Genomic DNA, 57671 nt, shown 5'->3' with positions numbered 1-57671 from the left:
AGCCGCAAATCCCCCCTCTTTTCCGCCCATCGGGCGCGGCCCGGATGCCGAACAATGCATGCTACGAGACATCACGCACGCATTCACATGGCCTCCACGACCGCAAATCCGCCCGCCGACAAGCCGGCATCGTCCGGCAAGTTCAAGCGCATCGCCCTGATCGCCGTCATCGCGCTGGGCGCGGCCGCGGCCGCCGCGGCCGGCATGTACGTGTTCCTGAACAAGCAGGGCGCGTCCCATGCGGGCGCGCCGGCCGAGCCGCCGCCGCTGGCCGCGCCGGTGTTCTTCCCGCTCGATCCGCTGACCGTGAACCTGCAGTCGGACGACGGCGTCCAGCACTACCTGCGCGTCGGCCTGTCGCTGAAGCTGACCGACCCGAAGGCGCAGGAGCAGCTGACCGCGCGCATGCCGGAAATCCGCAGCCGGATCCTGCTCGCGCTGTCGAACAAGCACCCCGAGGAGATCGCGACGCCGGACGGCAAGCACGCGCTCGCGCAGCAGCTGCGCGACCTGATCGAGCAGCCGACGCAGCCGGGCAATCAGCGCGCGAAGGTCGACGACGTGCTGTTTACCGAGTTCGTCGTCCAGTAACGCGGCCGCGAAAGGAGCGCGCATGGGCCACGAAGAATTCATGTCCCAGGAGGAGGTCGATGCACTCCTCAAGGGCGTCACGGGCGAAACCGACTCGGTCGACGAAGAGCGCGACACGTCGGGCGTACGCCCGTACAACATCGCGACGCAGGAGCGGATCGTCCGCGGCCGGATGCCCGGCCTCGAGATCATCAACGACCGCTTCGCGCGGCTGCTGCGGATCGGCATCTTCAACTTCATGCGGCGCACGGCGGAAATCTCCGTCAGCCAGGTGAAGGTGCTGAAGTACAGCGAGTTCACGCGCAACCTGCCGATCCCGACCAACCTGAACCTGGTGCACGTGAAGCCGCTGCGCGGCACGTCGCTGTTCGTGTTCGACCCGAACCTCGTGTTCTTCGTGGTCGACAACCTGTTCGGCGGCGACGGGCGCTTTCACACGCGCGTCGAGGGCCGCGACTTCACGGCCACCGAGCAGCGCATCATCGGCCGGCTGCTGAACCTCGTGTTCGAGCACTACACGACCGCATGGAAGAGCGTGCGGCCGCTGCAGTTCGAGTTCGTGCGCTCGGAGATGCACACGCAGTTCGCGAACGTCGCGACGCCGAACGAGATCGTGATCGTCACGCAGTTCTCGATCGAATTCGGGCCGACCGGCGGCACGCTGCACATCTGCATGCCGTACTCGATGATCGAGCCGATCCGCGACGTGCTGAGCTCGCCGATCCAGGGCGAGGCGCTCGAAGTCGACCGCCGCTGGGTGCGCGTGCTGTCGCAGCAGGTACAGGCCGCCGAGGTCGAGCTGAGCGCGGATCTCGCCGAGATCCCGACGACCTTCGAGAAGATCCTGAACCTGCGCGCGGGCGACGTGCTGCCGCTCGAGATCGCCGACACGATCACCGCGAAGGTCGACGGCGTGCCGGTGATGGAATGCGGCTACGGGATTTTCAATGGTCAATATGCGTTGCGCGTGCAGAAGATGATCAGCGCGAGCGACACGATGAAGGAAGGTGGATATGAGTGAGCTGAACCCGACGCCCGAACTCGACCCGCAGGCGCTCGCCGACGCGGCGCTGGCGGACTCCGCGGCCGCACCGGCGGCCGAGGCCGATCCGATGGACGACTGGGCCGCCGCGCTCGCCGAGCAGAACCAGCAGCCGGTGCAGCCGGGCGCGACCGGCGCCGGCGTGTTCCAGCCGCTGTCGAAGGCCGCGGCGAGTTCGACGCACAACGACATCGAGATGATTCTCGACATCCCGGTCAAGATGACCGTGGAGCTCGGCCGCACGAAGATCGCGATCCGCAACCTGCTGCAGCTCGCGCAGGGCTCGGTCGTCGAGCTCGACGGCCTGGCCGGCGAGCCGATGGACGTGCTCGTCAACGGCTGCCTGATCGCGCAGGGCGAAGTGGTGGTCGTCAACGACAAGTTCGGGATCCGGCTGACCGACATCATCACGCCGGCCGAACGCATCCGGAAGCTGAACCGATGAAACCGGCGTGGTCCGGCCGCGGTGTGCGCGCCGCGTGCGCGGCGGCGTCGGCCGCCGTCGTCGCGTCGCTTGCCGCTGCGCCGGCCGTCGCCGCCGACATGAACGCGGTCAATCACGCCGGCGCGATCGCCTCGGGCGTGGTGGTCGGTTCGGCCGCGCCGTCGCTCGGCGTCGGCGCGGTGCTGCAGACGCTCGTCGGGCTCGCGGTCGTGATCGGCCTCGTGTTCGGCTGCGCGTGGCTCGCGCGCCGCTTCGGCTTCCAGCCCGCGCGACGCGGCGGCCCGCTGAAGCTCGTGTCGAGCGTCGCGGTCGGCGCGAAGGAAAGCGCGACGATCGTCGAGATCGGCGATACATGGCTCGTGCTCGGCGTCGCGCCCGGTAACGTGCGGCTGCTGCATACGCTGCCGGCCGGTTCCGCGGCGGCCGCGCCGGTGGACGCCCCCGCCGGCGTCGCGCCGTCCGGACGCGCTGCGTCCGGCAGCGGCGAGCTGTCCGTCAACGGCGCGTCGTTCGGCGCGCGCTTTCGCGACGCGCTCGCCGGCGAAGCCGCGAAGCGCCTCGGGCGCGGCAAGGAGCGCTGACATGCGCGCGCCGTCGCCCTTCCCTCTTTCTGCCGTAACCCGATGAACCACGCTTTCCTGCGCCGCGCGGCGCGCTTCGCGCCCGCGCTGATCCTCGGCCTCGCCCCTGCGCTGGCGTGCGCGCAGGCGGCCGGCCTGCCCGCGTTCAACGCGAGCCCGGGCCCGCACGGCGGCACCACGTATTCGCTGAGCGTGCAGACGATGCTGCTGCTCACGATGCTGTCGTTCCTGCCGGCGATGGTGCTGATGATGACGAGCTTCACGCGCATCATCATCGTGCTGTCGCTGCTGCGCCAGGCGCTCGGCACCGCGACGACGCCGCCGAACCAGGTGCTCGTCGGCCTCGCGCTGTTCCTCACCTTCTTCGTGATGTCGCCGGTGCTCGACCGCGCATACACCGACGGCTACAAGCCGTTCTCCGACGGCAGCGTGCCGATGGAGCAGGCCGTGCAGCGCGGGCTCGCGCCGTTCAAGGGCTTCATGCTGAAGCAGACCCGCGAGACCGATCTCGCGCTGTTCGCGAAGATCTCGAAGGCCGCGCCGATGCAGGGCCCCGAGGACGTGCCGCTGTCGCTGCTGGTGCCCGCGTTCGTCACGAGCGAGCTGAAGACGGGCTTCCAGATCGGCTTCACGATCTTCATCCCGTTCCTGATCATCGACATGGTCGTCGCGAGCGTGCTGATGTCGATGGGGATGATGATGGTGTCGCCGTCCACCGTGTCGCTGCCGTTCAAGCTGATGCTGTTCGTGCTGGTCGACGGCTGGCAGCTGCTGATCGGCTCGCTCGCGCAGAGTTTCACGTAAGCGACGGAGGCCCGCGATGACGCCCGAACAAGTGATGACGCTCGCGCACCAGGCGATGATGGTCGGCCTGCTGCTCGCCGCCCCGCTGCTGCTGGTCGCGCTCGCGGTCGGCCTCGTCGTGAGCCTGTTCCAGGCCGCGACGCAGATCAACGAAGCGACGCTGTCGTTCATCCCGAAGCTGCTCGCGGTCGCCGCGACGCTGGTGATCGCCGGCCCGTGGATGCTGACGACGATGCTCGACTACCTGCGGCAGACGCTGCTGCACGTCGCGACGCTCGGCGCGGGCTGAGCGGCGCGTTCGACCTTGCTGCTTCCGCCATGTTCTCGGTTACCTACGCGCAGCTCAACGGCTGGCTGACGGCCTTCCTGTGGCCGTTCGTGCGGATGCTCGCGCTCGTCGCGACGGCGCCGGTAGTCGGCCACCCGTCCGTGCCCGTGCGCGTGAAGATCGGCGTCGCGGCGTTCATGGCGCTGATCGTCGCGCCGACGCTCGGCGCGATGCCGCCCGTCACGGTGTTTTCCGCGGAAGGGATCTGGATCGTCGTCACGCAGTTCCTGATCGGCGCGGCGATGGGCTTCACGATGCAGCTCGTGTTCGCGGCCGTCGAGGCGGCCGGCGACTTCATCGGGCTGTCGATGGGGCTCGGCTTCGCGACCTTCTTCGATCCGCATTCGAGCGGCGCGACGCCGGTGATGGGCCGTTTCCTGAACGCGGTCGCGATGCTCGCGTTCCTCGCCGTCGACGGCCACCTGCAGGTGTTCGCGGCGCTCGCCGCGTCGTTCCAGTCGCTGCCGGTGTCGGCCGCGCTGCTGCACGCGCCCGGCTGGCGCACGCTTGCCGCGTTCGGCGCGACCGTGTTCGGGATGGGGCTGCTGCTCGCGCTGCCGGTCGTCGCGGCGCTCTTGATCGCGAACCTGGCGCTCGGGATTCTGAACCGCGCCGCGCCGCAGATCGGCGTGTTCCAGATCGGCTTCCCGGTGACGATGCTGGTCGGGCTGTTGCTCGTGCAGCTGATGGTGCCGAACCTGGTGCCGTTCGTGTCGCGCTTGTTCGACATGGGGCTGGACGAGATGGGGCGGGTGTTGGTCGGGTGGCGCTAGGCGCCCGCGCAGCTTGCCGGGCGGCCCGTGCGCGCTCCGGCCCCCGATTGCTGGAAAACCCCTAAAGGATTCACCCCCCCGCGAAAGGTTGCGGAAGGTTTCGCGTCCCTATACTCGTCGCGACGATGCAGCAAGCATCGCGCCACACGAATACAACGAACGGAGACGACCCGATGCGACCCATTCTGCGCACCCTCGCCGTTGCAGCCAGCCTGAGCTGCGCGCTCGCCGCGCACCCCGCCCTCGCCGACGACGGCGGCAAGATCACGATCATGGTCGGCGGGATCGCGAAGCTGATCTATCTGCCCGCCCGCCTGACGCAGGAACTCGGCTACTTCAAGGCCGAAGGGCTCGACGTCGAGCTGCTGTCGCAGCCGGCCGGCGTCGACGCGGAGAACGAACTGCTGGCGGGCGCCGTGCAGGGCGTGGTCGGCTTCTACGACCACACGATCGACCTGCAGAGCAAGGGCAAGGACGTGAAGGCGATCGCGGTGTTCGGCCAGGTGCCGGGCGAAGTCGAGATGGTGTCGACGAAGGCTGCGCCGACCTTCAAGTCGATGGCCGACTCGAAGGGCAAGACGCTCGGCGTGACGGGCCTCGGCTCGTCGACCAGCTTCCTCACGCAGTACCTCGCGCTGCAGCACGGCGTGCCGTCGACGCAGTACACGATGCTGCCGGTCGGCGCCGACGCGAGCTTCATCGCCGCGATCAAGCAGGGCCGCATCGACGCGGGGATGACGACCGAGCCGACCGTGTCCGCGCTCGAGAAGATGGGCGACGCGAAGGTGCTGGTCGACATGCGCACCGTGGAAGGCACGCGCGCCGCGCTCGGCGGCACCTACCCGGCCGCGAGCCTGTACGTGCAGTCGGCATGGGCCGATTCGCACAAGCAGCAGGCGACCAGGCTCGCGCACGCGTTCGCGAAGACGATGCAGTTCATCCACACGCACAGCGCCGACGAGATCGCCGCGAAGATGCCGGCCGACTACCAGAAGGACAAGGCGCTGTACGTGTCGGCGCTGAAGGCGTCGCTGCCGATGTACACCGCCGACGGCAAGATGCCGGCCGACGGCCCGGCGACGGTGCTGAAGGTGCTTTCGGCGTTCAACCCGTCGGTGAAGGGCAAGCACATCGACCTCGCCCGCACCTACACGAACGATTTCGTGAACGCGAAATAAGCATCACGCGCCGGCGGCGGCGATCCCGCCGCGTCGCGCGTCCCGTCCCGGTCCGGCTGACCGGCCCGGCGCCGTTGCACGACGCGGCGCCCTTTTCACCCGCAGGACGAATGCGATGAACCAGGCAGTCTCCCCGAGCACACCGGCGATCGAGTTTCGCAACGTGTCGTGCCGCTTCATCTCGCCGGAAGGCAAGGCCACCGTCGCGCTGCGCGACTTCAGCATGAGCGTCGCGCGCGGCGAGTTCATCGCGATCGTCGGGCCGACCGGCTGCGGCAAGTCGACGACGCTGAACCTGATCACCGGGCTGCTCAAGCCCGTGTCGGGCGAAGTGCGCGTGATGGGCCGCCCGGTCGACGGCATCGATCCGCGCATCGGCTTCGTGTTCCAGGCCGACGCGGTGTTCCCGTGGCGCAACGTGATCGACAACGTCGCGGCGGGCCCGCTGTTCCGCGGCCGCTCGAAGGACGTCGCGTATGCGCAGGCCGAGGAATGGATCCGCAAGGTCGGCCTCGACAAGTTCACGAAGCACTACCCGCACCAGCTGTCGGGCGGGATGCGCAAGCGCGTCGCGCTCGCGCAGACCTTCATCAACCAGCCGGAAATCCTGCTGATGGACGAGCCGTTCTCCGCGCTCGACATGCAGACGCGCACGCTGATGCAGGACGAGCTGCTGCAGCTGTGGTCCGCGAACAAGGGGTCGGTCGTGTTCGTCACGCACGATCTCGAGGAAGCGATCGCGCTGGCCGACCGCGTGTTCGTGCTGACCGCGCGCCCGGCGACGCTCAAGCGCGTCTACCCGATCGACCTGCCGCGCCCGCGCGTCATGTCGGAGGTGCGCTACGACGCACGCTTCATCGAGATTTCCAAGGACATCTGGCACGACCTGCGCGAAGAAGTGCAGATCGGCTGACGGCAAGACCGCAAGGACAGGAGCATGACCGACATGACGCTTCCCACCACCGCCCTTCCGGCGACGACGCTCGAGGACGACGAGCGCGCCGCGCAACGCCGGCTGCGCCGCCGGCGCAACCTGATCGTCACGCTGCGGATCGCCGTGCTCGTCGTCGTGCTCGGCGGCTGGGAGCTCGCCGCGCGGCTCAAGTGGATCGATCCGTTCTTCTTCTCGATGCCGTCGCTGATCTTCGAGCAGATCCAGGACTGGTTCGTCAACGGCACGTCGCAGGGCCCGCTGCTCACGCAGGTGTGGGTCACGCTCGAGGAAACCGCGATCGGCTTCGTGATCGGCTCGGTCGCCGGCGTGATCTGCGGGATCGTGCTCGGCCGCAACAAGCTGATGGCCGACGTGTTCGGCCTCTACATCCAGATCGCGAACTCGATTCCGCGCGTCGTGCTCGGCTCGGTGTTCGTGATCGCGCTCGGCCTCGGCATGGCGTCGAAGATCGCGCTGGCCGTCGTGATGGTGTTCTTCGTCGTGTTCGGCAACGCGTTCCAGGGCGTGCGCGAGGCGGACCGCTACCTGATCGCGAACGCGCAGATCCTCGGTGCGTCGCGCCGGCAGATCACCACGGCGGTCGTGATCCCGTCCGCGCTGAGCTGGATTCTCGCGAGCCTGCATGTCAGCTTCGGCTTCGCGCTGGTCGGTGCGGTGGTCGGCGAATTCCTGGGTTCCAAGCAGGGCATCGGCCTGCTAATCTCCACCGCCCAGGGCGCGTTCAACGCGAGCGGCGTGTTCGCGGCGATGATCGTGCTGGCCGTGGTCGCGCTGGCCGCCGACTACCTGCTGACCTGGCTGGAGAAGCGGCTGCTGAAGTGGCGTCCCGCCGCGTTCTGAGCGCCGCGCCCGGCCGCACGACGTGACGCCCCGACCGCGCCGGCACCCCCGGCGCGGTTCGGCATTGGACGAGGAGCAACGAAAGATGACGCACAGCCTGCGCGGGCGGCTGCTGTGGTGGCTGCTGCTGCCGCTGGCGGCGTTCGTGCTGATCGCGGGCGCGATGTCGTACGACACCGCGCGGCGCACCGCCACGCTCGTGCAGGACAGTGCGCTCGTCGCGTCCGCGCGCACGATCGGCGAGGACGTCGAATGGCGCAACGGTCTGCCGGTCGCTGACGTGCCGCCCGCCGCGCTGGAAATCTTCGAGTCGCCGTCGCGCGACTCGGTGTTCTACAAGGTGATCGACGGCCACGGCCGGCTGCTCGCCGGCAATCCGGCGCTCGAGGTGCCCGCGCGGCACGGCGTCGAGCCGACGCCGTACGACACGACGCTCGACGGCGTGCCGCTGCGCGCGGTGGCCTACGATCGCCAGCTGTACGACGAAGGGCAGATCGAGACGGTGACGGTCGTCGTCGCGAAGACGACGCGCTCGCACCACGCGATGGTCAACACGATCTGGCGGCCGCAGCTGCTGCGGCTGTCGCTGATGCTGATGCTCGCGGTGGTGCTCGTCTATCTCGGGCTGACACTGGAGCTGCGTCCGCTGATGAAGCTGAAGGACGACGTGGCCGACCGCGGGCCGATGGAGCTGGAGCCGATCCGCCCCGAGCGGCTGCAGCACGAGCTGCGGCCGATCGTCGACGCGATCAACCAGTGCATCGCGCGGCTCAACACGCATACGGCCACGCAGCGCCGCTTCATCGCCGATGCCGCGCACCAGCTGCGCACGCCGATCGCGGTGCTCGACACGCAGATCCAGTATGCGCAGCAGCGCGATCACGACGATCCGGAACTCGCGTCGGTGCTCGACAGCATGCAGCGCAGCAGCCGCAAGATGGCCGACGTGACCGACAAGCTGCTGCTGCTCGCGCATGCGGAGGCGACGCCGTCGACGCTGCTGACGCAGCGCGTCGACCTCGCGGCGCTCGTGTCGAGCGTGCTGGAGGAGACGATCGTGCTCGCGCAGCGGCGCAACATCGATCTGGGCGCTGACCTCGGCGAGCGGCTCGACGTCGCGGGCAGCGACAGCCTGCTCGGCGCGCTCGTGATGAATCTCGTCGACAATGCGGTGCGCTACACGCAGCCCGGCGGCTGCGTGACGGTCGCTGCGCGGCGCGACGGCGACACGGTCGTGCTCGACGTGATCGACAATGGTCCCGGTATTCCGGCCGAAGCGCGCCCGCACGTGTTCAAGCGCTTCTACCGCGTGTCGGCCGACACCGAGGGCTCGGGCCTCGGGCTCGCGATCGTCCGCGAGATCGCGCAGGCGCACGGCGGCAGCGCGTCGCTCGCGCCGGGGCCCGGCAATCGCGGGATCGTCGTGACCGTGCGGCTGCCTGCGTACGATTGAAGGAAGTGCGTCATGAAACTCTTGCTGGTCGAAGACAACGCCGAACTCGCGCACTGGATCGTGAACCTGCTGCGCGGCGAGGATTTCGCGGTCGACTGCGTCGGCGACGGCGAGCGCGCCGACACGGTGCTGAAGACCGAGCGCTACGACGCGGTGCTGCTCGACATGCGGCTGCCGGGCATCAGCGGCAAGGAAGTGCTCGCGCGGCTGCGCCGCCGCAACGACAACGTGCCGGTGCTGATGCTGACCGCGCACGGCTCGGTCGACGACAAGGTCGACTGCTTCGGTGCGGGCGCCGACGACTATGTGGTGAAGCCGTTCGAGTCGCGCGAGCTGGTCGCGCGGATTCGCGCGCTGATCCGCCGACAGGCGGGCGTCGGCGCGACGCAGCTCGCGTGCGGCGATCTCGTCTATGCGTTCGGCACGCGCGAATTCCGCTGCGGCGACGCGCCGCTCGCGCTGCGCCGCCGCGAGCACGCGATCCTCGAAACGCTGATGCTGCAGCAGAACAAGACGGTCTCGAAGGCGCGGCTGATGGACAGCGTGTTCGCACTCGACGACGAGCCGAGCGCGGACGCGATCGACATCTACATCCACCGGCTGCGCAAGCATCTGGCCCAGAGCACGGCCGAGATCATCACGCTGCGCGGGCTCGGCTACATCCTGCGCGCGAAGAGCGGGACGGCCTGACGGGCGGCGCGCGCTGCCCGACCCATTGCCGGCGATCTCGGCGGGCGGTCGGCGCAAACCTTTCGAATCGATTCGTATTGCAGAACGCCGGCTGCCGCCCGATCGACGCCACGCCGATCCGTGAACGCCTGTCGTTCGGTGTTTTCACCGATCCGATCGTTGCATCCGGGAAAGCGGCGTGAAGGATTGCACCCTCTACGATGTCACGCGTCGGTCATCTCGCTGTGGCCGGCAGGCGTCGGCATACGTTACGTACTGCCAATAGACGAATTTCAATGCGGCAGCTCGGAGGAGACGATCTTGAAACGAAAAACCCTTGCCCTTTCCATCGCGGCGGCAGGCCTGTGCGCCGGCACCCAGGCGCACGCGCAGTCGAGCGTGCAGCTCTACGGCCTGATGGACCTGAGCTTTCCGACCTATCGGACCCACGCCGACGCCAACGGCAACCATGTGATCGGCATGGGCAACGAAGGCGAACCGTGGTTCAGCGGCAGCCGCTGGGGCCTGAAGGGCGCCGAGGACATCGGCGGCGGCACGAAGATCATCTTCCGCCTCGAAAGCGAATTCGTGGTCGCGAACGGCCAGATGGAAGACGAAGGTCAGATCTTCGATCGCGACGCGTGGGTCGGCGTCGAGGACGAGCGCTTCGGCAAGCTGACGGCCGGCTTCCAGAACACGATCGCGCGCGACGCGTCGGCGATCTACGGCGACGCGTACGGCTCCGCGAAGCTGAGCACCGAGGAAGGCGGCTGGACCAACTCGAACAACTTCAAGCAGATGATCTTCTACGCGGCCGGCCCGACCGGCACGCGCTACAACAACGGCATCGCGTGGAAGAAGCTGTTCAGCAACGGCATCTTCGCAAGCGCCGGCTACCAGTTCAGCAACTCGACCGCGTTCGCGACCGGCTCCGCGTACCAGCTCGCGCTCGGCTACAACGGCGGCCCGTTCAACGTGTCGGGCTTCTACAACCACGTGAACAACGGCGGCTACAGGAACCAGACCTTCTCGGTCGGCGGCAACTACACGTTCAGCATCGTGCGCCTGAACGCCGGCTATTTCCGCTACAACGGCGACCAGGGCTCGCTCGGCCAGCGCCACGACGATTCGTGGACCGTGTCGATGAAGATCGCGCCGAAGGGCCCGCTCGACTACGAGCTCGGCTACCAGCAGATGCGCGTCAAGAACGCCGCGTACAACGCAGACGGCTTCACACCGAACGCGAACCTCGGCGCGTTCAGCCTGACCAACGGCGTCGGCAACGGCTTCAAGGAGACGATCTACGGGTCGGTGTTCTATCACCTGAGCAAGCGCACCGAGCTGTACCTGGCCGGGGACTACATGCGGCTGCACGGCGGCTATACGGTAGCGTCGACGTTCGGCGCGAAGAACCAGCTGGAACTGACGTCGGGCATCCGCACGCGGTTCTGAGCGCAGGGTCCGGCCATCCGGGGGCCGGCCATCCGGGGGCCGGCATCCCGGATCCCGCCGGGCCCGGCTGCGCCCCCTTCCATTTCGGGCTTCTCCATGCGGGCACGCCGGCATCGCGCCGACCGTGCCCTTTTTTTCGTCGATTTCGGCGCATCCGAACGCGCCCGCCGCGCGGGCGCTGCGACAACCGGCCCGATGCCGCGCGCGGCCCGTCCGGCGGGCGATCCCGCCCGATGCACGCACGCCCGGCGCCCATCCGCTCACATCGACGCTTGACCTGCGCCGACCGACTCGCTAGCGTTTCGGGTTTGCCCGGGTGGCCGTTGCCGCCGGTGCCGAGACAGCGCCCGACGTCCTGGCGCGCGCGGCCGGGCTCCGATGGAAAAGACGATGCAGAAACTCGATGCGGCCAGCCCGCAGGCGATGTCGACCGATTTCACCGCCGACAACGTCGCGCGCCTGAAGGCGCTGTTCCCCGAACTCGTGACCGAAGGCCCGCAAGGCGCGTCGGTCGACGTCGACGTGCTGAAGGCGCTGGTGGGCGACCGCACGGTCGGCGATGCCGAAGAACGCTATGGCTTCCACTGGCACGGCAAGCGCGACGCGCGCCAGGCCGCGCTCACGCCGTCGACGGGCACGCTGCGGCCCTGCCCCGAAGACAGCGTCGCATGGGACGACACGCGCCACCTCGTGATCGAGGGCGACAACCTCGACGTGATGAAGCTGCTGCACAAGAGCTACGCGGGCAAGGTGAAGCTGGTCTACATCGATCCGCCGTACAACACCGGCAGCGACTTCGTGTACCCGGACGACTTCAGCGACAGCATCCGCCACTACCTCGCGATGACGGGGCAGACCGAAGGCGGCGTGAAGCGCAGCACCAACACCGAGGCGAACGGCCGGTTTCATACCGACTGGCTGAACATGATGTACCCGCGCCTGAAGCTCGCGCACGCGCTGCTGTCCGACGAAGGGCTGATCGTCGTGCACATCGACGAGCACGAAGTGCACGCGCTGGTGCTGATGCTGCGCGAGATCTTCGGCGAGGAGAACGAGCTCGGCGTCGCGGTGTGGGACAAGCGCAACCCGAAGGGCGACGCACGCGGCATCGCGTACCAGCACGAATCGCTGGTGCTGTTCGCGCGCAATGCCGAGACGCTGCTCGAACGCGCGCCGCTGAAGCGCCCGAAGCGCAACGCGCAGCGCATGCTCGACGCCGCGCGCGACGCGATGTACCGCAGCGGCACGCCGAAGGATGCCGCGAAGGCGTTCCGCGCGTGGATGAAGGCGCAGACCAACCTGTCGGGCGGCGAGGCGATGTACGACCGGCTGTCGGAAGACGGGCGCGTGTACCGCCTCGTCTCGATGGCGTGGCCGAACAAGAAGAAGGCGCCGGAAGAATATTTCACGCCGCTGATCCACCCGGTCACCGGCAAGCCGTGCGCGATGCCGGCACGCGGCTGGCGCAATCCGCCGGCGACGATGCAGGCGCTGCTCGAACGCGGCCAGATCGAATTCGGCGCGGACGAGACCACGCAGCCGCAGCGCATCTACTACCTCGACGAGAACATGTACGAGAACGTGCCGTCGGTGCTGCCGTTCGGCGGCTCGGACGACGCGCTGCTGAAGACGCTCGGCATTCCGTTCGAGCAGCCGAAGCCGGTCGACTTCGCGGCGGCCGTGATCGGCTGGTGCACGCGCGGCGACGACATCGTGCTCGACTGCTTCGCGGGCTCCGGCTCGACCGGCCACGCGGTGATGCAGGTCAACGCGACCGACGGCGGCGCGCGCCGCTACATCATGGTGCAACTGCCCGAGGCGCTCGACCGCCGCGACAAGACGCAACAGGGCGCGGCCGACTTCTGCGCGAAGCTGAAAAAGCCGCTGACGCTCGCGGAAGTGACCAAGGAACGGCTGCGCCGCGCCGCGCAGCAGGTCGCGCGCGACTATCCGGAAAGCTATGGCGACCTCGGTTTTCGCGTGTACCGGCTCGACACGACCAACGTGATCGAGTGGGATCCGCGCCGCGACGACTTCGACCACGCGCTGTTCGCGTCCGTCGAGCACGTGAAGACCGGCCGCACCGACGACGACCTGCTCGCCGAGCTGACGCTCAAGCTCGGCCTCGACCTGTGCACGCCGGTCGAGCATCACGCGGTGGCCGGCAAGACCGTGCACCTGATCGGCCGCTCGATCGTCGCGTGCTTCGACGCGCGCGTGTCGCGCGACGACGCCGAGCCGCTCGCCGACGGCATCGTCGCGCTGCTCGACGCGACCGGCGCGACGCGCGACGTCACGTGCCTGTTCCGCGACAGCGGCTTCGTCGACGACGTCGCGAAGCTCAATCTCGCCGCGCTGCTCGAACAGCACGGCGTGAAGCGCGTGCGGAGCCTGTGATGCGGCTGCATTTCGAAGCGGACCTCGACTACCAGCGCGACGCGATCGACGCCGTCTGCGACCTGTTTCGCGGCCAGGAATCGTATCGCGGCGACTTCAGCGTGCTCGCCAATGCCGCGCCGGGCACGACGGCCGCCGCGCAGGGCTCGCTCGGCTTCGCGGTGTCGGAACAGGGCGTCGGCAACCGGCTGTCGCTGACCGAGGACGCGCTCGCGCGCAATCTCGCCGACGTGCAGCTGCGCGGCGGCCTGCCGCCGTCCGGCCTGCCCGGCTCGCGCGACTTCACCGTCGAGATGGAGACCGGCACCGGCAAGACCTACGTCTACCTGCGCACGATCTTCGAGTTGAACCGGCGCTACGGCTTCACGAAGTTCGTGATCGTCGTGCCGTCGATCGCGATCAAGGAAGGCGTGCACAAGACGCTCGCGATCACCGAGGACCATTTCCGCGCGCTGTACGCAGGCGTGCCGTACGACTACTTCCTGTACGACTCCGCGAAGCTCGGCCAGGTGCGCCACTTCGCCGCGAGCGCGGCGATCCAGATCATGGTGATGACCGTCGCCGCGATCAACAAGCGCGAGGTCAACAACCTCTACAAGGACAGCGAGAAGACCGGCGGCGAGAAGCCGATCGACCTGATCCGCGCGACGCGGCCGATCGTGATCGTCGACGAGCCGCAAAGCGTCGACGGCGGGCTCGAAGGTCGCGGGCGCGAAGCGCTGGCCGCGATGGACCCGCTCTGCACGCTGCGCTACTCGGCCACGCACGTCGACCGTCACCACATGGTGTACCGGCTCGACGCGGTCGACGCGTACGAGCGCAAGCTCGTCAAGCAGATCGAGATCGCGTCGGCGATCGTCGAGGATGCGCACAACAAGCCGTACGTGCGGCTCGTCGGCGTGTCGAACCGGCGCGGTTCGATCAGCGCGCGCGTCGAACTCGACGTCGCGACGAGCGCCGGCGTGAAGCGCCAGATCGTGTCGGCGACCGACGGCGACGATCTCGAACGGTTGACCAAGCGCGCGCTGTACGCGGGGCTGCGGATCGGCGAGGTGCATGCGGTAAAGGGCGCCGAATACGTCGAGCTGCGGCATCCGGAAGGCGAGGCGTTCCTGTCGCTCGGCGAGGCGTTCGGCGACATCGACACGCTCGCCGTGCAGCGCGAGATGATCCGCCGCACGATCCGCGAGCATCTCGACAAGGAACTGCGCCTCGCCGAACGCGGCGTGAAGGTGCTGTCGCTGTTCTTCGTCGATTCGGTCGAGCGCTATCGCCGCTACGACGAGAACGGGATGCCGGTGAAGGGCGACTACGCGCTGATCTTCGAAGAGGAATATGCGCGCGCGGCGCGCGTGCCGGCCTATCGCGCGCTGTTCGACGGCGTCGACATCGCGCGCGAGGTCGAGCGCGCACACAACGGCTACTTCTCGATCGACCGCAAGGGCGGCTGGACCGACACCAGCGAAAGCAGCGCGGCGGCCCGCGAGAACGCGGAGCGCGCGTACGGGCTGATCATGCGCGAGAAGGAAGCGCTGCTGTCGTTCGACACGCCGCTGAAGTTCATCTTCTCGCACTCGGCGCTGAAGGAAGGCTGGGACAACCCGAACGTGTTCCAGATCTGCACACTGCGCGACATCCAGACCGAGCGCGAGCGTCGCCAGACGCTCGGCCGCGGGCTGCGTCTCGCGGTCGACCAGGACGGCGAACGCGTGCGCGACCCGGGCGTCAACACGCTCACCGTGATCGCGACCGAGCGCTACGAATCGTTCGCGGAGAACCTGCAGAAGGAAATCGAGGCCGACACGGGCATCCGTTTCGGCATCGTCGAGGAACACCAGTTCGCGGCGCTGCCCGTGCAGGAAGGCGACGGGCCCGCGCATGCGCTCGGTATCGAGTTGTCGCGCGTGCTGTGGACGCATCTGCACGAACAAGGCTACGTCGACGCGCAGGGCAAGGTGCTCGACCGGCTGAAGGACGCGTTGCGGCAAAGCGCGCTCGTGCTGCCGGAAGCATTCGAGACGCTGCGCGCACCGATCGTCGCGACGCTGCGCAAGCTGTCGGGCCGCTTCGCGGTGCGCAACGCCGACGAGCGCCGCGCGATCGCGCTGCGGCGCGATGCATCCGGCAAGGCCGTCGTGTTCGGCGACGACTTCCGCGCGCTGTGGGATCGCATCCGTCACCGCACCGTGTACAGCGTGGAATTCGACAATGCGAAGCTCGTGCGCGACTGCACGGCCGCGCTGCGCGACGCGCCGGAGATCGCGCGCGCGCGGCTGCAGTGGCGCAAGGCCGAGATCGACATCGGCAAGGCCGGCGTCGAGGCGATCGAGGTCGCGGGCGCCGGCACCGTGCTGATCGACGAAGGCGAGCTGCCGCTGCCCGACCTGCTCACCGAGCTGCAGGACCGCACGCAGCTCACGCGCCGCTCGCTCGCAACGATCCTCGCGGACAGCGGCCGGCTCGACGACTTCCGCGTGAATCCGCAGCAGTTCATCGCGCTCGCCGCCGATGCGATCAACCGCTGCAAGCGGCTCGCGCTCGTCGCGGGCATCGCGTACCGCAAGCTCGGCGAGCGCCACTTGCATGCGCTCGAATCGTTCGAGAGCGAGGCGCTGACCGGCTATCTGCGCAACCTGCGGCTCGATGCGCGCAAGTCGATCCACGAAGCCGTGGTGTGCGAGACGGACGCGGAGCGCGCGTTCGCCGATGCGCTCGAGGCGCACGACGGCGTGAAGCTTTACGCGAAGCTGCCTGCGTGGTTCCGCATCGCGACGCCGCTCGGCAGCTATCACCCGGACTGGGCGGTGCTCGCCGAGCAGGAGGGCGGCGAACGGCTGTACTTCGTCGTCGATACGCCGAACGCGGACGGCCATGTGCCGAGCGAGCACGAGCGTGCGAAGCTCGCCTGCGGCGAAGCGCATTTCCGCGCGCTGGCGGACGGTGAAGACGCGGCGCGGTTCGTGCGGGTCGGGAATGCCGGGGCATTGTTCGACCCTGCGGCGATGACGGGCGCGGGGCGCTAGGACGAAAGGCGGCGACGAGCCGCCTTTTTTATCGACCGGCGGGAAGCAGGAAGCGGTGCGCAGCGGCACTTTTCCAGCCTGAAATTCGCGTGAAAGCCGTTCGTATTCGTTGCGTATCCGACATCCGGTTACGGCCGGTTGCAAATCGATGCGGCTCGTGGCGCGCCGCGTGCGAGTCTCCGTGGAAATGAAAAAAGGGCGCCGCAGCGCCCTTCCGTCGTCTTTGCCTGAGTGCGTGCTTATAGCGTGCGACCGAACGCGTGGTGACGCCCGTGATGCGTGGACGTCGACGCATGCGCGGTATGGCCGTGCGAGCGCGCGCGGCCCGGCTGCGCGCCGGCGCGATCGGCGATCGAATCGGAGCGGTCGGCCGCGCGCGACAGGCCCTTGTCGCGGTCGCCGGCCTTGAAGCCGTTGGAGTTGCTGAGCGCGGCGCCGCTCATGTGGCCGCCGGACATGCCGCCCGCGTTGCCGCCGGAGCCGCCTGCGCCATGACCGCCGCCGTTGCCACCGCCATTGCCGCCGGCAGCGGCATGGGCTGACGCCGTGCCGAGCGCGAGCAGTGCGGCCGCCAGCACGGACAGGTATCGTTGGTGTTTCATCTTGTGCTCCCTGGAGCGCGTTGGGGTGATTGCATTCTAAGAACGCGCGTAATTCGTGCCGTACGACCGTGTAAATGATCGTAACGACGCACGCGACTCGCACTCATCAGATCAATCCCTGTTTCGTCGCGCGCGACCAAAGCGGGAGAAGCCGGCGGGAGCGGCGCCGCAGCGCCGCCCCGATGGCGCGTTACTGCGCCGGCTGCATGCCCTGCGCAGCGGCCTTGCGCTGCGCGGCCTGCTCTTCCGCGTGCTTCTTCGCCATGTGATGGCCGACGATGCAGCCGCCGACCGCGCCGACGACGGCGTGGTGTCCCGCGTAATGGCCGGCCACACCGCCGACCACCGCGCCCTTCATGCAGCCCGCCGCGTGCGCGCTGCCGATCGTTGCGAGCGCAACGACGGCGGCAGCCGCGCCCAGCCTGATGGATCGAATGGACCTCATGCGATCACTCTCCTCTTGTCGTGATCATGCGAGCCGGTCAGTCCCAGCGGCCGCCGTGCCAGCCGCCGCGATCGCGCCACTCGTGCTCGCGCCATTCGCGACGGCGCCACTCGTGTTCGCGCCATTCGCGCGCACGCCAGTCGTCGCCGCGCCAGCCGTCGTAGCGGTAGCCGACCGGGGCGTACGCGACCGGCGGCGGCGGGGCCACGTAGACGGGTGCCGGCGCCGCATAGGCGGGCACGCCGATGCCGACCGACAGGTCAACGTGGGCCGATGCGACGCCCGAAGCTGCCAGCGCCGCTACACCGAGAACTGCACCGAGAATAAGTTTCTTGCTCATCTCGCGGACTCCCTGCACGTGTCGTGCGTCATGTGAATACGGTTCGGAGTCTAGGCACTGGGCCCTGACACAGGTGAAACCGGTCTGCGAGTCCCGTAACGGACGTTTACGGCCGCCCGCAAAGCCTTGCCGGACAAGGAAGAGGCGGACTTCTACACGCCGTTGCAACGCGGCATCGAATCGGTAAAAAGGGGATTTTCGGCATGAAACCGCGCGATGAGGCGCGCGGCGGCACCGGTGCGAACCGGCGGCGAACCGCCCGCATCGTGCGCGGGCGGCTCGCGTCGGAAGGGGTTACGCGCGGATATCGTCGACGCTGCGCAGCCAGTGCACGCTGAACAGCTGATCGGAGTCGGTCCACACGGTGTCGGGCTCGAACCCCGCGCGGCGCGCGATCGCGTGAAAACCGTCGATCGTGAACTTGTACGAGTTCTCCGTATGGATGCGCTCGCCGGCCTCGAACCGGAACGTGTGACCGCCCACGCGTACGCTCTGCGCGACATCGCTGACGAGATGCATCTCGATGCGCTGCTGCTCGGGGGCGTAGAACGCGCAATGCGAGAACGCATCGAGGTCGAAGTCCGCGCCGAGTTCGGCGTTCGCGCGCGCGAGCAGGTTCAGGTTGAACTGCGCGGTCACGCCCTGCGCATCGTTGTACGCGTCGTGCAGCGTGCGCATGTCCTTCACGAGATCCGCGCCGACCAGCAATCCGCCGCCGCGCAGCAGCCGCGCCGCGTCGCGCAGGAACGCATCGGCCTCCTCCGGCGAGAAATTGCCGATCGTCGAGCCGGGGAAGAAGCCGATGCGCCGCCGCGGCGATGCGGACAGCTCGGCCAGCTGCTCGGCCTTCGTATAGTCGGCCGCGAGCGGCGCGACGTCGAGCCACGGATACGCCGCGCGCAGGCGTGCGGCCGCGCCGTGCAGGTAGTCGGCCGAGATGTCGACCGGCACGTAGCGCGCCGGCGCGTTCGCGTAGTTGCCCGCGAACGCGTCGAGCAGCACGCGGATCTTCTCGAGCGAGCCCGCGCCGAACTCGACGATGTCCGCGTGCGGACCGACGCGCCGCACGATGTCCGCCGCGCGATCGCGCAGGATCCCGAGCTCGGTGCGCGTCGGGTAGTACTCGGGCAGTTCGCAGATGCGGTCGAACAGCTCGGAACCGGCCGCATCGTAGAAGTATTTCGGCGGAATACTGCGCGGCGTGCGCGACAGTCCGTCGATCAGGTCGCGCTCGAACGCGCTCGGCCGCGAATCGCGGGCGGGTTGCAGGCCACCGCTCGTGGCCGTCAGGTCAGACGTCTCGCGCAAGTCGCACTCCCGTGAATTGCCAGCGCGCGGCCGGCGGAAAGAAATTGCGGTACGTCGGCCGCGCATGCCCGGGCGGCGTCGCGATGCTGCTGCCGCGCAGGACCTGCTGGCCGACCATGAACTTGCCGTTGTATTCGGCCGCGACACCCGCGAGCGGCCGAAAGCCCGGATATGGCTCGTATGACGAACGCGTCCACTGCCACACGTGCCCGAGCATCTGGCGGATGCCGTCCGCCTGGAACGCAGCCTCCCATTCGAATTCGGTCGGCAGCCGCGCGCCGGCCCATTCCGCATACGCGGCCGCCTCGTAAAAGCTCACGTGGCAGACCGGCGCATCGGGCGCGAGCGGTTCGGCGCCGTGCAGGCCGAAGGCGCGCCATGCGTGCTGCGGCGCAGACGAGGCCGCGCCGGCGACCAGCGTGTCGTCGTCGGTGATCCAGTATGCGGGCCCTTGCCACCCTTCCCTTTGCACCGTCGCCCAGCCGTCGGACAACCAGTATTCGGGGCGCGCATAGCCGCCGTCCGCGATGAACGCGGCGAATTCGGCATTCGTCACCAGGCGATCCGCGATCTCGTACGGTCGCACCAGCGCCGTATGGCGCGGCCGTTCGTTGTCGAACGAGAACGCGTCGCCGTCGTGGCCGATCTCGACGAGTCCGCCCGGCTGGCGCAGCCAGCGCATCTCGCCTCCATCGCCCGCCTCGCCCTGCCCGTGCGCGCCGTTGCGCGGCCAGAAGGCCGGCCGCAGCGGGTTGCACGAGAACGCGTGCAGCATGTCGGTGACGATCAGTTCCTGATGCTGCTGTTCGTGATGCAGGCCGAGCTCGACCTCGGGCGCGATCGCGTCGAGCAGGGCCGGATCGTCGCAGGCGAGCGCACGCAGCATCGCGTCGTCGACGTGCTGGCGATACGCATGCACCTCGTCGAGCGACGGGCGCGTGAGCAGCCCGCGCTGCGGACGCGGATGGCGCGGGCCGAGCGCTTCGTAATAGGAATTGAAGAGGAACTGGAATGCGTCGTCGAACGGCGTGTAGCCGGGGACGCGGCGCATCAGCACGACGGTTTCGAAGAACCACGTCGTATGCGCGAGATGCCATTTCGACGGACTCGCGTCGGGCATCGACTGCACGGCCTGGTCTTCGGCGGACAGCGTCGCCGTCAACGCGACGCTATGGGCGCGCACGTCCTGGTAACGGCGCTGAAGCTGGGATGCAAGGAGGCTCATCGGTTTGCCGTCCACGTCGCGATTCGCTGCGTTGCGTTGCCGGAAAAAGGAAAGCCTCGCGCTCGATGCGCGCGGCTGACGTGCGACCTTCGTTGCTGCGTCGTCGGGCAGCCGGCGCGCGCGCCGGGCCGCGAATGCGGCGTCACTTCATCCGCCCGTGCAGAACAGTATGGTCCAGAAATGTGAACGTCGCGAATCCGATTGCGGATGAAACCGCTTCGAAAGAAAAATGAAAGCTTGTGCGGTGTCCGATATCGCGTGCAGCCGGGGCCTCGCCATCCGCCGCGATGCGCGTACCGATGGGGCTGCGCGGCCGTTCGCGACGTGCGCGCCGCGCGTCCCGGATGCCGACTGCGCCCGCGACGCGGTGTGACGATCATGCAACGCCCGGATGGGACGCCGCCGCCCGCCCTCGCCTTATCGAAAATTTTTTGCCGCGATGTCACATTCGCGGGGCGCTATCTCGTCATGTCATCGGAACCCACACGAAAGGAGAAGGAACCATGACTGCGAAACTCAACCCGTTTGCCGCCGCTCCCGCCTTGATGAAGGACTGGATGGGCCTGTCCGTCACGGTTGCCGGCAGCCTCGAGCCGACGCTGATCGAACTGGTCAAGATCCGCGCGTCGCAGATCAACGCGTGCGCGAACTGCCTTAACATGCACACCGTCGAGGCGCGCGCGCAAGGCGAAACCGAGCAACGCATCAACCTGCTCGCCGCGTGGCGCGAAGCGCCCTGCTACACCGATCGCGAACGCGTGGCGCTCGGCTGGACCGACGCGCTCACGCGACTGTCGGAAGGCCATGCGCACGAAGCGGCGTATGCCGCGCTGAACGACCACTTTACGCAGGAGGAACAGGTGAAGCTCACGCTGATGATCAACGTGATCAACGGCTGGAATCGTCTGGCGGTCGGTTTCGGGCTATGGGTCGATCCGGCCGACGCGAAGGCCGCCGCCGCGAAGATGGTGGCCTGATGACGAGCTCCGATCCAGTCGGCGTGCATGCCGACGCGGCGGCGAGCTTCGATCCGCTGCGCCGCATGCTGGTCCGCGTCGCGTACCGGATGCTCGGCTCCGTCGCCGATGCCGAGGACATGGTGCAGGAGGCGTTCATCCGCTGGATGGAGGTCGACCGCGACGAAATCCGCGTGCCCGAGGCGTTCCTGCGCCGGATGGTGATGCGGATGTGCCTCGACCAGCTGAAGTCCGCGCGGCATCGGCGCGAAACCTATGTCGGCCCGTGGCTGCCGGAGCCCGTCGTCGACGAGGACGAAACGGAGGACGTCACGCTGCCGCTGATGCTCGCGCTCGAACGGCTGTCGCCGCTCGAACGCGCGGCGTTCCTGCTGCACGACGTGTTCGGTCTGGAATTCGACGAAGTGGCCGCGACGATCCAGCGCGAGCCGGCCGCATGCCGGCAGCTCGCCGCGCGGGCCCGCACCCACGTGCGCGATGCGCGGCCGCGGTTTAGGGTCGAGAAGCAGCGCGGCATCGAGCTGGCGGAAGCGTTCTATACGGCGTCGCGCAGCGGCGACATGCGTGCGCTCGGCGCGATGCTGGCCGAGGACGTGAGCCTGCATGCGGACGGCGGCGGCAAGCGGTCGGCCGCGGGCGTGCCGGTGTTCGGCTTCGAGCGCGTGATGAAGGTGCACACGCACCTGGCCGAACTGTTCGCGACGCACGCGTCGAAGCTCGTGCGCGCCGGTTTCGTCAACGGACTGCCGGGCTTCGTCACGCTGGAAGCCGACGGCGAGCTGCAGACGACCGCGCTGGAGATCGAGGACGGCAAGATCGTCGCGATCTACGTCGTGCGCAATCCGGACAAGCTGAAGCATCTGCATTGATGCGTCGCACGCCGTGTGCCTGCACGGCGTCGGCGCCCTTCCGCTCGCGTTTGCTTGCGTACGTGAATGCGGGACTTCGATGCGCGAGACATGCCGCGAAACGCGTTGCGTACGGCAGAAAAGAAAAACGCCACGCGAAGTTGCCGCGTGGCGTTCGATCATTTGGCGAGCTGGATTGCCTGTAGGCAATGCATGCTGCCGACCCCTTCAATTGTTCGTTGGTAGGCTCGATTGGATTCGAACCAACGACCCCCACCATGTCAAGGTGGTGCTCTAACCAACTGAGCTACGAGCCTAAGAAGCCGCGAATTATAGAGAGGGTTTCCGGGGAGCGCAAGCCCCTTCGTGAAAATTCTTCAGGCGCGCGAACGGATGGCGTGCGATGCGATGCACAGCGTCGCCGCTGTGTGCGACGGAGTTATCCACACGCGCCTATGGATAACCGTCTCGCAAGCTTCTGGATTCACAGTGGAACGATTGAGGATATCTGTGCGGCCCCGAAATTCACGGAAAAGTTGTTCGACGCATCCGCAAGCTGTGCACGCGAGTCGAGCCAGGTTGTGCGTTTCGCATCGCATTGATTTTTCAGCCGGTTAACGAGGTTATCCACTGTGACGCACAGGTCTTGTTAACTGTTACTACGTATATATACGTTCTCTGTTAACACCTTTGGATAAGCACAGTCTCGCGACTGTGATGCGGGCAGGAAGAAGACGTCCGCCACATCCCGTCGTATGGACCGGCTTCGCCGGAACGTTTGTAGAATCGCGAGCATTGCTGCCAAGTGCGAGGCGATTCATGAAGGCACCTGCCGATGAAGTGCTAGTAAGGGACATTGCCGGACTGGTTGCTGTGGTCGTGACCAACGTTGCAGCTGTGTCCGACGCATTGATGCGGCTCGGCTTCACGCCACAGGCCGATCGCTGGGAACGCGCGGTCGCCGACGATGACGACCGTCGCGCGCTGGTTGCCGCACTGATCGAACTCGGCGCGTTGTTTTCTGCCGTCCGCGACTGGAGCCCGCAGGCGCTCGTCGAGCATTACCGCGAGCTCGGCGTCGTTCGACGCGCGTACCGTTCGATTGCATGGCGCGGCCCGGGGCAGTACGTGATCGAACGGCATTGAATACGCGATGAAATCGAAAAGACTGCAGCGCAACGCAAGCCGTGCTTGCACCGGAAGGCCGTGATGGGACCGATCATCTGCCGTCGTCATGGAGCCGGACGGGCGACGGAGATATCGACGGGCGTTGCCGGCCGTATTCGACCGCGCGGGCAGTTCGTGCCGGGCGAACTCGTGAAGGTTTCGCTCGATCGTCCGAAATACAGTCGGCGCATGTGGGTACTGCGTACCGAGTTCGACGCGCTTCAGGTCGAAGCGACCTTCGTCGACAAGGTCGCGCACGTGACGGCTTTTCCGCAGATCGCGGCGCTGGAGCGCTTGAAAACTCATGCGTGCTCGGCGTGCGTCGACGAACTGCTGGTGCGTTCCGGCGAGGCGCCCGACAAGCCGACGTCGATCGAGCAGGCATTCGATACCTCGCTCGTCGCGGCGGACGCGCAATGGCCGCACGACTTCGTGCGTTGCGAACTGCACGGATTGATCCTGCCGACGCGAACGTCACCCGATATCGAAAAGGCGATTCTGTCGATCGGCGTCGTGCGCGATTGCCATGTCGTGCAGGTGATCCATGGCGCGTTGACGCATGAACCGCGCTACTGGTTCGATGAAGCGTTCTTGCGTGAGGTGCTGGGAGACGGTATCGAGATCGACGGATCGACGTTCAGGGTCGAGCGCGACGAGGATTTCGCCCAGGTCTGGCGTGCCGGCGAGCGCGTCTGTCCGGACTGCCTGCGGGAGACGTTGAAGCGCAGCGGTTTGATCGACGACGAGACGGCGACATGACGTGCAGTGGCGAAGCGACGAACGAGCTGTGGACGTCCGGCACGGAAAACTGCGTGAATGCTGTGAACCGCGCTGTTTCGGGACGTCGGTGAGACGCTTTCGCGTGTGCCGGGCGGGTGTGGAAAAGCGCGCGCAAACCGGTCGAAAACGCTGTGTCGTGGCCGGCGCGATTCGCGGAGAGCGCTGTATGGGTTCGACGATGCAGACCGGTCGCGCAAATTCAGGTCTTCGAACGAAATGACCTGTTGGAAAAAATGTGGATAAATCGATTCGAAAACCACTCGCGATGCTGTGCATTTGCAGGGTGAGCCTTCCGTCCGCGAGTGGCTTCGTTGCGCCGTGAGGCCCGTGTTTCGGGGCTTTTCGCGGACTGGCAGCGAGCGTTCATTCGACTCGTGGCGATCGATGGCCTCGACGGTTTCGATGTGGATATCGTGGCGATCAACTCACTCGAAACGCTGTGCGCCTGATGAGTGAGAGGGCGCGAACGAGGCAGAAAAGGAAGGAAACGTTGTGGATATTCCCAACCTCAAACGACCGGAAACGCTGTGAGCTTCGACCCCTGAACGTGATCGGCTGCGAACGATAGCATCGAGCCGACGTTTTCGGTGTGGACATCCACCGCCAAAAACGAATCGAAATGCTGTGCACGCCAAAGGTGAGGGCGCCGGCCTTCGACCGGAGCGCGACCCGGTTCCCCTGATGTGGATAACAGGCCACCCAATTCACTCCAAACGCTGTGCGTTTCGATGGTGAGCCCCGTCGCCTGAGGCGCGCACAATCGCCTCACGGGCCCCGACGCGGCCGCGCATCCTGTCACCTACGTCTGCTCGTCGAGCACACGCGCGACGGCCTTTTCCGCGAGACTATCCGCGGGCCCGACCACTGCATAGTTGAGCCCGCGCAACGATCCATACCGCGCGAGCAGGGCGCCGTCGACGCGTTCGCCGGCCGCCAGCAACCGATGCGCGGATTCGGGCGGGCGGAGATAGAAGCTCAGCGTGCGCCCCGCGTCGTCCTGATACAGCACCATCGCGGCGGCCCCGCGTTCGGTCGCGAACAGTCGCGCGCCAATCGGCCTGAATCCCGCGGCGCTCAAATCCGGCAGCATCGCCGATGCGCCGACGCGTCGGGTGAGCCAGGTCTGCAATTCCGCCGCACTCGTCGGCCGGAAATCGACCTTCGCGGCGCGATCGACGACCAGCATCTTGTACGCCTCGACCGCATCGCTCATCGGCGCGACGGCCGCCGGCGCGTTCCAGCCGCGCGCCTGCCATCCGCCGAACGTCCCCAGCCCGATGCAGAACACGAAGGATGCGGCCATCGCGAACCGCATCCGCGTGCGTTCCGCGCGCCGCGCACGAATCGCCGCCGGATCGAGCGCGGGGTTGTCCTCCGGCATCTGCATGCTCGCCAGCGCGGCCCGCAAGCGCTGCGCATCCTGCTGCCAGCGTTTCACCTGTTCCGCGCTTTCCGGATGCAGCGCGAGATAGCGCTCGACCGCGGCGCGCGCGTCGTCGTCGAGCTGGCCGTCGACGTAGGCGTGGAGGTCGTGTTCGTCGGGAGGGATGTTCATTTCATCAATCGCAGGGAAGGAGCGGGAAGCTCGCCGTCGCTGAGCAGGCGCAGCGCCTGGCGCGCACGGGACAGGCGCGACATCACGGTGCCGATCGGCACCTCGAGCAGATCGGCGGCTTCCTGATAGGTAAAGCCCTCGACCGCGATCAGCAGCAGCAGGCTGCGCTGCTCGTTGGGCAGGCGGCCGAACGCTTCGAGCGTCGCGCGCGCGGCCACCTCGCGTTCGGCGGACGGCCAGTGCGGTTCGTCGTCGTCGCGGATGCGGCCGAGCAGCCATGCGTAGCGTTTCGCGCTGCGTTTGCCGTCGAGGAACTGACGATAAAGGATCGTGAAGAGCCAGCTGCGCAGCGATGCGTCGTCGCGGCGGCTCGCCCAGCGCAACAGCGCGCGCTCGAGCGTCGACTGCACGAGATCGTCGGCCGCGTGCACGTCGCGCGCCAGCCAGAGCGCGAAGCGTCGCAGCCTCGGGATGAGTTCGCGTAACGCGTCGTCGTCGGGGGCGGTGGAGGGCATGGCCGGGCCGGTTACCGAAAAGGTCGAGATGCCGCGTAGGACGCCGGTCGGCGCCGCTTATTCCATCAGCATACGAAAAATTTTTTCGTGGAATAAAGCGGCCGGCGCGGCGTCCTACGCGCGTTCGACATTGATCTGACGATCGGGAGTGCATTTCATGAAGCGATCTTCCTCTTCTTCGCCCTCGCCGCGGCAGACGCCGGCGCGCGAGTGGTGGCGCTGGGCCGTGATCGGCGGCGCGATGGCGGGCATGGCGGCGGCGTTCGGCTATGTCGGCGGCTGGCTTGCGCCGACGCGTCTGACGCCGCACCGGCTCGTCGATGCGTTGCAGACCAACGCCGGGCTGCATCCCGGGTTTCGGCGCAATCATGCGAAAGGCGTGTGCGTGACCGGGTATTTCGAAGGCAACGGGGCCGCGAGCGCGTATTCGGTCGCGCCGTTCTTCAAGGCGGGGCGCACGCCGGTGGTCGGGCGGTTCGCGTTGCCGGGCGGGAATCCGTATGCGCCCGACAGCAGCGTGCCGATCCGCAGCCTCGCGCTGAAGCTGACCGCCCCCGACGGCGAACAGTGGCGGACCGGGATGAATGCGATGCCGGTGTTTCCGGTGGCGACGCCGCAGGCGTTTTATCAGCAGACGGTGGCGACGCGGCCCGATCCCAGGACGGGGAAGCCCGATCCGGTGAAGGTGAAGGCGTTCTTTGGCGCGCATCCGGAGGCGGCGGCGTTTCTGCAGTGGATAAAAGCGGCGAAGCCGAGCGCGAGTTACGTGACCGAGAGTTATTACGGGTTGAACGCGTTCTACTTCGTCGACGCGTCGGGCAAGCGGCACGCGGTGAGGTGGCGCGTCGTGCCGGAGCAGACGGCCGGCGCCGGCGACGTCGCGACGGCCGCGGATCCGAACGTGCTGCAGGCGGATCTGACGCGGCGCATCGCGGACGGTGCGCAGAAATGGAAGCTGCTGGTCACCCTGGCGGAGCCCGGCGACCCGGTGGACGACGCAACGAAGGTATGGCCCGCGCAGCGCACGACGATAGATGCGGGGACGCTCGTGCTCGACCGGGTGGCGCCGCAGGACAGCGGGCCGTGCCGGGATGTCAATTACGACCCGACGGTGTTGCCGCAGGGGATTCAGGTGTCGGGCGATCCGTTGCTGGCGGCCAGGTCGGCTGCTTATGCGGATTCGTATCTGCGACGCACGAGTGAAGAGGCTGGCGTGGCGAAGGCGGCCAGCGTGAGCGAGGAGGGGCGGTGATGAAGACGGTGACGACGTTTGGCCTGCCGGCGAGGGTGCTGCACTGGGTGATGGCGGCGATGATCCTGACGATGCTGTTTGTCGGGGTGGGGATGGTGGCGTCGGTGTCGGAGCGGCATACGTTTCTTGTGGGGATTCACAAGCCGCTGGGAGTGGCCGTGCTGGTGCTGGTGTGCGTGCGGATCGTGGTGCGGCTCGGCTCGAAAACGCCGGCATTGCCTGCGGACCTGCCGGGATGGCAGAAGGTCGCTGCGCATGGGTCGCATCTGGTGCTGTATGTGCTGATGGTTGCGATGCCGTTGATCGGGTGGGCGATGCTGTCGGCGGGCGGGTATCCGGTGACGCTCGGCGGCGGAGTGCAGCTGCCGGCGATCGTTTCGGCGGATCCGGTCGCGTTCGCGTGGCTCAGGATCGCGCATCGGGTGCTGGCTTATCTGTTCTTCGCGACGTTTCTTGCGCACTTTGCGGCTGCGCTTTATCACGGGTTGATTCGGCGGGATGGGGTGGTCAGGTCGATGGTGGGGAGGTGAAGGTGCTGCCGGGTGCGCCGGTTTCTCTCTTTATATATATATGGCCCCGCACGCGGCAGCGTGCGGGGCCATATATTTTTTCCGAAACCCCTTGCGCGATTGGAGTGGGGTGCCTAGAATCACGCCTCTTTCGCGCTGACGGCAACGCGGCGCGGAAGGGGAAGCGGAGTCGGCGGTGTGCTGCAGTGTGGAGCGCCCTGGCGACGAAGGAAGAAGAACCCCGCAGTCGCAACGATGTAGCAAAAAGTTGTTGACGCGCTGCGAAACACGGTTCATAATCTCGCTTCTCTGCTGCTGAAAACGCAGCGCTGCTGGAAGGCCCGATGCCTCTCGCAGAATGCTCTTTAAAAACTAACAGCCGATAAGTGTGGGCGCTTGATGTGAGCGAGACCCGATCCTCGGATCGGGATAGCAAAAGTATCAAGAGTCTCACACTAAAGTAAGTCAGGTTTATGAAGTGATTCATAACCTGTCAGCTTTGAGTGAGCGACCGGTTCGAAAGAACCGAAAACAGTAACAGGTTTGAACTGAAGAGTTTGATCCTGGCTCAGATTGAACGCTGGCGGCATGCCTTACACATGCAAGTCGAACGGCAGCACGGGTGCTTGCACCTGGTGGCGAGTGGCGAACGGGTGAGTAATACATCGGAACATGTCCTGTAGTGGGGGATAGCCCGGCGAAAGCCGGATTAATACCGCATACGATCCACGGATGAAAGCGGGGGACCTTCGGGCCTCGCGCTATAGGGTTGGCCGATGGCTGATTAGCTAGTTGGTGGGGTAAAGGCCTACCAAGGCGACGATCAGTAGCTGGTCTGAGAGGACGACCAGCCACACTGGGACTGAGACACGGCCCAGACTCCTACGGGAGGCAGCAGTGGGGAATTTTGGACAATGGGCGAAAGCCTGATCCAGCAATGCCGCGTGTGTGAAGAAGGCCTTCGGGTTGTAAAGCACTTTTGTCCGGAAAGAAATCCTTGGCTCTAATACAGTCGGGGGATGACGGTACCGGAAGAATAAGCACCGGCTAACTACGTGCCAGCAGCCGCGGTAATACGTAGGGTGCAAGCGTTAATCGGAATTACTGGGCGTAAAGCGTGCGCAGGCGGTCTGTTAAGACAGATGTGAAATCCCCGGGCTCAACCTGGGAACTGCATTTGTGACTGGCAGGCTAGAGTATGGCAGAGGGGGGTAGAATTCCACGTGTAGCAGTGAAATGCGTAGAGATGTGGAGGAATACCGATGGCGAAGGCAGCCCCCTGGGCCAATACTGACGCTCATGCACGAAAGCGTGGGGAGCAAACAGGATTAGATACCCTGGTAGTCCACGCCCTAAACGATGTCAACTAGTTGTTGGGGATTCATTTCCTTAGTAACGTAGCTAACGCGTGAAGTTGACCGCCTGGGGAGTACGGTCGCAAGATTAAAACTCAAAGGAATTGACGGGGACCCGCACAAGCGGTGGATGATGTGGATTAATTCGATGCAACGCGAAAAACCTTACCTACCCTTGACATGGTCGGAATCCTGAAGAGATTCGGGAGTGCTCGAAAGAGAACCGGCGCACAGGTGCTGCATGGCTGTCGTCAGCTCGTGTCGTGAGATGTTGGGTTAAGTCCCGCAACGAGCGCAACCCTTGTCCTTAGTTGCTACGCAAGAGCACTCTAAGGAGACTGCCGGTGACAAACCGGAGGAAGGTGGGGATGACGTCAAGTCCTCATGGCCCTTATGGGTAGGGCTTCACACGTCATACAATGGTCGGAACAGAGGGTTGCCAACCCGCGAGGGGGAGCTAATCCCAGAAAACCGATCGTAGTCCGGATTGCACTCTGCAACTCGAGTGCATGAAGCTGGAATCGCTAGTAATCGCGGATCAGCATGCCGCGGTGAATACGTTCCCGGGTCTTGTACACACCGCCCGTCACACCATGGGAGTGGGTTTTACCAGAAGTGGCTAGTCTAACCGCAAGGAGGACGGTCACCACGGTAGGATTCATGACTGGGGTGAAGTCGTAACAAGGTAGCCGTATCGGAAGGTGCGGCTGGATCACCTCCTTTCCAGAGCTAGCTCGCCAGGTTGAGCGCTCACGCTTATCGGCTGTAAATCAAGACAGACTCAGGGGTCTGTAGCTCAGTCGGTTAGAGCACCGTCTTGATAAGGCGGGGGTCGTTGGTTCGAATCCAACCAGACCCACCATTGTCTGACGTGGAAACCTGAGGTGTCTCTGTATGGGGGCATAGCTCAGCTGGGAGAGCACCTGCTTTGCAAGCAGGGGGTCGTCGGTTCGATCCCGTCTGCCTCCACCAATCTTCAATGACAAGCGTTCGAACGAAGCGTGGTTCGAGTCTTTGTCATTGGCGATTGAGCCAGTCAGAGTGATGCAGACAACTGTATCGGCTGTCGTTCTTTAACAATCTGGAAGAAGTAAGTAATTTGGATAGCGGAAGCGTCTTTGAGATGGACGTGGAAACTATCCGGGTTGTGATTGTATCGATGTATCTCAAGATGATTCGAACTTCATGTTCGACTCTAATTGGAATACGGCACAACGCGAGAACTCAACCTGTAGCGACTGTCGATGAGACAGACTCGTTATAGGGTCAAGCGAACAAGTGCATGTGGTGGATGCCTTGGCGATCACAGGCGATGAAGGACGCGGTAGCCTGCGAAAAGCCCCGGGGAGCTGGCAAACAAGCTTTGATCCGGGGATGTCCGAATGGGGAAACCCACTCCTTATGGAGTATCCATGGCTGAATACATAGGCCATGCGAAGCGAACGCGGTGAACTGAAACATCTAAGTAACCGCAGGAAAAGAAATCAACCGAGATTCCCAAAGTAGTGGCGAGCGAAATGGGATGAGCCTTGTACTCTTTATTTGTATTGTTAGCCGAACGCTCTGGAAAGTGCGGCCATAGCAGGTGATAGCCCTGTAGGCGAAAACAGTATGAAAGAACTAGGTGTACGACAAGTAGGGCGGGACACGTGAAATCCTGTCTGAAGATGGGGGGACCATCCTCCAAGGCTAAATACTCGTGATCGACCGATAGTGAACCAGTACCGTGAGGGAAAGGCGAAAAGAACCCCGGGAGGGGAGTGAAATAGATCCTGAAACCGCATGCATACAAACAGTCGGAGCCTCTTCGGGGGTGACGGCGTACCTTTTGTATAATGGGTCAGCGACTTACGTTCAGTAGCAAGCTTAACCGTATAGGGCAGGCGTAGCGAAAGCGAGTCCGAATAGGGCGTTCAGTTGCTGGGCGTAGACCCGAAACCAGGTGATCTATCCATGGCCAGGATGAAGGTGCGGTAACACGTACTGGAGGTCCGAACCCACTAACGTTGAAAAGTTAGGGGATGAGCTGTGGATAGGGGTGAAAGGCTAAACAAACCTGGAAATAGCTGGTTCTCTCCGAAAACTATTTAGGTAGTGCCTCGTGTCTCACCTTCGGGGGTAGAGCACTGTCATGGTTGGGGGGTCTATTGCAGATTACCCCGCCATAGCAAACTCCGAATACCGAAGAGTGCAATCACGGGAGACAGACATCGGGTGCTAACGTCCGGTGTCAAGAGGGAAACAACCCAGACCGCCAGCTAAGGTCCCCAAATATGGCTAAGTGGGAAACGAAGTGGGAAGGCTAAAACAGTCAGGAGGTTGGCTTAGAAGCAGCCACCCTTTAAAGAAAGCGTAATAGCTCACTGATCGAGTCGTCCTGCGCGGAAGATGTAACGGGGCTAAGCCATATACCGAAGCTGCGGATGCGAGCTTGCTCGCATGGTAGGAGAGCGTTCCGTAAGCCTGCGAAGGTGTCTTGTAAAGGATGCTGGAGGTATCGGAAGTGCGAATGCTGACATGAGTAGCGATAAAGGGGGTGAAAGGCCCCCTCGCCGTAAGCCCAAGGTTTCCTACGCAACGTTCATCGGCGTAGGGTGAGTCGGCCCCTAAGGCGAGGCAGAAATGCGTAGCTGATGGGAAGCAGGTCAATATTCCTGCACCGTCGTTAGATGCGATGGGGGGACGGATCGCGGAAGGTTGTCCGGGTGTTGGAAGTCCCGGTCGCTGCATTGGAGAAGGCGCTTAGGCAAATCCGGGCGCGGAATTCAAGGGTGTGGCGCGAGCTCCTTCGGGAGCGAAGCAATTGGAAGTGGTTCCAAGAAAAGCCTCTAAGCTTCAGTCTAACGATGACCGTACCGCAAACCGACACAGGTGGGCGAGATGAGTATTCTAAGGCGCTTGAGAGAACTCGGGAGAAGGAACTCGGCAAATTGGTACCGTAACTTCGGGATAAGGTACGCCCTTGTAGCTTGACTGGCCTGCGCCAGGAGGGTGAAGGGGTTGCAATAAACTGGTGGCTGCGACTGTTTAATAAAAACACAGCACTCTGCAAACACGAAAGTGGACGTATAGGGTGTGACGCCTGCCCGGTGCCGGAAGATTAAATGATGGGGTGCAAGCTCTTGATTGAAGTCCCGGTAAACGGCGGCCGTAACTATAACGGTCCTAAGGTAGCGAAATTCCTTGTCGGGTAAGTTCCGACCTGCACGAATGGCGTAACGATGGCCACACTGTCTCCTCCCGAGACTCAGCGAAGTTGAAGTGTTTGTGATGATGCAATCTACCCGCGGCTAGACGGAAAGACCCCATGAACCTTTACTGTAGCTTTGCATTGGACTTTGAACCGATCTGTGTAGGATAGGTGGGAGGCTATGAAACCGAAACGCTAGTTTCGGTGGAGCCGTCCTTGAAATACCACCCTGGTTTGTTTGAGGTTCTAACCTTGGTCCGTGATCCGGATCGGGGACAGTGCATGGTAGGCAGTTTGACTGGGGCGGTCTCCTCCCAAAGGGTAACGGAGGAGTACGAAGGTACGCTAGGTACGGTCGGAAATCGTGCTGATAGTGCAATGGCATAAGCGTGCTTAACTGCGAGACCGACAAGTCGAGCAGGTGCGAAAGCAGGTCATAGTGATCCGGTGGTTCTGTATGGAAGGGCCATCGCTCAACGGATAAAAGGTACTCTGGGGATAACAGGCTGATACCGCCCAAGAGTTCATATCGACGGCGGTGTTTGGCACCTCGATGTCGGCTCATCTCATCCTGGGGCTGTAGCCGGTCCCAAGGGTATGGCTGTTCGCCATTTAAAGAGGTACGTGAGCTGGGTTTAAAACGTCGTGAGACAGTTTGGTCCCTATCTGCCGTGGGCGTTGGATATTTGAAGGGGGCTGCTCCTAGTACGAGAGGACCGGAGTGGACGAACCTCTGGTGTACCGGTTGTGACGCCAGTCGCATCGCCGGGTAGCTATGTTCGGAAGAGATAACCGCTGAAAGCATCTAAGCGGGAAACTCGCCTTAAGATGAGATATCCCTGGAGGCTTGACCTCCTTGAAGGGTCGTTCGAGACCAGGACGTTGATAGGTCGGGTGTGTAAGCGCAGTAATGCGTTCAGCTAACCGATACTAATTGCCCGTAAGGCTTGATCCTATAACAAGTCTGCCTTGCAGCACTTGTTGATTCTCGTGTGCGATACGCACAACCCAAGATTACTGCTTCTTCCAAGATTGGTTGCGCTGCGAAGCAACGCAACAACCCTCTTTGCCTGATGACCATAGCGAGTCGGTCCCACCCCTTCCCATCCCGAACAGGACCGTGAAACGACTCCACGCCGATGATAGTGCGGATTCCCGTGTGAAAGTAGGTAATCGTCAGGCTCCCTAAGCCAGAAACCCCCGCCCGAACAGGCGGGGGTTTTTGCATTTGTGGGGCGGAAAAGGGCGCAACACACGATGACGGAAAGTTGCGCGCCGTGACAGTCGTTGACGGTGGTTGATAAATAGCCAGAGCGCTATCCGAAGCCACGAAGGGCACACTGAGATCCCCCGAACCTCTACAACCAACAAGGGCCGCATGAAGCGGCCCTTGTTGGTTATGCAAACGGATCTGGTCGATCCTCGTCATAGTACGGCTGCTCTCGCAGCGCTAGCTGGCTGTAGTCAGGCGAAATCGTGATTTTCCGCGTGACATGGTTGATGTCGAGGTAGACCCGCTCGCCCGGTTCGAATCCAAATATCTTGCAGTGCAGATCGATGATGCGCATCCACGGCAGGTACGGCCAGCCCGGCTGAGGAAGGTCCGGCTCGCTGCGCAGGACCTCCGCAAACGTCTCGGTCATGTCGACCGGTTTGCGCTTCTTGGGACGTGATTTACTATTGGCGTTAGCCATTTCCGACTCCTGTAGTGAGTTGGTGGTGGTCAGCGGGTCGTATGGGTGGCAGCCCATGCGGCCCGCGCTTTTACTGCTCTGATCTCTTCAGCCTTCCATCGAATTCACGATTTCTCGCGCAGCTATCTCCTCTATCGGGATGCTTCGGATAGTTTAGTTCGTGGCGCATCTCATAAATCGATTTACTTGTCGAATAGCCAGACGGTAGATACGTAGAGAAGAAATGCATCAGACGTGGAGAGATTTTCGTACATGTCCAATGGTTCGGCGATGAAGTAGAGGATATGACTTTGCATGCCGCTGAGGAGATCGTCGGTTGAGGAGTTGATATGTCGACCTTGAAGAGGCTGTTTGACGTTTTCGTGGATGCGCGCCGACTCCGGCGTGCATCGCACGATCTGTCCAAGCATCGACAGCAGGCAATCGAGCGGATTTTTGAGACGGATCTGGCGTATGTGCGCGCGGTGTTCGCGGAGACGCCGGAGGCACTTCGATCGGAGTCGTTTCCCGACTATCCCGGCGCGGCATGGATTGGAGAACTTGGGGTGAGCGCCTTCTACGTGACGCAGGATGTCGAGGTCGAGCAGTTTCCCATCTACGTCAATCTCGTGATCAAGGGCAGGGAACGAGTAGGCCCCCGCCAGTTCGTACGAGACGGATTGCTTCACACCTTCTTTTCCGCTGTCGACCGCCATTCTGGCAAGCAAGTCAGTTTGCTGACGAACGATGTCGAGCTTGTTCGCTCGGTGTCCGCGTTCGTATTCAATCCGCCACCGCCGTGGATTGCTTGGTACGAGCTCGGGCCATTGACATTCAATCTGCAGGGCGATGCGCAGTATTGGTATGTGAATGTGTGGGATCGGTATTGGGAGAGTCTCAGCTCGATCGAGCAAGATGCTTTTATCGACCGTTGTCGGACGTCGACCGCTGCATACTTAAACGGTGAAGAGCGGGAGGAATGGTTCGATTCGATCCGAATGCGGGACAGCCGATATCGAGACAGGCTAAGGATCGCGGGATCCGGCAACCGGAAATGAGTTGCGGCCACACAGAGGTTCCGGTGACGGCGGAGTGGCGTCGGTCAATGAGACGGCCGAGCGGACAATTAGCATCAGACTGATGGGGCTATCCGCTTCAGCACTGCGTTAAGTGCCTTCTGGTCGCGGGTTTCGCATTCCCAGATGATCAAAACAGTCCAGCCTGCCGCTTTTAGCGCGTCGAGGTGACGAGCGTCGCGTACAACATTGCCGTCCAGTTTTCGGGTCCAATAGTCGGAATTCGATTTCGGGCGGGCGGCCGCCGGGCAGTTCGGGTGCTGATGCCAGAAACATCCGTGAACAAACAGAGCGATACGGCGGCGCGGGAACACCAGGTCAGGCTTCCCCGGCAAGCGTCGGTCGTGGAGGCGGTACCGCAGACCGGCGGCGTGGAGGAACCGGCGCACGATCATCTCGGCGCCGGTGTCCTTCGATTTCACGGCACGCATGGTGCGGGACCGTAAGACTGCGGGCGTTTCGTCAGCCCCGGCGGATCGCGGTCGCTTCCGACTCACGCTGGATTTCTCCATTGCGCATTACCCGCGTTTTGCGAACGGTGTCGGTACCTTGATAGCCGACCTCAAAATCGACGTAGTTCACCTCGTTGTCGTTCGCTTTGAAGCACTCGTGGAACGCTTTTAAGAGTTGAACGTCCTGCAAGCGCTGCGCCTTCGGATGCGGGTTGTTACGCGGACTCGGTATCGTCGAGGGCAGTACGTAGATGCAGGGCGGTGGTACCGCGAACGGACCTGCGGCGGTCAAGCGAGTCGGATCGCCTTCGACCTTCGGGCAGGGACGGCCGACCGTCCCGCACACCATGTCCCAAAGGATCACGCCGTCAACGCGTTGTTCGCGGTGGATGATTTCCGCGCTCAACCGTGTGTGGATGCCCGACCAAGCGTTGTGCCGAGGGTCTGCGCCCGGGTTCGTGCACACGCTCCAAATTACGAACTCTTCCGCCTGAGGCGGCCGTTCGAAAATGTTCGTGTTGTTGCCGTCCAGGCAGCCCTTCAACTCGATCGCGGCCGTTCGACCGGTCGGCAAGCGCACAATGTAATCGTGTCGGTTGGCCTCGCCCGCCGACTCCCAATCGGTGACGAATCCGTTGTCCTGCATGTGATTCAGAATGTGCTGCACGAACTCGCGCTTTTCGCGCATCGACGCGGAGAACTGACCACGGACCCGCTCAATCGCCCCACGAAATACGCCGCTATTGTAGAACTCGACCTCTGAAAGACCGTGATTGCCAATCTTATGGGCCTCGGTCTTCAGGTCTTCGGCGTACTTTTCGATCAAGGTGCGTAGCTTACCGTTTTGCTCGCATGGAACGATGCTCATGCTGCAGCCTTTGCCAGCGGCGGTTGAATGGCCAAGATCGGCTCGAAGATATTCTTCGCGATGTGTCGAACGACAGGAACCGCCACACCGTCGCCGGTCAAGTGGTACGCCTCATTGTAGTTCTCGGGCAGCACGTATTCGTCGCGCAGCCCCATCAGCCGCGCCGTTTCTCGGCTGGAAATCAGCCGCGTGCGCACCTTATTGCCGTCAATTACCATAATCAATTGCCGGCTTGAGCCGCCGGAGGGCGTACGCAGGCAACCGGCCACGTCGTCGAAACGGACTTCGGCGCGCTGCACCTTGTTGCCTTCCTCGTCGCGCCGGGTGCGCCGATAGATCGCGCCGACCATGCGCCGGCCGGTGGACTTCGACGCCTTCTTTGCTTTCTCGACCTTGGCCAGGTTGACATCGCTCATCATCGCCAGCAGCCTTTGCGTTTCCGCCGTGGTGTGCCACGTGACGCCGGTTGGGTTCTCCTCGATCAGGTCTGCAAACACGGTTTCACGGCTCTCGGGTGCGGGCAGGTGCCACCAAATCCAGTTCTGTCGCGCCTTAGCCGTTAGTTTGTCCAGCGCCGTTAGCAATGCTTTCGGGTGATATAGCGGCGAGGCATCTGGCTGGACGAGCCTGTCAGGAATTGGCAGGTCCTTGCGGATGCCAATGACGAACAGGCGAGGGCGCGACTGTGGCACGAACAGTGCGGCGTCGATCACCATCGCGCCGAACCGGTAGCCGGCGCGGTCGAGCGCCGTACAGATCGCCGCGAAGTCCTTGCCCTCGTGCGAATGCAGCGTACCTACAACGTTTTCCAGCGCGATGATGTCGGGCGCGCGATTGTCCGCGATTAAGCCTTTCACGACATCGAAGAACGGCCAGAACGTACCCGAGCGATCTCCTTTCAGGCCCGCGCCCGCGCCGGCCAGCGACAGGTCTTGGCACGGAAACGAACCCCAGATGAGGTTCGCGCGGCCGGGGAGGTTTTCCGGTTTTACGTGGCGTACGTCGCCGGTCAGCAGTTCGCCCTCGCCCCAGTTTTGGCGATACGTGATGCCTTTCTTGTGATCAAAGTCGTTAGCGAAGAGGCACTGCCAACCCTCGCCAAGGCCGGCGCGGGCCATTCCCCCGCCGGCGAAGAACTCGTAGAAACGACCCATTAGTTTCCCCTCGCGGCATCTGATTGTTGGATTGCACCGCCGCAAGCGCGCGACAACTTTTCCTGGACCGCTTCGAGTATCCAGGTGTTGCGTGACACGTTGCCGATGCGCCGAGAACACTCGACGTCGATCGCTGCAAGCATGTCGTTGGGCAGGCGCACTGTGATGCGCTCCGTCTTGGCGCGCGAGTCTTTGGCGGTTTTCATCATAGGCGCCATTGTGGCGCCATTCTGGCGCACCGCAAAAGAGAATATTGTAAAAGTCAGCGAAATCGTGATATGGCGTTGCGTCACCGCAAAGCCAAGCGCTGTCGGCCAGCGCCGTACATTCGTTCTCGCTGTGCCAGCTTGTTGGCGTGTCGGCAGACGAAGCTGGGGTGAGTGGTGTCATCTAATCGGTTGGCGCACTATCCTGTCCGCGGTGTTTGCTCGATCTACCGCAAGCCCAGCCGCTGCCGCTGTACCGATCCAGCGCCAAGACACTACTGTAGGTGCTCTCCACAAGCCAGCACTAAGTCCGACGTTGGCAGCCTGAGTTTCATTGCTACTCCACCGGAGTCGGCGGCTGAGTCAGGCCAAGGCGAATCGCGCGGATTCTGGCAGCGTACCGGATCTGGGCAGGTCGCCTTCGCGATGTCAGAGATAGCCCGCGTTTCCTTTCAATTAAAGTTCCCTGGGGGCAGTGTCGACATTATCGGGGGTGGGTTTTACACTTGCGAGTACGGGAATGCTCTTGTTAGAGCTAGATTGAACAGAAAGGTGACGCCGGTGAGTAAATTGCCTGCGCACTGACAACGATAAAGTACAGACCATGTCTTGGCGCGCACCAACCACGTTCGAGGCGTGGGAGAGGGAACTGGTCGACTACTTCCTGCGAGTCGACTCTACGGGCGAATCTACCGACATTCGCTCGTTTGAAATTACGCCTGCGACTTTAGCTGCCGCACTGGGCGCTCCAGCAGATGCAGAGGACGAGGTCGCCGTTGCTTTCCAGCGGCAATTACAGCGCGATAATCTATTTGTTCAGTCGCTTTCAAGCGGCTCGCAACGTTTTTCGAGCGCGTCGGCACCGAATTTTTTCGTCTACCTTGCCGCAACACTTTTCGTCGATAGTTTGCTCGACGGCGAATATCACAGCGCGGGCGCGTATCGTGAACGGCTGGCGTTATGGCTCGAATCCCACCACACTTTCGTGCAGCTCAAAGGCATCGCCGACATGTGGGAGGAGCTGAGGGAATGGCTTGCGCGACGCGTCAACGCTGGTGACGGTTTCCGAAGACTGGTCTTACCCGATCCTGGTGGTTGGACGCAAATTGGCTACACGCGCCGATTGTCATTCCCCAACCGTTCCGACGCTCGAATGGCCAGGAATTTTCTGCTTGAGCAGCCACAAGCCCTGGACAGTCCACTTGCAACCATCAATCTATTTCAACGGTTTCGCATAGGTAAAACGCTTTCGTGGGGGTTGGCTAAGGCTTTCGACGAGTTCGAGCATGCCTATTTTCAGCAAAAGCGCGCGCTTGCTGATCATCGTTTCTGGAGATTGATTACGGAGGTCGGCTCGCAAGTGCACCGACTAGATCGAAGGCTTGTAGAGATTGATATGCTCTATGAGGAAGACGAGAGTCGGATTTATATCGCAGATTCGTCGCAGGACGATGGTGGTCGCGTCTATCAGACATTGCATGATGCGCTGACCGCTGAGAATGCCGCGCAGAGCGCGAATTTTTCGGCCAGCTGCAGGGGTGGCTTACTTTTTTTTAGACACACTGGAATGGGGCGCTGGTCCTTAGATCGCGAAATCCGCGACGTGTCGGGCGAGGTCATCGTGGTCGTCTCCACTAGCCATAGACGTGCGATTGGAGGCCGGTTAGGCAATCTGCGCGAAGAAAAGGATTGGATCTTTACGTCCAAGCCGATAGCCGCACAGAAAGCGATCGACGTCTTACGCACTGCTGGGTTCGCTGCGTTTAAGAGCGACCAGGTTTTTCGAGCATCTGCGAATGGCGGGATCAGGGTCGGTGTCGGCTGGTTGGGGCGGCAAGCATTTCTGCCTCGCCTTGAATCAGACTCAAAGCGCCATCATGTCATCCGCTCTGAGGACGCCACTGGCGCTTTCGAGGTGACTCCGAACGGACAACTCGAGTCGGCCGCCCATCTAGATGGCTCTTTCACGATATCCCCGGGATCCGAGCATGGAGATAGACACTCCGACTGGAGTCTTCGGCTTACGTTCTCCTCCCAAGCCGTTCCACATTCCATTTGTGACGGCGGTCGGTACCGGCTGGAGAGATTGAACGATTGGCAGTCGGAGAAGCGCCCACTCCACCCTATCAAGTCGAACGAACAGTTTCTTTGGGAGAACGGGGCACTCGAATGTTTAGATCTTTTGGAGGCTGTGTATGCAAGCGGAGCAGCCGGATGGGAGGAAGCTGCCCTCATTCATATGCTCTCGCGCGCAAGCGATGAGATGAATTCGTGGTCCTTGCTTCAAATTCTGCGAGACGGTGGAATTATCGAACCACGGTTACGTGGCGGGTGGCGTGGACGCAGCTGGACGCTCGTTCCTCCACGTCTTCTCGAACTTCCGTCCTCGCAGCATCCGATAGTACAAATCGAAGGCGCGCTATGCGAGCGCCTTGTTGATCGATTCCGCTTGGTCGTTGAAGCGCGTGGAGGAACGTGTTTTCGTAGACTGGGAATAGGACCGTGGGCGCCGCCGACTATTGGTGCAACTGGCCTTGCGGCTGCTGATATCGCTGCTCAGCTTGATTGGCCAATCGTGCCCGATCCGGAAAGCGCGGTGCAGAAGCCGCTCGCATTCCAAAGCACGCCGCGCATTGCGATTGCGTATGAAGCTGCAGATTTCTGGGACTGGGGGGCCAAGCGATTCTTAAAGAGATCGGAACATCGTGGAACGACTACATTGACTCGCCTCATACACAAAGCACAGCGGGACCACGATCTTTTCGAAGTGACGAGCTCGGCGGGAAGGGTTCTCTATCTCTCTCGCACGGCAGCCATTGCCGCTGCTCATGCTGCCGCGAAGGTGCCTTTGTTCGAAGAACGGGGCGACGCACTTCTACGAATAAGCAACGATGGCGCTTTACCTAATTTCATCGCAGCCGATCTGAGGCGTCGAGCTATGCGATGCGCGGGAATGATGGATGGTCTTTACGTGTACCCCGCATTGAGAGAGGACTTGAGAGGTTTGGCACGCCTGCTGCCGAGCTGCATTCTTTTAAGTAAAACAGAGGCCACGGAAGACGGATTCAGAGAATCTCTGATAAGGCGATCTGAAGGACGCTTTCGCACACAGTGGCTTAATGGACGACTAACAATATGAGTGACATGACCTTGGGGCGAACGAACGAAGCCGCCATCCCTATTTATGCCGGGCGCTGTGTCAGCCGTACGGACGTTATTGTCCTTGTAGCGATCTCCGCCAGTCGATCGGGCACCGAGTGGACGCTAGTTCGAAACCCAGACAGGCTTTTTCCAAGGAAAGGCCTTGTCGAGATTCGCGGTGCCGAAACGAAATTGCTGCGGGAGAACGATTGGGTCGCGTTACAAGTCGCGCGCAACAACGGCAACGCCCAGGTTCATTACAAGGGGGCTCATCATTGGCGTCTCTTTAACTATCTGGATCTGTCGCACCTTAGATCGATTGACGATGTGCGAGCCGCTCTGAAAATCGACGGTGTGCCCGTGTCGGGCCAGAATGGCATGTGGATCATTCGGACCCGACAGCACGAAGTGATCAAGGCGGAACTTGTTCGTTCGGGAAATCTCATGCGCCTTGCGTCTAGCCTGGGGCCCCTTGCCGTATATCCGTTTGGCGCAGAAGGCCTACTCGAGATGCCCGACGCCGAGAGCCACATCCAGCTATACGATCTTTCTCCAGAAGCCGAGCCTACCGCGGTCTACGACTGGACGCCCGACGAGGATTACATAACGAGGGTCCTGAAATCACTGCCAGGCGCGTATGACGCCCGAGTTGATGCGCTAGTGAAGTCGCTTTTGGGGCATGCGGAAACCCACCAAAACCGCAGCGCCGTTAATTCCTCGGATGTGCTTTCGGCGTACGAGGCGCTACGTAGCGGCGAACTCGCCAAAGCACTGCTGGTGAACCGCGATCGCATTAGAGAACTCGCGGAAGCCCTGCAATCATCGCCTGTGATCTCGCGTCTTATCGAAAAAGAGATCACGGACATTGCAGAGCAAGAGCGAGCGGCGATTCAAGCGCGCCTACAGCGTGAGCTGCACCACGATATGGAGGCGTTGCGTGGCAAACGGCTGGCAGAAATAAATCAAGAACTGCAGACTTCCGAGAATGAATGGAAATCAAAGCTTGATCTTCGTATCCGCGAAGACGAACTGGCGCAGCAGCGAGCGTTTGCCAAACGACGAACGGAGGAGGAGCAGAAACTAAAAGAAGAGCTCGGCGATCTGCGTGCGAAGCGCGAAGTCGAAATCGTACGCGAGGTTGAAGATCGCAAAAACCGCGCGCAGGAGGTCGTCAACGAACTGTCGCAACAACGTGATTCATTGTCTGAATCTATTGCCGTTCTCGAGAACAAAAGGATCAGCCTTGAGGGGGCGATATCTACTCTGACTGAAAAAATTTCAGCTACCGAGCGCCAACTTGAGGAGATAGAAAATCGTAAGAGCAAGGTTTCCGCAGTCACTTCGGCAACGCTGTCGCACTTCATACTTCCTGTTGCCGCGCCCAGCAGGGCAGAACCGCTCCCGTGCAAAGACGTACATGATGTGATTCAAAACTGCGCTTTGTTGACACCCAGCGGCAAGGAGCTGATGGAGCACTTCGTGACGCTGATGCTCGCTGCCGATGTACCCATACTGAGGGGACCGCAGGTAGATGATTTCCTGCGTGTCGCCGAGGCGATGTTCTCTTCGGGAACGCGCGCATCGTTGGTCGCAGATCCCACCATCATTTGCGTCGAAGATCTTTGGATGCGCGCTGGCCTTCGCATTCCCACGTCATTGGGGCGAGCCATGGATGCTCATGCAGATGATGCCACGCCAACTACTTTGGCCATCGTTGACGGTGCGGAAAATTCCGCCGCCCGCTATTGGTACCCAGCGCTCGCCGACCAGGCCCGGCGTGGGAATCTGCCACGAAAGATGCTCTTTTGCGTGACCATCGGCGATAGCGACAACGACGAAGCACATGCCTTGCGGAATTCAGGCGTCACCTTGGACGTCAAGAATGCAATCGACGGTGACTCGCGTGCACTTGCGGCTGTCTTGCTCAGCCCGAAGCATTGTCGGGACCTTCGGCCAGACCCTTGGATAAGTGACTTGTCGGTCGGGGCATCTTTGATGATTGCGTCGATCGATGGCCTGACGATCGATTCCGCAATGCGTGCGACACGAGCTTGTCTGGAGGCTAGTCGTCTAAGTCAGCACGCCAGCGCTTCCGTCAGTTCTATCGCTTCGTTGTTTAGAGCATCAAAGAACTAAGGTTGTACAAACCATTCGCGTAACCGTGGAGAACCCTCGTGCTTGATCCGATTGGCGGCTTTGCTCGTATCAGAAACTTCTTTATTTCCTACGTAGAGACCAACTTTCGTATAGCAGATCCGACTACCGCAGAGCAGCGACGCAAGCTCTTAGAGGCTGTCAACGTGCTTGCGACTGAACCATATATCGAGCCCGTCCTACGATACGAGGCTCATGACGAAAAGATCGAAGATCTTGCGGACAGGAACGACGGGCCCCTCGCTCCTCTCAGCAAAGCGGGGCGCGTGGCGTTTGCGGAACTGGCATTGTCGGGACTGTTCGAGGGTAAACCTCACAGCGGCCCTATTCGACGAGAGTCGTTCTACGCGCCCTATCGTCACCAGGTCGAAATGTTGCGACGCGGCTTGTTGCCCGGCCATCCCGGAATAGTGACGTCAGGAACCGGATCAGGAAAAACGGAGAGCTTCATGCTGCCAGTTTTGGCGGCGCTCGCGAACGAGGCTGTGAATTGGCCCGCGCCGTCGTCGAGCTACTTGCAATCAGATTGGTGGAAGACGCCGAATTCGCGTTGGGTTTCAAGGCGTGCCGGTGAATCCAGGCCCGCTGCAGTTCGGGCGCTCGTGCTCTATCCGATGAATGCGCTCGTCGAAGATCAAATGGTTCGCTTACGCCGGACGCTGGATTCGGAAGAAGCCAGAAAGGTGATGGATGAACGCTTTTCTGGGAATAGGATTTTTTTTGGCCAATATACGAGCGCAAGCCCCGTTACCGGGCACGAAACCCATCCCAGACTGGCAGCAGAGAAGCAGGAGAGGGAACGGCGCTCGCGACGTGGCGCTAAACTGCGTGCAGCGATGCAAGCGATCGAGCGCAACCAGAATGCGGCCCGCTCGCATGATGACAAGCAGAAGGAGCTGGCGGAAGCGAACGGAACTCGAGTGCCGGATCTGACGCGATACATTTTTCCTTCAGCGGATGGCGGGGAGATGTCGTCACGATGGGACATGCAAGCCGCGCCACCAGATATCCTGGTCACGAACGCGTCTATGCTGGGTGCAATGCTGTCGCGAGAGGTTGAAGACCCAATCTTCGAGCAGACCAAAACGTGGTTGCAGTCCAGCGAAGACGCATTCTTCTATCTTGTTTTCGACGAGCTTCACCTCATTAGAGGGTCCGCCGGCACGGAAATAGCTTTTCTCATCAAGGCGCTGATCGAGCGATTGGGGCTCGACGCTCCGGAGCACCGCCATAAACTGAGGATACTCGCGTCGTCGGCCTCTCTGCCGATGGACGGAGATCCCGGTATTCAATCTCGCACGTATCTCAGAGATCTGTTCGCGCCTTTCGGAACTAGCCGCGGCCCCTCCGATGCCGGCTCTACGTCTCCTGACTTTTGGGCCGAATGCGTTGTTCGCGGTGTGGCGGCGATTCCTAAGGGAGCACTTGCCAAAGTCGATCCTGAACCGTTCACTGCGCTCTTTCGAGAAGCTATCGATCCGGCTAGCGGTTTTATCGCGCGACTCAAAGAGGACGCCTCGCTCGACGAGCGAATTAAGCTGGCCGGACGCGCCTTGGGTGTGGAGGCCGGATCGATGGAAGAGTGCATCAAGCGTCTCGCCGAAAGGGCAGCGGCAATCCTGACCGATGCTTGTCGCGACGGAGACGGTGTGCGAGCGTTTTCCGTCATCCATGTCGCTCAGCGAATCTTCGGAAGCCAAACTCAGAACGGCGAAGACGCCCTTCGAGGGCTCATGCTCGCCCGCGCTCTGCCGGAATCAGGGTTATGGCCGGTCCGAGTGCATCCGGATACGCCGGCGTTTCGAATGCATTCCTTCATTCGAAACATCGAAGGGCTGTTCGCCGCGCCGTATCTTGTCGGTAAAGAGACGCGATTCAGACATCTGACCGTGGAGCGAGGGCTCACACATGCCGCCCCTTCTGCTGAGCGCAAGCGTGGCAGCAGGCTCTTCGAGCTTCTGTATTGCGAGGCCTGCGGTGATTTATTTGTAGGTGGTCAACGAGGTCAGAAGAGCAGTTTGACTCCGGCCACCGAGCTCCTCCCGGCATCGGCGGACTTGGAGCATTTGCCCGAACGTGCTGCGTCGGAGTACTACGATCGGATGACGCTCGATGAGTTCGCAGTGTTCTGGCCTCGTCGCGAGGAGTGTGCGAAATCCGAGAAAGACTACGATCGATGGGAGCATGCGCACCTCCATGTGGATACAGGCGTTGTCACGCGAGGTCGGGACGTACCCCCCGGGAACATTGGAGGGTACTTGTACTTCCAGAATCCACCCGCAGCTTCCAGCAAAGGCAAAACCGTGGGAAAGGCAACGGCACAGCCTTTCTGTTGTCCGAACTGCGGTACCGATTATTCGAACCGTCCTGCGACAAGTCGATCCCGGTCCCCTATTCGTGCGTTCAGAACCGGTGTCACCAAAGCCTCTCAACTTGTCGCAACGGAACTGTTCGAACTGTTGCATGCAGTTGGTGCCGAGCCGAAGGGCATCGTATTTTCAGATAGCCGGCAGGACGCTGCGAATCAGGCGTTGGAAGTCGAACGGCTGCATTTGCGGGATCTTCGTCGAGAGGTTCTTGTCACCGTCGCGAAACGTGCCGTCGAGCAACTTCGGAAAGATTGGATGACGCAAGAGCAATTCTCGCAGCGCATGCAACAACTGATAGCCGAAGATAAATCAGACGAGCTTGTCGGACTCGCAAGAAAATACAAGCAGCAGGGCGGTGACGCGCGAGATAGATCGAAGGTCAAGCTAAGCCACCTCCTGCAAAGCAATGACGAGTCGCAATCGCTTGGCGAACTCGTGAAGGAGTTCATCAAGTTGGGCATTCATCCATTCGACGAAGTCGGCCTGAAACGTTTCGATAAGTTGCCTTGGTATCGTCTCTTCGAACAGGATGGGGAAAGCTACACGTTTAGCCATCAACTTTCACAGGCGTCGAGGGCATCGCTCAATGGCGAGATCCTCGAAGAGCAATACGAACTTGTCGATGACGTCATTTTTGCGAATACGTTCTTCGCACTCGAAGAGACCGGGTTGGCGTATCCGACGGTGTCGGGCACCAGTGGCAGCGATGTGGAGGAATTAGACGCATGGTTGCGTGTTTTCGCGAGCGCTTGGCGAGTTAGAAACAATCGCTTCGTGAATGCCGACAGCCTGAACGAGTGGGTCTCGGGGGGAGATGTAAAGCACAAGCGCACCGTAAAATTTGCCGAGAAGGTTTTTGGATCTTCCGGCTTCGTCGATGGACTTTCGAGGGTTCTTCAAAATCTCTCGGATAAGGGGCATAGGAGCGGCATCTTCGAAATTGGGGACCTCTATCTGAAGGTTGCAGAGGAAACAGACCCGTACTGGCGATGCGGAAATTGCGGTCGCGTTCATTTGCATCTCGGTCTCAAACGATGCACGCGGTGTGCAACTGCCCTCTCAACCGAGCATACCGGTAAAGTGAGCGAGCTGTGGGCATCAAACTTCCTGGCGCGCCGCATTGTGCGTGGAGCGAACGATGACGTCAGTCGCTTCAGATTGCGAGTCGAGGAGCTCACTGGCCAAACTGACGACTTCGCTGCTCGCCTCCGTAGCTTTAAGGGCATATTCGTTGGCAACGAAACTGAGATCGAGAGACGTGCGACCGAGATCGACATGTTGTCCGTCACTACGACCATGGAGGTCGGCATTGACATCGGTGCACTTCAGAGCGTCTATCAAGGCAACATGCCGCCCCAACGATTCAACTATCAGCAACGGGTGGGACGTGCGGGTCGTCGGGGTCAAGCCTTCTCATTCGTAGTTACGTTCTGCCGCGGGCGAAGCCACGATGCATACTATTTCGCTCATCCATCGGCCATTACAGGCGACGCGCCTCCGCCTCCGTTTCTCGCTGTGACTCATGACCCTATACCGCTGCGTCTTATGCGGAAGGTCTGGTTGAGAGCAGCATTCGCCGTGTTGCGAGATAGCTGTGCCGAGCACGGCCGCGAGTATCCGGGTGACTTGCTCGTGCCGCCGGACGTGCATGGCGAGTACGTCACGACCAACGACTATTATTTCGATGAAACGTCGAACTGGCCGCACAAGCTGCGGCACGCGCTTTTGCAAACCATCGCGGTACGAGATAAGTATCTCGAAACTGCGACTTTTGATCCTTTGCAGCGGGAGCGCTTGAGGGCCAGCGCTACCGTTGATGGACTGCTTCAGGAAATTGCATCGCTTAAGGCGCAGGCACCCGCCGCATCATTCGGGCTCGCGCGCTTCCTTGCGGAGCAGGGCTTGCTTCCGATGTATGGTATGCCCACCCGAGTTCGCGATCTATATCTTGGACTTCGCGATCGTAAAGACAATGCTCTGGAAGACGCAGAATGGTCGACGATGGACCGAGATCTGGACTTGGCGGTATTTGAGTATGCCCCGGGATCGATCCTTGTCAAGGACAAACTAAAGCACACCGTTATCGGCTTCACGGGTGCCCTTTCCGATCCGCAGCCAAGGCGTGGCGTTGGGCTAGAGGCGCGCGTGGTCTCGAATTGGAAGGAGTCGACGAGTTACATCGCGTTTTGCCGAGAATGTGGCTCGGCGAAACATAGTGACCACATGCCGGCTTCCGCCATTGCTTGCGATGACTGCCACCGTGAAATCGATGCAGAGGACTTCCACACCTATGTTACGCCCGCAGCGTTTCGGACGGACTTCAAGCCTAAAAGTGAGGTTGACGACATAGGTCGAATGGCTGTCAGAACAGTTGCCACCGTCTTGCACGAAGGCGAACGAGTCGACTGCGGCGGCATTTCCGTCCGTCGGGGAGCCGATGCGACGATCATGCAGCTAAATAACGGCGTTGCTGGTGATGACGATGAAGGCCAGCGGTTCACCGTTGCGCTTGCCCAGAGCAATTCTTTCGCCGGAGGCGTGTCCATTGTTGGAGATCAAGCCATTGAGGTCTCTTATCTCGACCGGCAGCGCGGCTTGTGGAACGTCGACGCGAGTTCTCGACAGCAGTTCGGGCTCGTAGCCAAAAAAAAGACGGAGGCGCTGTATTTGGAGCTGCGAGAGTTTGATCGACGCTTGACTCTGGATAGAGTAGCTCGCATCGGCGATTCGTCGCACTTGGCAACGCGAGCAGCTGCAATTAGCGCGACGCAGATCTTGGTTCAGAAGGCGGCACTCGAGCTCGATGTCTCGGCTGACGAGTTTGACGCGCTCGAGCCTCGACTGCGCTCTGGCCTTCCGATGCTTCAAATGGCGGACTCGTTGATCAACGGGTCCGGGTTGTGCCGCAGGCTCGGCGAGTCGGTCAGCCAGGGACGCCCTCCAAAGATTGTCGAGATACTTCACAGTATCCTGGACGACGCAGCGGCGTGGCCATTGCTAGACATTTTGAGCGTCGACCGGGAAGGCGCCCATACTGAAAGGTGCCGTTCGTCTTGCTATCGCTGTATCCAACGATACGGAAATCGCCGCTATCACGGTCTTCTTGACTGGCGATTGGGTCTCGCATACCTACGGGCAATGTCGAATCCCGAGTATGCGTGTGGCCTCGGAAAGGGAGACGATGTTTTTCCCGAGATTGTTGGATGGAAAGACTGGGCTCATGAGCTCGCTCAGTCGGTAGCAGATATGCGTAAGGGTACGCTCCGTTACCAGTCCCTTCCTCATAGCGGTTTGCCGTGCCTGACTGTGACTAACCTCGAAGGAGTGACAGTCTCGCGGATCGCTGTTGTTCATCCGCTCTGGCGCGTAGATGAGGACTACGCGAAAGCGATCCTGGGGAAAGACTGGTCCGAGGAGCTGGACTACGTAGACACGTTTGTGCTTGAGCGCCGACCTTTGAGGGAGATCGCGAAACGCATACACGATCAGGCATAGTGTAGGGGTGTTGACCTGCTCCCCGCGTTTAGTACGGTGACGGTGTAGAGTCCGTTCCAGAGAGGAACGGCAATGAAAAAGCGATTCACCGAAGAACAGATCATCGGCATCTTGAAGGAAGCCGAGGCTGGCCTGAAGCCGGCGGAGCTGTGTCGCAAGTACGGCATCTCGGAAGCGACCTACTACAACTGGAAAGCGAAGTTCGGCGGGATGACGGTCTCCGAAGCTCAGCGCCTGAAGGAACTGGAGCAGGAGAACAGCAAGCTCAAGCGACTGTTAGCCGAATCGATGCTCGACAACGCCGCGCTGAAGGACCTGCTGGCTCGAAAGTAGCAAGCCCGCAGGCCAAGCGCGAAGCGGTCCGGATATTGATGACCGAACGTGCCATGGGTGTTACCCGGGCCTGCGGGCTGGTAGGGATTTCGCGCTCGCTGTTCCACTACGAATCACGCCGCCGAGTTGATGACGAAGCGCTGACTGGCCGGATGATGGCCATCGCCGCGCAGAAGCGCCGCTACGGCTATCGCCGGATTCACGTGCTGTTGCAGCGGGATGGCTGCTTCGCCAACCACAAGCGCATCTGGCGCCTGTACAGCAAGGCGGGGCTGAGCGTGCGCAAGCGGCGACGCAAGCGTATTGCGGCTGTCGAGCGCACGCCGCTGCCGTTAGCAACAGGCCCGAATCAGAGCTGGTCGATGGACTTCGTTTCTGACGGGCTGGCCTATGGTCGGCGGTTTCGATGCCTGAACGTGGTCGACGACTACACGCGCGAGTGCTTGGCCATCGAGGTCGATACTTCGCTGCCGGGCCTACGAGTGCAGCAAGTGCTCGAGCGGCTCAAGGAGATGCGAGGCTTACCCGCATCCATCACGGTCGACAACGGGCCGGAGTTCGCTGGTAAGGTGCTGGATGCATGGGCCTACGAAGCCGGTGTCACGCTGTCGTTCATTCGGCCTGGCAAGCCGGTGGAGAATGCCTATATCGAGAGCTTCAACGGGCGGTTCCGCGATGAATGCCTGAACGAGCACTGGTTCGTCTCAATGCGCCACGCCAAGCGGCTGATTGAGGAATGGCGTATCGAGTACAACACCGAGCGGCCTCATAGTTCACTCGGCTATCTGACGCCGGTGCAGTTCGCGCGGGCGCACGATGCAAAGCAGCAGTTTTTAACCTCGGACTCTAACTGCGGTTCGGACTAAAACCGGGGGCAGGTCAGTGTTATTCGTTTGATTTGAAATCAGCGATAGCCGGCCCATGTCCGGCGAAAAAAAACAGCGAACGGGGCTTATCGGGCTGGACACTGTTCCTCGATATGTTCCCGCTCCATCTCTTCAATGCCCACCCAATGGGCGGGCATTTGCCATCGCATTATCAGTGTGTGCCTGCTAGGGTTGATGAACCGGAAACACCCAGCCGCTGATTCCGGCATGGGTATATAGTCGGTCTAGTAATTCATTCACTGCTCGCAAGGAAAATAATCTAACGCCGTTAACGATCTGCATATCTGAATCGGTGCGCGAGATCTCGAAAAGAGGCATGGCATCTAATTCAGAATTAAGCCAGTGTGACGATTCACTGGTGTTTCTTTTACGCATGCGCTCGATTTCCTCACGGCGGGCTTCGATGCTTGGGCGGTCTCCGTACTCGCCAACATAGGCGCTAACGCGGAGTGGTTGCTTATTGATAACGATCACGAGGTCCGACTTCAACTTCCAGTCGGCGCGGGGATCGTAGAGTACTACGCCAGCTTTAGACTTATCCTCGATAGCTTCGGATAAGCATGCGTATAGATATGTTTCGGCCATGCCGGATTCGTACCACACGCTGATTCGCTGACGCATCCCCGCTTCGAGGTCGCCTGAGAAATAAGGAGCGAATCGTTGTGGTTCAGGATGTCGCTCAATATAAGCGCGCTTGCAATAGTTGTAGAATTTCTCAAAGGAAAACAAACGATAGCCCGTACTGTGGCCGAATAGGCACATGGCTGAGAATAGCGCGCGCCACGCCGGAAATTTCGCCTCCTCAGATCCTCGTCTTGGCCACACGCGCGGATCTCGCCGATCGTTAGCGACGAAGTTCGGCAATTTTTCTAACTCACGCCGAAATCGGACCTCGAACATATCAACAGACATTAGTTCACCACTGTGCGAGCGTGCGGTATCTGACATTGAGCACTGAGAAACCGCGATGCAGTATGACTATAAATTGAGGAGCGCAGCACCAAGAGGGGGCCTCCGCGAAGAAATCTCCTACCAGGCAAAGTATATCTTCTTGCCGGATTGAAAAACCAGTTCAGGTCAATATCGCTAACTGAGCACTGTCCGCAGCGACCTCTCCGCCTGCGCAATCTCGCGGCGGTGCAACCTCGTTCAGGAACGTTGATGAGCGCAAATGCCCCCGATGTCACCCCCGGACTGAAACACCCATCATTACGGCAAGGCTCGACTTGCTAGCCGGGCTGGGCCAACACTGCGGATAGCACCAATTCCGCGTAGCAATGCCTTCCGTTGCGAGGACACGTTCGCCTTCGCCCTGTCACGGAAAACCCGCTCCGCGTTTGAATCGTCTGCCTTCTGGCTCGCCTTCTCAACCTGTTCTCGAAACCGACCTTGGTAGTCATCGGTCGCAGCTATCCCCTTTGAGTCGGTAGCGTCGCAAGCCGAGCGAAGCTACCGTAGATTGATTCGGGCAGGCGAATATCGCTGCTAAGGGCGGGACGGCGGCCAAACAAAAAGCCGGCGCAAGGCCGGCTCATTGTTCGTGAAACATAAGTCTGCACTTCGTATGGAAACGGACAACCCTGCGCTCGTTACAATTTTCCGTTCCAAGCTGCTTGAATGCTGGAAATTAGAGAGGCGGCGGATAGAACTCTCTACCTTCACGTCACAATTTCGACGCAACGGCCGTACTCGTGCCTCTAGAGCGGGGCGTTTTTCACTAATGATGACTTTCGGCGGCTAGCGCGTTCAAACGTCAATATTCCCCGCCCTCAACGCATTCGACTCAATAAACGCTCTCCGCGGCTCGACCTCATCCCCCATGAGGGTAGTAAAGATCCCATCCGCCGCGATCGCATCTTCGATCTGCACGCGCAGCAACCGCCGCACAGTCGGATCCATCGTCGTTTCCCACAGCTGCTCGGGGTTCATCTCACCCAGCCCCTTATAGCGCTGCTTCGACACGTTGCGCTCGGCATCAGCAAGCAGCCACTTCATCGCACTCTTGAAGTCGCTCACAGCCATGCTGCGCTCGCCGCGCTTGATGACCGCACCGGCCTGAATGAGCCCTTCGAACGTCTTAGCGGTAGTCACAAGCTGCTGATAATCCGCCGTATGCTGGAACTCTTCATCGATAACCGAAACGCGCACATTCCCATGATGCGCGCGCTCAACCCGCAGCGACCGCAGCTCCCGCACCGGATCATACGAAGGCACAACCCGCACTTCATTCTTCAGCGTGTCGTCATGCAACGCCGCATGCATCGCCTTCGCCGAAGCCTCCGTCGAAGCCTCGCTGGACAGATCCACCACAACGCCATCCATGATTGCCTCGAGCGCCGCCGGGTCATACAACCGGCCCAACCGCTCGATCACGCTCTGCGACATCAGATACGACCGCGCCAGCTCCCCGAGCGCATCGCCCGAAATCGGCACCGCATTCTCGCTCGGCACCAGCTCCGAGCCTTGCAGCGCCAGGCGCAGCATATGCGCGTTCAGCTCCGCATCGTCCTTCAGATACCGCTCGTCCTTGCCCGCCTTGATCTTGTAAAGCGGCGGCTGCGCGATATATACATACCCGCGCTCGACCATTTCCGGCATTTGCCGATAGAAGAACGTGAGCAGCAGCGTCCGGATGTGCGCACCGTCGACGTCCGCGTCGGTCATGATGATGATGCGGTGATAACGCAGCTTGTCGAGGTTGTAATCGTCCTTGCCGATCCCGCAGCCGAGCGCCGTCACGAGCGTGACGATCTGCTCCGACGACAGCAGCTTGTCGTAGCGCGCCTTCTCGACGTTCAGCACCTTGCCGCGCAGCGGCAGGATCGCCTGGAATTTGCGGTCACGCCCTTGCTTCGCCGAGCCGCCTGCCGAGTCGCCCTCGACGATATAGATTTCCGACTTCGACGGATCTTTCTCCTGGCAGTCCGCGAGCTTGCCCGGCAGGCCGACGCCGTCGAGCACGCCCTTGCGGCGCGTCATCTCGCGCGCCTTCCGAGCAGCATCACGCGCGCGCGCAGCCTCGACGATCTTCCCGCAGATGATCTTCGCGTCGTTCGGCGTTTCCAGCAGGAATTCTTCCAGCGCCTTCGCCACCACTTCCTCGACCGGCGCCCGCACTTCCGAAGAAACCAGCTTGTCCTTCGTCTGCGAGCTGAACTTCGGCTCCGGCACCTTCACGGACAGCACGCACGACAAGCCTTCGCGCATGTCGTCGCCGGTCGTCTCGACCTTCGCCTTCTTCGCGATCTCGTTATCGGCGATGTACTTGTTGATCACGCGCGTCATCGCCGCACGCAGGCCGGTCAGGTGCGTGCCGCCATCCCGCTGCGGGATGTTGTTCGTGAAGCACAGCACGTTCTCGTTGTAGCTGTCGTTCCACTGCATCGCGACTTCCACGCCCACGCCGTCCTTCTCGCCGTTGACGTGGAAAATCGTCGGGTGCAGGTTGCTCTTCGTCTTGTTGATGTACTCGACGAAGCCCTTCACGCCGCCGGCGAATGCGAAATCGTCTTCCTTGCCCGAACGCAGGTCGGTGAGACGGATCCGCACGCCGTTGTTCAGGAACGAAAGCTCGCGCATCCGCTTCGCGAGAATGTCGTAGTGATACTCGACGGTCCCGAAGATCGTCGGGTCGGCCATGAAGTGGACTTCGGTGCCGCGGTTCTCGGTATCGCCGATGATCTGCATCGGCGACACTTCCTCGCCGTCGATCTTCTCGAGCACGCGATCCTGCGCGACGCCGCGATGGAACTCCATGAAATGCTTCTTGCCGTTGCGGCGCACGGTCAGGCGCAGCCAGCTCGACAGCGCGTTCACGCACGACACGCCGACGCCGTGCAGGCCGCCCGACACCTTGTAGCTGTTCTGGTCGAACTTGCCGCCCGCATGCAGCTCGGTCATCACGATCTCGGCGGCGCTGCGCTTCGGCTCGTGCTTGTCGTTCATCTTCACGTCGGTCGGGATCCCGCGGCCGTTGTCGGTCACCGAGATCGAGTTGTCCGCATGAATCGTCACGTGGATGTCGTTGCAGTAACCCGCCAGCGCTTCATCGATCGAGTTGTCGAGCACCTCGAACACGAGGTGATGCAGACCGGTGCCGTCCGACGTGTCGCCGATGTACATCCCGGGGCGCTTGCGCACCGCTTCCAGACCTTCGAGGATCTGGATCGACGAGGCGCCGTAGCTGCTGTTATCGGGTTGCGAATTGTGCTGTTCACTCATGGATATCTTCCGGTTCTGCGAGGCCACTCTCGTGGCGGCGCGGTGCGTTTCAGCGAATGAAATCGCCGGCCGCTCCAGTTTCCTGGCCCGTCCAGGGCGCCGGTCGGGCACCGAAAGGACGGGTTGTCGATTCGCCATAAAAACGCCAAAGGGGCTTGCCGCCCCCTGGTGTGTGTCGTGATGTCGGCTGCGTCAGATGCGCATCGGCATCACGACATACTTGAACTCGTCGTTCTCGGGCACCGTGATCAGCGCGCTCGAGCTGGCGTCGCCGAGGCTCACCTGCACGGTGTCGACCTTCAGGTTCGCGAGCACGTCGAGCAGATAGGTGACGTTGAAGCCGATGTCGACCGTATCGCCCTGGTACGCGATTTCGAGTTCTTCCTGCGCCTCTTCCTGGTCGGCGTTGGTCGACATGATCTTCAGCTGGCCCGGTGCGACGATGCAGCGCACGCCCTTGAACTTGTCCGACGTGAGAATCGCCGCGCGCTGCAGCGAACGCTGCAGTTCTTCGCGGCCGATCTCGAACGTGTTCTTGTGCGCCTTCGGGATCACGCGCTGGAAGTCGGGGAACTTGCCCTCGACCAGCTTCGACACCAGCTCGACCTGGCCGAACGTGAACTTGGCCTGGGTCTGCGCGATGTCGATCGTGACGGTGTCGTCGATGTCCTCGAGCAGGCGCTGCAGTTCGAGAATGGTCTTGCGCGGGACGATCACTTCCTGGCGGCCGAACGTGCCGCCTTCGAGCTTCATCGACGAGAACGCGAGGCGGTGGCCGTCGGTGGCCACGGCCATCAGCTGGTCGCCGTCGACGACGAGCAGCATGCCGTTCAGGTAGTAGCGGATGTCCTGCTGCGCCATCGCGAAGTGCACCATGCCGAGCAGCTGGCGGAACGACTTCTGCGGAACCGTCAGGCTCGCGCCGAAATCCTTCGCCTGCGCGACGGTCGGGAACTCGTCGGCCGCGAGCGTCTGCAGTGCGAAGCGGCTCTTGCCCGATTGAACGGTCAGGCGCTTGTCGGCGAGCGACAGCGTGACCTGGCCGTCAGGCATCGCGCGCAGGATGTCGAGCAGCTTGCGCGCCGCGACGGTGGTCGCAACCTGGTCGCCGCCGACGCCGAAATCGGCGCGCGTCGTGATCTGCAGTTCCAGGTCGGTCGACAGGAAAGACACGTCCGGGCCGTTCTTGGTGATCAGCAGGTTGGCGAGGATCGGCAACGTATGACGGCGTTCGACGATGCCGCTGACCGTTTGCAGCGGCCTGAGGAGGGTGTCTCGTTCGGTCTTGACCAGTTGCATAGAGTTCCTTCGTTGAGATAACGGCCTGCAGCGCAGCAGCCTCGCAACGCCCCGCCGGCCGGGCTCTGGGCCCGCCGCCGCCGGAGCGGTCAAACCTGTATTGTGCCTCAAAACCGAACCGCCCCCCTTAAATTGGGGCGGACGCCGAATTCTCAAGCGCGCCGCGCGCTCAGCCCTTCAGCGTCTGTTCGAGCACGTGCAGCTCGTGGTTGAGCTGCGCGTCCTTGCTGCGTTCGTCGGCGATCTTGCGCACCGCGTGCAGCACGGTCGTGTGATCGCGCCCGCCGAACAGCTCGCCGATTTCCGGCAGGCTCTTCTGCGTCAGCTCCTTCGCCAGGTACATCGCGATCTGCCGCGGCCGCGCGATGTTCGCCGGACGCTTCTTCGAATACATGTCGGCGACCTTGATGTTGTAGAAGTCGGCGACGGTCTTCTGGATGTTCTCGACCGAAATCTGCCGGTTCTGCACGGTCAGCAGGTCCTTCAGCGCTTCCTTGGTCAGCTCGATCGAGATCTCGCGGCCGTGGAACTTCGAATACGCGAGGATCTTGCGCAGCGCGCCCTCGAGCTCGCGCACGTTCGAGCGCAGGTGCTTCGCGACGAAGAACGCGACGTCTTCCGACAGGTTCACGCCTTCCGACTGCGCCTTGCGCATCAGGATCGCGACGCGCATTTCCAGCTCGGGCGGCTCGATCGCGACGGTCAGGCCCGAATCGAAGCGCGAGATCAGCCGGTCATCGATCCCTGAAATTTCCTTCGGGTAGGTATCGCTGGTGATGATCACCTGCGCCTTGTTCGCGACCAGCGCCTCGAACGCGTAGAAGAATTCCTCCTGCGTGCGCGACTTGCCGGAGAAGAACTGGATATCGTCGATCAGCAGCAGGTCGAGCGAATGATAGTAGCGCTTGAAATCGTCGAACGCCTTGCGCTGGTACGCCTTCACGACATCGGACACGTACTGTTCCGCGTGGATGTAGCGGATCCGCGCGCCGGCCTTGTCGAGCAGCAGCTGGTTGCCGATCGCGTGGATCAGGTGGGTCTTGCCGAGGCCGACGCCGCCGTACAGGAACAGTGGGTTGTACGAGATGCCGGGATTGTCCGCGACCTGGATCGCGGCGGCGCGCGCGAGCTGGTTCGCCTTGCCGGTCACGAAGTTGTCGAACGTGAGCACCGGGTTCAGCTTCGAGCGCTCGTACATCGAATCGGCTTCGCCGCCGGCGGCGGGCGCGGCACCCGAGCCCGGCCGCCATGTGCGGCGGCCCGCGGCCGCTTCGTGCGCGGGCAGGCTCGGCAGGTCGATGTCGGCATCGTCGGCGTTCAGGTGCGCGGCGGCCGCGGCCGACGGCGTCATCGGCACGTCGGCCGGTGCGCTGGGCGCAGCGGCGGCATTCGCGGTCAGGTTGGCGGCGATCGCCGCCACCGTGGCGGCCGGGCCGCTCGGCGACAGCGGCGCGCGCGCGGCGGCCGGCGCGGCGGCTGCCGGGCTGCGCATGCCGGCTTTCGGATCGAGGACGAACTGGACTTCGATCGGCGCGTTCCAGAAATCGCGGGCCAGATCGGAGATCCGACCCGAAAACTGGCTCTTGACCCAGTCCAGCTTGAAGCGGTTCGGCGCGGCGATGGACAGCGTGTTCGCCGACGCATCGAAGGCCACCGGGGCCAAGGGTTTGATCCACGTCACGTACTGCTGGGGCGTCAGCTCGCGCTCCAGCAGTGCGGAACAGTGTTGCCAGAAATCGTTCAT

The 57671-nt window shown here is 62.3% G+C and carries 42 protein-coding genes, 3 tRNA genes and 3 rRNA genes; 31 read left to right on the top strand and 17 right to left on the bottom strand.

Annotated elements, in window-relative coordinates; genetic code table 11:
• Positions 1-54 precede the first annotated feature (54 nt).
• The 15 genes from fliL to WS57_RS13175 all read left to right on the top strand — a co-directional run bounded on the left by fliL (position 55) and on the right by WS57_RS13175 (position 16531).
• A complete protein-coding gene (gene fliL, locus WS57_RS13245) occupies positions 55-591 on the top strand; it encodes a flagellar basal body-associated protein FliL (RefSeq protein ID WP_052102266.1) in 537 nt (178 codons plus the stop codon).
• 22 nt (positions 592-613) lie between these two features.
• On the top strand, positions 614-1612 hold the full coding sequence (gene fliM, locus WS57_RS13240) for a flagellar motor switch protein FliM (RefSeq protein ID WP_040128623.1): 999 nt from the start codon (positions 614-616) through the stop codon (positions 1610-1612).
• On the top strand, positions 1605-2078 hold the full coding sequence (gene fliN, locus WS57_RS13235; RefSeq protein WP_040128621.1) for a flagellar motor switch protein FliN: 474 nt from the start codon (positions 1605-1607) through the stop codon (positions 2076-2078). The genes fliM and fliN overlap by 8 nt, the downstream gene beginning before the upstream one ends.
• A complete protein-coding gene (gene fliO, locus WS57_RS13230; RefSeq protein WP_069244397.1) occupies positions 2075-2659 on the top strand; it encodes a flagellar biosynthetic protein FliO in 585 nt (194 codons plus the stop codon). Before fliN ends, fliO begins: the two co-directional genes overlap by 4 nt.
• Before the next feature lie 42 nt (positions 2660-2701).
• On the top strand, positions 2702-3463 hold the full coding sequence (fliP, locus tag WS57_RS13225) for a flagellar type III secretion system pore protein FliP (protein WP_059516040.1): 762 nt from the start codon (positions 2702-2704) through the stop codon (positions 3461-3463).
• A gap of 16 nt (positions 3464-3479) precedes the next feature.
• A complete protein-coding gene (fliQ, locus tag WS57_RS13220) occupies positions 3480-3752 on the top strand; it encodes a flagellar biosynthesis protein FliQ (protein ID WP_006401718.1) in 273 nt (90 codons plus the stop codon).
• A 29-nt stretch (positions 3753-3781) separates the two neighbouring features.
• Entirely contained in the window at positions 3782-4564 is a 783-nt protein-coding gene (gene fliR, locus WS57_RS13215) for a flagellar biosynthetic protein FliR (protein ID WP_009690376.1), read from the top strand.
• 173 nt (positions 4565-4737) lie between these two features.
• Positions 4738-5742 carry an ABC transporter substrate-binding protein gene (locus WS57_RS13210; RefSeq protein ID WP_009690375.1) on the top strand — a complete coding sequence of 335 codons (1005 nt, stop codon included), beginning with the start codon at positions 4738-4740 and terminating at the stop codon, positions 5740-5742.
• 115 nt (positions 5743-5857) lie between these two features.
• A complete protein-coding gene (locus WS57_RS13205) occupies positions 5858-6655 on the top strand; it encodes an ABC transporter ATP-binding protein (protein WP_009690374.1) in 798 nt (265 codons plus the stop codon).
• A gap of 33 nt (positions 6656-6688) precedes the next feature.
• Positions 6689-7537: an ABC transporter permease gene (locus WS57_RS13200; protein WP_040129045.1), complete on the top strand. Its 849-nt coding sequence runs from the start codon at positions 6689-6691 to the stop codon at positions 7535-7537.
• A gap of 85 nt (positions 7538-7622) precedes the next feature.
• Positions 7623-8990, top strand: coding sequence for a sensor histidine kinase (locus WS57_RS13195; protein WP_059605049.1), 1368 nt, complete (start codon positions 7623-7625; stop codon positions 8988-8990).
• 12 nt (positions 8991-9002) lie between these two features.
• The gene (locus tag WS57_RS13190) at positions 9003-9680 is read left to right on the top strand and encodes a response regulator (protein ID WP_059478251.1); all 678 of its coding nucleotides are present in this window, start codon (positions 9003-9005) and stop codon (positions 9678-9680) included.
• A 300-nt stretch (positions 9681-9980) separates the two neighbouring features.
• The gene (locus WS57_RS13185) at positions 9981-11111 is read left to right on the top strand and encodes a porin (RefSeq protein ID WP_040128611.1); all 1131 of its coding nucleotides are present in this window, start codon (positions 9981-9983) and stop codon (positions 11109-11111) included.
• A 378-nt stretch (positions 11112-11489) separates the two neighbouring features.
• Positions 11490-13508, top strand: a complete 2019-nt coding sequence (locus tag WS57_RS13180; protein ID WP_060251155.1) for a site-specific DNA-methyltransferase — start codon at positions 11490-11492, stop codon at positions 13506-13508.
• Complete coding sequence (locus WS57_RS13175; RefSeq protein ID WP_069244396.1) at positions 13508-16531, top strand: type III restriction-modification system endonuclease; 3024 nt, start codon at positions 13508-13510, stop codon at positions 16529-16531. The genes WS57_RS13180 and WS57_RS13175 overlap by 1 nt, the downstream gene beginning before the upstream one ends.
• A gap of 239 nt (positions 16532-16770) precedes the next feature.
• On the opposite strand, the gene WS57_RS13170 is transcribed toward WS57_RS13175, so the two are convergent.
• From WS57_RS13170 to egtB, 5 genes are all read right to left on the bottom strand, one after another.
• Entirely contained in the window at positions 16771-17133 is a 363-nt protein-coding gene (locus WS57_RS13170; protein ID WP_009690363.1) for a hypothetical protein, read from the bottom strand.
• A 190-nt stretch (positions 17134-17323) separates the two neighbouring features.
• Complete coding sequence (locus WS57_RS13165) at positions 17324-17578, bottom strand: hypothetical protein (protein ID WP_069244395.1); 255 nt, start codon at positions 17576-17578, stop codon at positions 17324-17326.
• 37 nt (positions 17579-17615) lie between these two features.
• A complete protein-coding gene (locus WS57_RS13160; RefSeq protein ID WP_060333908.1) occupies positions 17616-17918 on the bottom strand; it encodes a hypothetical protein in 303 nt (100 codons plus the stop codon).
• Positions 17919-18212: 294 nt separating this feature from the next.
• The gene (egtD, locus tag WS57_RS13155) at positions 18213-19226 is read right to left on the bottom strand and encodes an L-histidine N(alpha)-methyltransferase (protein WP_069244394.1); all 1014 of its coding nucleotides are present in this window, start codon (positions 19224-19226) and stop codon (positions 18213-18215) included.
• The gene (gene egtB / locus WS57_RS13150) at positions 19210-20451 is read right to left on the bottom strand and encodes an ergothioneine biosynthesis protein EgtB (protein WP_009690359.1); all 1242 of its coding nucleotides are present in this window, start codon (positions 20449-20451) and stop codon (positions 19210-19212) included. Before egtB ends, egtD begins: the two co-directional genes overlap by 17 nt.
• Before the next feature lie 503 nt (positions 20452-20954).
• Between egtB and WS57_RS13145 the strand changes: the two genes are divergently transcribed.
• Together WS57_RS13145 and WS57_RS13140 are read left to right on the top strand one after the other, a co-directional pair.
• The gene (locus tag WS57_RS13145) at positions 20955-21428 is read left to right on the top strand and encodes a carboxymuconolactone decarboxylase family protein (protein ID WP_069244393.1); all 474 of its coding nucleotides are present in this window, start codon (positions 20955-20957) and stop codon (positions 21426-21428) included.
• Positions 21428-22297: a sigma-70 family RNA polymerase sigma factor gene (locus tag WS57_RS13140; protein WP_009690357.1), complete on the top strand. Its 870-nt coding sequence runs from the start codon at positions 21428-21430 to the stop codon at positions 22295-22297. The genes WS57_RS13145 and WS57_RS13140 overlap by 1 nt, the downstream gene beginning before the upstream one ends.
• A 219-nt stretch (positions 22298-22516) precedes the next feature.
• On the opposite strand, the gene WS57_RS13135 is transcribed toward WS57_RS13140, so the two are convergent.
• Positions 22517-22593: transfer RNA gene (locus WS57_RS13135), tRNA-Val, on the bottom strand.
• Positions 22594-23095: 502 nt separating this feature from the next.
• Here WS57_RS13135 and WS57_RS37615 point away from each other — a divergent pair.
• Complete coding sequence (locus tag WS57_RS37615; protein WP_069244392.1) at positions 23096-23422, top strand: hypothetical protein; 327 nt, start codon at positions 23096-23098, stop codon at positions 23420-23422.
• A gap of 63 nt (positions 23423-23485) precedes the next feature.
• The gene (locus WS57_RS37610) at positions 23486-24202 is read left to right on the top strand and encodes a hypothetical protein (RefSeq protein WP_167361728.1); all 717 of its coding nucleotides are present in this window, start codon (positions 23486-23488) and stop codon (positions 24200-24202) included.
• A gap of 820 nt (positions 24203-25022) precedes the next feature.
• Here WS57_RS37610 and WS57_RS13120 read toward each other — a convergent pair.
• On the bottom strand, positions 25023-25778 hold the full coding sequence (locus tag WS57_RS13120; protein ID WP_009690354.1) for an anti-sigma factor family protein: 756 nt from the start codon (positions 25776-25778) through the stop codon (positions 25023-25025).
• Positions 25775-26293, bottom strand: a complete 519-nt coding sequence (locus tag WS57_RS13115) for a sigma-70 family RNA polymerase sigma factor (protein WP_009690353.1) — start codon at positions 26291-26293, stop codon at positions 25775-25777. Before WS57_RS13115 ends, WS57_RS13120 begins: the two co-directional genes overlap by 4 nt.
• Before the next feature lie 157 nt (positions 26294-26450).
• On the opposite strand from WS57_RS13115, the gene WS57_RS13110 reads away from it, so the two are divergent.
• The 7 genes from WS57_RS13110 (at position 26451) to rrf (ending at position 33781) form a co-directional block, all read left to right on the top strand.
• A complete protein-coding gene (locus tag WS57_RS13110) occupies positions 26451-27545 on the top strand; it encodes a catalase family peroxidase (protein WP_069244391.1) in 1095 nt (364 codons plus the stop codon).
• Positions 27545-28075, top strand: a complete 531-nt coding sequence (locus WS57_RS13105) for a cytochrome b (RefSeq protein ID WP_009690350.1) — start codon at positions 27545-27547, stop codon at positions 28073-28075. The genes WS57_RS13110 and WS57_RS13105 overlap by 1 nt, the downstream gene beginning before the upstream one ends.
• A gap of 524 nt (positions 28076-28599) precedes the next feature.
• Positions 28600-30132: ribosomal RNA gene (locus tag WS57_RS13100) — 16S ribosomal RNA — on the top strand.
• 62 nt (positions 30133-30194) lie between these two features.
• A tRNA-Ile gene (locus WS57_RS13095) sits at positions 30195-30271 on the top strand.
• 34 nt (positions 30272-30305) lie between these two features.
• Positions 30306-30381 (top strand) — tRNA-Ala (locus WS57_RS13090).
• A gap of 292 nt (positions 30382-30673) precedes the next feature.
• Positions 30674-33554, top strand: a 23S ribosomal RNA gene (locus WS57_RS13085).
• A 114-nt stretch (positions 33555-33668) separates the two neighbouring features.
• Positions 33669-33781: ribosomal RNA gene (gene rrf / locus WS57_RS13080) — 5S ribosomal RNA — on the top strand.
• Together the 16S, 23S and 5S rRNA genes with 2 tRNA genes alongside form the textbook arrangement of a ribosomal RNA operon.
• Positions 33782-33996: 215 nt before the next feature.
• On the opposite strand, the gene WS57_RS13075 is transcribed toward rrf, so the two are convergent.
• Positions 33997-34293, bottom strand: coding sequence for a hypothetical protein (locus WS57_RS13075; protein ID WP_060334305.1), 297 nt, complete (start codon positions 34291-34293; stop codon positions 33997-33999).
• A 329-nt stretch (positions 34294-34622) separates the two neighbouring features.
• Between WS57_RS13075 and WS57_RS13070 the strand changes: the two genes are divergently transcribed.
• Positions 34623-35330 (top strand): hypothetical protein, encoded by a 708-nt coding sequence (locus WS57_RS13070; protein WP_069244390.1) that lies wholly within the window; start codon positions 34623-34625, stop codon positions 35328-35330.
• A gap of 74 nt (positions 35331-35404) precedes the next feature.
• Here the strand turns inward: WS57_RS13070 and WS57_RS35730 are convergent, their stop codons facing one another.
• Genes WS57_RS35730 through WS57_RS13055 form a run of 4 tightly spaced genes read right to left on the bottom strand, consistent with a single transcriptional unit; the run spans position 35405 to position 38115 of the window.
• The gene (locus WS57_RS35730) at positions 35405-35779 is read right to left on the bottom strand and encodes a very short patch repair endonuclease (protein ID WP_236871934.1); all 375 of its coding nucleotides are present in this window, start codon (positions 35777-35779) and stop codon (positions 35405-35407) included.
• 31 nt (positions 35780-35810) lie between these two features.
• Positions 35811-36668, bottom strand: a complete 858-nt coding sequence (locus WS57_RS13065; RefSeq protein ID WP_069244389.1) for a hypothetical protein — start codon at positions 36666-36668, stop codon at positions 35811-35813.
• A complete protein-coding gene (locus tag WS57_RS13060; RefSeq protein ID WP_069244388.1) occupies positions 36665-37822 on the bottom strand; it encodes a DNA cytosine methyltransferase in 1158 nt (385 codons plus the stop codon). Before WS57_RS13060 ends, WS57_RS13065 begins: the two co-directional genes overlap by 4 nt.
• Positions 37822-38115: a ribbon-helix-helix domain-containing protein gene (locus WS57_RS13055; RefSeq protein ID WP_236871933.1), complete on the bottom strand. Its 294-nt coding sequence runs from the start codon at positions 38113-38115 to the stop codon at positions 37822-37824. Before WS57_RS13055 ends, WS57_RS13060 begins: the two co-directional genes overlap by 1 nt.
• A 517-nt stretch (positions 38116-38632) precedes the next feature.
• Between WS57_RS13055 and WS57_RS37015 the strand changes: the two genes are divergently transcribed.
• The 4 genes from WS57_RS37015 (at position 38633) to WS57_RS13035 (ending at position 50386) form a co-directional block, all read left to right on the top strand.
• Positions 38633-41167, top strand: coding sequence for a hypothetical protein (locus WS57_RS37015; protein ID WP_155774304.1), 2535 nt, complete (start codon positions 38633-38635; stop codon positions 41165-41167).
• Positions 41164-43305: a hypothetical protein gene (locus WS57_RS13050; protein WP_155774303.1), complete on the top strand. Its 2142-nt coding sequence runs from the start codon at positions 41164-41166 to the stop codon at positions 43303-43305. The genes WS57_RS37015 and WS57_RS13050 overlap by 4 nt, the downstream gene beginning before the upstream one ends.
• Positions 43306-43343: 38 nt before the next feature.
• A complete protein-coding gene (locus tag WS57_RS13045; protein WP_069244385.1) occupies positions 43344-49187 on the top strand; it encodes a DEAD/DEAH box helicase in 5844 nt (1947 codons plus the stop codon).
• Between the two features lie 72 nt (positions 49188-49259).
• Positions 49260-50386 (top strand): IS3 family transposase gene (locus WS57_RS13035; RefSeq protein ID WP_419468979.1). Its coding sequence is split into 2 segments (ribosomal slippage): positions 49260-49518 and positions 49518-50386, totalling 1128 coding nucleotides; the frame shifts between segments, so codons are not numbered across the junction.
• A gap of 186 nt (positions 50387-50572) precedes the next feature.
• Here the strand turns inward: WS57_RS13035 and WS57_RS37010 are convergent.
• The 4 genes from WS57_RS37010 to dnaA all read right to left on the bottom strand — a co-directional run bounded on the left by WS57_RS37010 (position 50573) and on the right by dnaA (position 57671).
• The gene (locus tag WS57_RS37010) at positions 50573-51355 is read right to left on the bottom strand and encodes a hypothetical protein (RefSeq protein ID WP_155774302.1); all 783 of its coding nucleotides are present in this window, start codon (positions 51353-51355) and stop codon (positions 50573-50575) included.
• 798 nt (positions 51356-52153) lie between these two features.
• Entirely contained in the window at positions 52154-54628 is a 2475-nt protein-coding gene (gene gyrB / locus WS57_RS13030) for a DNA topoisomerase (ATP-hydrolyzing) subunit B (RefSeq protein WP_009688432.1), read from the bottom strand.
• A 192-nt stretch (positions 54629-54820) separates the two neighbouring features.
• A complete protein-coding gene (gene dnaN, locus WS57_RS13025) occupies positions 54821-55927 on the bottom strand; it encodes a DNA polymerase III subunit beta (protein WP_009688433.1) in 1107 nt (368 codons plus the stop codon).
• A gap of 169 nt (positions 55928-56096) precedes the next feature.
• Entirely contained in the window at positions 56097-57671 is a 1575-nt protein-coding gene (dnaA, locus tag WS57_RS13020) for a chromosomal replication initiator protein DnaA (protein WP_059482656.1), read from the bottom strand.

Source organism: Burkholderia pseudomultivorans (genome assembly GCF_001718415.1).
In the GTDB taxonomy this organism is placed as follows: domain Bacteria; phylum Pseudomonadota; class Gammaproteobacteria; order Burkholderiales; family Burkholderiaceae; genus Burkholderia; species Burkholderia pseudomultivorans_A.
This window is presented reverse-complemented; position numbering and strand designations above follow the sequence as displayed.

What these genes read in the sequence shown, in the direction of transcription:
- fliL (WP_052102266.1), top strand. Translation starts at nt 55, where the DNA reads ATGCATGCTACGAGACATCACGCACGCATTCACATGGCCTCCACGACC.
- fliM (WP_040128623.1), top strand. Translation starts at nt 614, where the DNA reads ATGGGCCACGAAGAATTCATGTCCCAGGAGGAGGTCGATGCACTCCTC.
- fliN (WP_040128621.1), top strand. Translation starts at nt 1,605, where the DNA reads ATGAGTGAGCTGAACCCGACGCCCGAACTCGACCCGCAGGCGCTCGCC.
- fliO (WP_069244397.1), top strand. Translation starts at nt 2,075, where the DNA reads ATGAAACCGGCGTGGTCCGGCCGCGGTGTGCGCGCCGCGTGCGCGGCG.
- fliP (WP_059516040.1), top strand. Translation starts at nt 2,702, where the DNA reads ATGAACCACGCTTTCCTGCGCCGCGCGGCGCGCTTCGCGCCCGCGCTG.
- fliQ (WP_006401718.1), top strand. Translation starts at nt 3,480, where the DNA reads ATGACGCCCGAACAAGTGATGACGCTCGCGCACCAGGCGATGATGGTC.
- fliR (WP_009690376.1), top strand. Translation starts at nt 3,782, where the DNA reads ATGTTCTCGGTTACCTACGCGCAGCTCAACGGCTGGCTGACGGCCTTC.
- WS57_RS13210 (WP_009690375.1), top strand. Translation starts at nt 4,738, where the DNA reads ATGCGACCCATTCTGCGCACCCTCGCCGTTGCAGCCAGCCTGAGCTGC.
- WS57_RS13205 (WP_009690374.1), top strand. Translation starts at nt 5,858, where the DNA reads ATGAACCAGGCAGTCTCCCCGAGCACACCGGCGATCGAGTTTCGCAAC.
- WS57_RS13200 (WP_040129045.1), top strand. Translation starts at nt 6,689, where the DNA reads ATGACGCTTCCCACCACCGCCCTTCCGGCGACGACGCTCGAGGACGAC.
- WS57_RS13195 (WP_059605049.1), top strand. Translation starts at nt 7,623, where the DNA reads ATGACGCACAGCCTGCGCGGGCGGCTGCTGTGGTGGCTGCTGCTGCCG.
- WS57_RS13190 (WP_059478251.1), top strand. Translation starts at nt 9,003, where the DNA reads ATGAAACTCTTGCTGGTCGAAGACAACGCCGAACTCGCGCACTGGATC.
- WS57_RS13180 (WP_060251155.1), top strand. Translation starts at nt 11,490, where the DNA reads ATGGAAAAGACGATGCAGAAACTCGATGCGGCCAGCCCGCAGGCGATG.
- WS57_RS13175 (WP_069244396.1), top strand. Translation starts at nt 13,508, where the DNA reads ATGCGGCTGCATTTCGAAGCGGACCTCGACTACCAGCGCGACGCGATC.
- WS57_RS13170 (WP_009690363.1), bottom strand. Translation starts at nt 17,133, where the DNA reads ATGAAACACCAACGATACCTGTCCGTGCTGGCGGCCGCACTGCTCGCG.
- WS57_RS13165 (WP_069244395.1), bottom strand. Translation starts at nt 17,578, where the DNA reads ATGAGGTCCATTCGATCCATCAGGCTGGGCGCGGCTGCCGCCGTCGTT.
- WS57_RS13160 (WP_060333908.1), bottom strand. Translation starts at nt 17,918, where the DNA reads ATGAGCAAGAAACTTATTCTCGGTGCAGTTCTCGGTGTAGCGGCGCTG.
- egtB (WP_009690359.1), bottom strand. Translation starts at nt 20,451, where the DNA reads ATGAGCCTCCTTGCATCCCAGCTTCAGCGCCGTTACCAGGACGTGCGC.
- WS57_RS13145 (WP_069244393.1), top strand. Translation starts at nt 20,955, where the DNA reads ATGACTGCGAAACTCAACCCGTTTGCCGCCGCTCCCGCCTTGATGAAG.
- WS57_RS13140 (WP_009690357.1), top strand. Translation starts at nt 21,428, where the DNA reads ATGACGAGCTCCGATCCAGTCGGCGTGCATGCCGACGCGGCGGCGAGC.
- WS57_RS37615 (WP_069244392.1), top strand. Translation starts at nt 23,096, where the DNA reads ATGAAGGCACCTGCCGATGAAGTGCTAGTAAGGGACATTGCCGGACTG.
- WS57_RS37610 (WP_167361728.1), top strand. Translation starts at nt 23,486, where the DNA reads ATGGGACCGATCATCTGCCGTCGTCATGGAGCCGGACGGGCGACGGAG.
- WS57_RS13120 (WP_009690354.1), bottom strand. Translation starts at nt 25,778, where the DNA reads ATGAACATCCCTCCCGACGAACACGACCTCCACGCCTACGTCGACGGC.
- WS57_RS13115 (WP_009690353.1), bottom strand. Translation starts at nt 26,293, where the DNA reads ATGCCCTCCACCGCCCCCGACGACGACGCGTTACGCGAACTCATCCCG.
- WS57_RS13110 (WP_069244391.1), top strand. Translation starts at nt 26,451, where the DNA reads ATGAAGCGATCTTCCTCTTCTTCGCCCTCGCCGCGGCAGACGCCGGCG.
- WS57_RS13105 (WP_009690350.1), top strand. Translation starts at nt 27,545, where the DNA reads ATGAAGACGGTGACGACGTTTGGCCTGCCGGCGAGGGTGCTGCACTGG.
- WS57_RS13075 (WP_060334305.1), bottom strand. Translation starts at nt 34,293, where the DNA reads ATGGCTAACGCCAATAGTAAATCACGTCCCAAGAAGCGCAAACCGGTC.
- WS57_RS13070 (WP_069244390.1), top strand. Translation starts at nt 34,623, where the DNA reads ATGTCGACCTTGAAGAGGCTGTTTGACGTTTTCGTGGATGCGCGCCGA.
- WS57_RS35730 (WP_236871934.1), bottom strand. Translation starts at nt 35,779, where the DNA reads ATGCGTGCCGTGAAATCGAAGGACACCGGCGCCGAGATGATCGTGCGC.
- WS57_RS13065 (WP_069244389.1), bottom strand. Translation starts at nt 36,668, where the DNA reads ATGAGCATCGTTCCATGCGAGCAAAACGGTAAGCTACGCACCTTGATC.
- WS57_RS13060 (WP_069244388.1), bottom strand. Translation starts at nt 37,822, where the DNA reads ATGGGTCGTTTCTACGAGTTCTTCGCCGGCGGGGGAATGGCCCGCGCC.
- WS57_RS37015 (WP_155774304.1), top strand. Translation starts at nt 38,633, where the DNA reads ATGTCTTGGCGCGCACCAACCACGTTCGAGGCGTGGGAGAGGGAACTG.
- WS57_RS13050 (WP_155774303.1), top strand. Translation starts at nt 41,164, where the DNA reads ATGAGTGACATGACCTTGGGGCGAACGAACGAAGCCGCCATCCCTATT.
- WS57_RS37010 (WP_155774302.1), bottom strand. Translation starts at nt 51,355, where the DNA reads ATGTCAGATACCGCACGCTCGCACAGTGGTGAACTAATGTCTGTTGAT.
- gyrB (WP_009688432.1), bottom strand. Translation starts at nt 54,628, where the DNA reads ATGAGTGAACAGCACAATTCGCAACCCGATAACAGCAGCTACGGCGCC.
- dnaN (WP_009688433.1), bottom strand. Translation starts at nt 55,927, where the DNA reads ATGCAACTGGTCAAGACCGAACGAGACACCCTCCTCAGGCCGCTGCAA.
- dnaA (WP_059482656.1), bottom strand. Translation starts at nt 57,671, where the DNA reads ATGAACGATTTCTGGCAACACTGTTCCGCACTGCTGGAGCGCGAGCTG.